This window comes from Streptomyces sp. NPDC029138, assembly GCF_055564375.1.
The window spans coordinates 1-47857 of record NZ_JBVHWM010000076.1 but is presented as its reverse complement, the minus strand read 5'-3'; the positions used below and the strand labels follow the sequence as shown (position 1 = coordinate 47857).

Annotated in this window: 44 protein-coding genes; 19 read left to right on the top strand and 25 right to left on the bottom strand. The window is 71.7% G+C overall.

Translation table 11 applies throughout. The features are described 5' to 3' along the window. Nucleotides 1-198 precede the first annotated feature (198 nt). Both ACZ4WH_RS37680 and ACZ4WH_RS37675 read right to left on the bottom strand, forming a co-directional pair. Nucleotides 199-1830, bottom strand: a complete 1632-nt coding sequence (locus tag ACZ4WH_RS37680) for a M48 family metalloprotease (RefSeq protein WP_468189470.1) — start codon at nt 1828-1830, stop codon at nt 199-201. A 219-nt stretch (nt 1831-2049) separates the two neighbouring features. After that, the gene (locus tag ACZ4WH_RS37675) at nt 2050-3168 is read right to left on the bottom strand and encodes a hypothetical protein (RefSeq protein WP_468189468.1); all 1119 of its coding nucleotides are present in this window, start codon (nt 3166-3168) and stop codon (nt 2050-2052) included. Nucleotides 3169-3432: 264 nt separating this feature from the next. Between ACZ4WH_RS37675 and ACZ4WH_RS37670 the strand changes: the two genes are divergently transcribed. Next, nucleotides 3433-4590 (top strand): cystathionine gamma-synthase, encoded by a 1158-nt coding sequence (locus ACZ4WH_RS37670; RefSeq protein ID WP_468189466.1) that lies wholly within the window; start codon nt 3433-3435, stop codon nt 4588-4590. A gap of 5 nt (nt 4591-4595) precedes the next feature. On the opposite strand, the gene ACZ4WH_RS37665 is transcribed toward ACZ4WH_RS37670, so the two are convergent. From ACZ4WH_RS37665 to ACZ4WH_RS37655, 3 genes are all read right to left on the bottom strand, one after another. Beyond that, nucleotides 4596-4844 carry a hypothetical protein gene (locus ACZ4WH_RS37665; RefSeq protein WP_468189464.1) on the bottom strand — a complete coding sequence of 83 codons (249 nt, stop codon included), beginning with the start codon at nt 4842-4844 and terminating at the stop codon, nt 4596-4598. 97 nt (nt 4845-4941) lie between these two features. After that, nucleotides 4942-5445 (bottom strand): sigma factor-like helix-turn-helix DNA-binding protein, encoded by a 504-nt coding sequence (locus tag ACZ4WH_RS37660; RefSeq protein ID WP_468189462.1) that lies wholly within the window; start codon nt 5443-5445, stop codon nt 4942-4944. A 176-nt stretch (nt 5446-5621) separates the two neighbouring features. After that, complete coding sequence (locus ACZ4WH_RS37655) at nt 5622-6128, bottom strand: MarR family winged helix-turn-helix transcriptional regulator (RefSeq protein ID WP_171159750.1); 507 nt, start codon at nt 6126-6128, stop codon at nt 5622-5624. Nucleotides 6129-6290: 162 nt separating this feature from the next. On the opposite strand from ACZ4WH_RS37655, the gene ilvA reads away from it, so the two are divergent. From ilvA to ACZ4WH_RS37640, 3 genes are all read left to right on the top strand, one after another. Next, the gene (ilvA, locus tag ACZ4WH_RS37650; RefSeq protein WP_468189460.1) at nt 6291-7520 is read left to right on the top strand and encodes a threonine ammonia-lyase; all 1230 of its coding nucleotides are present in this window, start codon (nt 6291-6293) and stop codon (nt 7518-7520) included. 228 nt (nt 7521-7748) lie between these two features. After that, nucleotides 7749-8732 carry an ATP-binding cassette domain-containing protein gene (locus ACZ4WH_RS37645; RefSeq protein WP_468189458.1) on the top strand — a complete coding sequence of 328 codons (984 nt, stop codon included), beginning with the start codon at nt 7749-7751 and terminating at the stop codon, nt 8730-8732. Next, complete coding sequence (locus ACZ4WH_RS37640; protein ID WP_468189456.1) at nt 8729-9586, top strand: ABC transporter permease; 858 nt, start codon at nt 8729-8731, stop codon at nt 9584-9586. Before ACZ4WH_RS37645 ends, ACZ4WH_RS37640 begins: the two co-directional genes overlap by 4 nt. 141 nt (nt 9587-9727) lie before the next feature. Here ACZ4WH_RS37640 and greA read toward each other — a convergent pair whose 3' ends face one another. Together greA and ACZ4WH_RS37630 are read right to left on the bottom strand one after the other, a co-directional pair. Continuing rightward, the gene (greA, locus tag ACZ4WH_RS37635; protein ID WP_468189454.1) at nt 9728-10225 is read right to left on the bottom strand and encodes a transcription elongation factor GreA; all 498 of its coding nucleotides are present in this window, start codon (nt 10223-10225) and stop codon (nt 9728-9730) included. Between the two features lie 210 nt (nt 10226-10435). Beyond that, nucleotides 10436-10834, bottom strand: coding sequence for a DUF4307 domain-containing protein (locus ACZ4WH_RS37630; protein ID WP_468189452.1), 399 nt, complete (start codon nt 10832-10834; stop codon nt 10436-10438). A 124-nt stretch (nt 10835-10958) separates the two neighbouring features. On the opposite strand from ACZ4WH_RS37630, the gene mca reads away from it, so the two are divergent. Both mca and ACZ4WH_RS37620 read left to right on the top strand, forming a co-directional pair. Next, nucleotides 10959-11819, top strand: coding sequence for a mycothiol conjugate amidase Mca (gene mca / locus ACZ4WH_RS37625; RefSeq protein WP_468189474.1), 861 nt, complete (start codon nt 10959-10961; stop codon nt 11817-11819). Continuing rightward, nucleotides 11812-12060, top strand: a complete 249-nt coding sequence (locus tag ACZ4WH_RS37620; RefSeq protein WP_468189450.1) for a hypothetical protein — start codon at nt 11812-11814, stop codon at nt 12058-12060. The genes mca and ACZ4WH_RS37620 overlap by 8 nt, the downstream gene beginning before the upstream one ends. A 10-nt stretch (nt 12061-12070) precedes the next feature. Here ACZ4WH_RS37620 and ACZ4WH_RS37615 read toward each other — a convergent pair whose 3' ends face one another. Then, the gene (locus ACZ4WH_RS37615; protein WP_468189448.1) at nt 12071-15277 is read right to left on the bottom strand and encodes a tetratricopeptide repeat protein; all 3207 of its coding nucleotides are present in this window, start codon (nt 15275-15277) and stop codon (nt 12071-12073) included. A gap of 441 nt (nt 15278-15718) precedes the next feature. Between ACZ4WH_RS37615 and ACZ4WH_RS37610 the strand changes: the two genes are divergently transcribed. Together ACZ4WH_RS37610 and ACZ4WH_RS37605 are read left to right on the top strand one after the other, a co-directional pair. Further along, nucleotides 15719-17752, top strand: a complete 2034-nt coding sequence (locus ACZ4WH_RS37610) for a thioredoxin domain-containing protein (RefSeq protein ID WP_468189446.1) — start codon at nt 15719-15721, stop codon at nt 17750-17752. A gap of 117 nt (nt 17753-17869) precedes the next feature. Beyond that, complete coding sequence (locus tag ACZ4WH_RS37605; RefSeq protein ID WP_468189444.1) at nt 17870-18301, top strand: excalibur calcium-binding domain-containing protein; 432 nt, start codon at nt 17870-17872, stop codon at nt 18299-18301. On the opposite strand, the gene ACZ4WH_RS37600 is transcribed toward ACZ4WH_RS37605, so the two are convergent. From ACZ4WH_RS37600 to trhA, 4 genes are all read right to left on the bottom strand, one after another. Further along, nucleotides 18298-19008 carry a Mut7-C RNAse domain-containing protein gene (locus ACZ4WH_RS37600; RefSeq protein WP_468189442.1) on the bottom strand — a complete coding sequence of 237 codons (711 nt, stop codon included), beginning with the start codon at nt 19006-19008 and terminating at the stop codon, nt 18298-18300. The two genes, ACZ4WH_RS37605 and ACZ4WH_RS37600, sit on opposite strands and share 4 nt — an antisense overlap. Before the next feature lie 33 nt (nt 19009-19041). Then, nucleotides 19042-19674: a TetR/AcrR family transcriptional regulator gene (locus tag ACZ4WH_RS37595; protein WP_468189440.1), complete on the bottom strand. Its 633-nt coding sequence runs from the start codon at nt 19672-19674 to the stop codon at nt 19042-19044. A 5-nt stretch (nt 19675-19679) separates the two neighbouring features. After that, a complete protein-coding gene (locus ACZ4WH_RS37590) occupies nt 19680-21248 on the bottom strand; it encodes a DHA2 family efflux MFS transporter permease subunit (protein ID WP_468189438.1) in 1569 nt (522 codons plus the stop codon). 112 nt (nt 21249-21360) lie between these two features. After that, nucleotides 21361-22074, bottom strand: coding sequence for a PAQR family membrane homeostasis protein TrhA (trhA, locus tag ACZ4WH_RS37585; RefSeq protein WP_468189436.1), 714 nt, complete (start codon nt 22072-22074; stop codon nt 21361-21363). A 280-nt stretch (nt 22075-22354) separates the two neighbouring features. On the opposite strand from trhA, the gene ACZ4WH_RS37580 reads away from it, so the two are divergent. Both ACZ4WH_RS37580 and ACZ4WH_RS37575 read left to right on the top strand, forming a co-directional pair. Continuing rightward, complete coding sequence (locus ACZ4WH_RS37580) at nt 22355-24178, top strand: phosphoenolpyruvate carboxykinase (GTP) (protein ID WP_468189434.1); 1824 nt, start codon at nt 22355-22357, stop codon at nt 24176-24178. Nucleotides 24179-24394: 216 nt separating this feature from the next. Continuing rightward, entirely contained in the window at nt 24395-26125 is a 1731-nt protein-coding gene (locus ACZ4WH_RS37575; protein ID WP_468189432.1) for an Ig-like domain repeat protein, read from the top strand. Here the strand turns inward: ACZ4WH_RS37575 and ACZ4WH_RS37570 are convergent. The 6 genes from ACZ4WH_RS37570 to ACZ4WH_RS37545 form a co-directional block, all read right to left on the bottom strand. Continuing rightward, on the bottom strand, nt 26115-26741 hold the full coding sequence (locus tag ACZ4WH_RS37570; protein WP_468189430.1) for a hypothetical protein: 627 nt from the start codon (nt 26739-26741) through the stop codon (nt 26115-26117). The genes ACZ4WH_RS37575 and ACZ4WH_RS37570 overlap by 11 nt on opposite strands. Continuing rightward, nucleotides 26728-28266 carry a vWA domain-containing protein gene (locus ACZ4WH_RS37565; RefSeq protein ID WP_468189428.1) on the bottom strand — a complete coding sequence of 513 codons (1539 nt, stop codon included), beginning with the start codon at nt 28264-28266 and terminating at the stop codon, nt 26728-26730. Before ACZ4WH_RS37565 ends, ACZ4WH_RS37570 begins: the two co-directional genes overlap by 14 nt. Then, on the bottom strand, nt 28263-29426 hold the full coding sequence (locus ACZ4WH_RS37560) for a toxic anion resistance protein (protein ID WP_468189426.1): 1164 nt from the start codon (nt 29424-29426) through the stop codon (nt 28263-28265). The genes ACZ4WH_RS37565 and ACZ4WH_RS37560 overlap by 4 nt, the downstream gene beginning before the upstream one ends. A gap of 17 nt (nt 29427-29443) precedes the next feature. Then, nucleotides 29444-30520, bottom strand: coding sequence for a substrate-binding domain-containing protein (locus ACZ4WH_RS37555; protein WP_468189425.1), 1077 nt, complete (start codon nt 30518-30520; stop codon nt 29444-29446). 140 nt (nt 30521-30660) lie between these two features. Continuing rightward, the gene (locus tag ACZ4WH_RS37550) at nt 30661-31080 is read right to left on the bottom strand and encodes an SCO4983 family protein (protein WP_468189423.1); all 420 of its coding nucleotides are present in this window, start codon (nt 31078-31080) and stop codon (nt 30661-30663) included. Between the two features lie 88 nt (nt 31081-31168). Then, on the bottom strand, nt 31169-32380 hold the full coding sequence (locus tag ACZ4WH_RS37545; RefSeq protein WP_468189421.1) for a pyridoxal phosphate-dependent aminotransferase: 1212 nt from the start codon (nt 32378-32380) through the stop codon (nt 31169-31171). 126 nt (nt 32381-32506) lie between these two features. Here ACZ4WH_RS37545 and ACZ4WH_RS37540 point away from each other — a divergent pair, with 126 nt between their 5' ends. Continuing rightward, entirely contained in the window at nt 32507-33313 is an 807-nt protein-coding gene (locus tag ACZ4WH_RS37540; RefSeq protein WP_468189419.1) for a hypothetical protein, read from the top strand. 217 nt (nt 33314-33530) lie between these two features. Beyond that, nucleotides 33531-34391, top strand: coding sequence for a trypsin-like serine peptidase (locus ACZ4WH_RS37535; protein ID WP_468189417.1), 861 nt, complete (start codon nt 33531-33533; stop codon nt 34389-34391). Nucleotides 34392-34398: 7 nt separating this feature from the next. Here ACZ4WH_RS37535 and ACZ4WH_RS37530 read toward each other — a convergent pair whose 3' ends face one another. Continuing rightward, a complete protein-coding gene (locus ACZ4WH_RS37530) occupies nt 34399-36009 on the bottom strand; it encodes an N-acyl-D-amino-acid deacylase family protein (protein WP_468189415.1) in 1611 nt (536 codons plus the stop codon). A 9-nt stretch (nt 36010-36018) separates the two neighbouring features. Continuing rightward, nucleotides 36019-37290 (bottom strand): amino acid deaminase, encoded by a 1272-nt coding sequence (locus ACZ4WH_RS37525; protein ID WP_468189413.1) that lies wholly within the window; start codon nt 37288-37290, stop codon nt 36019-36021. Nucleotides 37291-37500: 210 nt separating this feature from the next. On the opposite strand from ACZ4WH_RS37525, the gene ACZ4WH_RS37520 reads away from it, so the two are divergent. The 5 genes from ACZ4WH_RS37520 to ACZ4WH_RS37500 all read left to right on the top strand — a co-directional run bounded on the left by ACZ4WH_RS37520 (nt 37501) and on the right by ACZ4WH_RS37500 (nt 42099). Then, nucleotides 37501-38667, top strand: a complete 1167-nt coding sequence (locus ACZ4WH_RS37520; RefSeq protein WP_468189472.1) for a sugar kinase — start codon at nt 37501-37503, stop codon at nt 38665-38667. Beyond that, nucleotides 38664-39428 (top strand): IclR family transcriptional regulator, encoded by a 765-nt coding sequence (locus ACZ4WH_RS37515; protein WP_468189411.1) that lies wholly within the window; start codon nt 38664-38666, stop codon nt 39426-39428. Before ACZ4WH_RS37520 ends, ACZ4WH_RS37515 begins: the two co-directional genes overlap by 4 nt. Continuing rightward, nucleotides 39425-39835: a RidA family protein gene (locus tag ACZ4WH_RS37510; RefSeq protein ID WP_468189409.1), complete on the top strand. Its 411-nt coding sequence runs from the start codon at nt 39425-39427 to the stop codon at nt 39833-39835. The genes ACZ4WH_RS37515 and ACZ4WH_RS37510 overlap by 4 nt, the downstream gene beginning before the upstream one ends. A 115-nt stretch (nt 39836-39950) precedes the next feature. After that, entirely contained in the window at nt 39951-41429 is a 1479-nt protein-coding gene (locus ACZ4WH_RS37505; protein ID WP_468189407.1) for a GntP family permease, read from the top strand. A 37-nt stretch (nt 41430-41466) separates the two neighbouring features. Continuing rightward, on the top strand, nt 41467-42099 hold the full coding sequence (locus ACZ4WH_RS37500) for a hypothetical protein (RefSeq protein ID WP_468189405.1): 633 nt from the start codon (nt 41467-41469) through the stop codon (nt 42097-42099). Between the two features lie 3 nt (nt 42100-42102). On the opposite strand, the gene ACZ4WH_RS37495 is transcribed toward ACZ4WH_RS37500, so the two are convergent. From ACZ4WH_RS37495 to ACZ4WH_RS37485, 3 genes are all read right to left on the bottom strand, one after another. Next, on the bottom strand, nt 42103-43446 hold the full coding sequence (locus tag ACZ4WH_RS37495; RefSeq protein WP_468189403.1) for a M14 family metallopeptidase: 1344 nt from the start codon (nt 43444-43446) through the stop codon (nt 42103-42105). Between the two features lie 202 nt (nt 43447-43648). Beyond that, nucleotides 43649-43846, bottom strand: a complete 198-nt coding sequence (locus ACZ4WH_RS37490) for a DUF397 domain-containing protein (protein ID WP_468189401.1) — start codon at nt 43844-43846, stop codon at nt 43649-43651. 6 nt (nt 43847-43852) lie between these two features. After that, nucleotides 43853-44704, bottom strand: a complete 852-nt coding sequence (locus ACZ4WH_RS37485; RefSeq protein ID WP_468189399.1) for a helix-turn-helix domain-containing protein — start codon at nt 44702-44704, stop codon at nt 43853-43855. A gap of 206 nt (nt 44705-44910) precedes the next feature. On the opposite strand from ACZ4WH_RS37485, the gene ACZ4WH_RS37480 reads away from it, so the two are divergent. Continuing rightward, complete coding sequence (locus ACZ4WH_RS37480) at nt 44911-45324, top strand: ATP-binding protein (RefSeq protein ID WP_468189397.1); 414 nt, start codon at nt 44911-44913, stop codon at nt 45322-45324. Beyond that, the gene (locus ACZ4WH_RS37475; RefSeq protein WP_468189395.1) at nt 45324-46196 is read left to right on the top strand and encodes an RpnC/YadD family protein; all 873 of its coding nucleotides are present in this window, start codon (nt 45324-45326) and stop codon (nt 46194-46196) included. The genes ACZ4WH_RS37480 and ACZ4WH_RS37475 overlap by 1 nt, the downstream gene beginning before the upstream one ends. A 599-nt stretch (nt 46197-46795) precedes the next feature. On the opposite strand, the gene ACZ4WH_RS37470 is transcribed toward ACZ4WH_RS37475, so the two are convergent. Continuing rightward, nucleotides 46796-47209, bottom strand: coding sequence for a hypothetical protein (locus ACZ4WH_RS37470; protein ID WP_468189393.1), 414 nt, complete (start codon nt 47207-47209; stop codon nt 46796-46798). Between the two features lie 12 nt (nt 47210-47221). Beyond that, nucleotides 47222-47857 (bottom strand): RHS repeat-associated core domain-containing protein (locus ACZ4WH_RS37465; RefSeq protein ID WP_468189391.1); only part of this gene is annotated, 636 nt, incomplete at its 5' end.

Below are 47857 nucleotides of genomic sequence, written 5' to 3'. Positions count from 1 at the left end.
GGGGGGGGGGGGGGGGGGGGGGGGGGGGGGGGGGGGGGGGGGGGGGGGGGGTGGGCGGGGGGGGGGGGGGGGGGGGGGGGGGGGGGGGGGGGGGGGGGGGTCTTTTTTTTTTTGGGGGGGGGGGGGGGGGGGGGGGGGGGGGGGGGGGGGGGGGGGGGTGGGGGGGTTGGGGGGGGGGGGGGGGGGCCCCCCGGCGCGTCAGGCGTTCTGGGTCGCCGGCGGCAGGAGCGCCCGCAGCTGTGCGGTGTCGGGGTGGTCGGCGAGCGCCGCCTCCACGGCCGCCTCCAGCGCCGCCTCCGGACCGTCGTCCTCCGTCTCCGAGCCCCAGCCGGGCAGCCGCACCGTCGCCGGGCGGGACCAGGAGAACTCCCAGTGCAGCAGCGACCGGGAGCTGAACTCGGCCAGCACCATGGTGCGCAGCGAGCGCCGCAGCGCGGGCCGTACGAACTCGCGGAACGCCCGACCCTTCGCGGCGGCCGCCTCCTCCGACAGCGGCAGCTGCTCCGCCAGCCGCCACAGCCGGCCGTCGTCGATGACGTCCAGCAGCACGGACAGCGTCGCAGGCTGCCCGGTGTACTGGGCCAGCGCCCGGTGCAGCGGGGTCTGCGCCGACGACAGGCCCGTGGCCATCGAGGCGTCCAGCAGGTCCTCCCAGCCGGCCGCGCGCGGGTAGCGGAGCAGTTCGTCGGCGAGGACGGCGTCCTCCAGGGCGGCCAGGGTGCGCGCCGGGTCGGTCAGCAGGGCCAGCGCCGCGCCCTTGGCCTCGTCGGCGCGGCCGTCGGCGGGCAGCGCCTCGATCCGGCGCACTCGGTCGGCGATCGGCGGGTGCGAGTCGTACGGCCCGGCCGGCTCCTCCGGCAGCTCCGAGCGGAGACCCGCCAGCTCCAGTTCACGGGCCGTCAGCAGCCGGCCGAAGCCGCCGAAGAACTCGCCGCGCGGCGGCAGCAGCCGGGCCGGTAGGCCGAGGGTGGCGTAGGACTCCAGGTAGAAGTCGTGGGAGGCGGACAGCACCGGGATCTCCCGCAGCGCCGACGCGGTCGCGTCACGTCCGGCGATCCGGGCGGCGGTCAGGTCGGCGGCGTACTCCTGGCCGCGCGCGGTGGAGAGGGAGGCGCGCAGGAAGAGCTTGCCGTACGCGGTGTAGATCCGCGCCATCGTCCGGTACGTCGCTCCGACGCCGGTCGTGTCGACCTGCTTGGCCTTCTTGCCCTTGGCGACCCGCTTGGCGGACGCCCGCTCCTGCCGGGCCCGGTCGGCGGCCACCTTGTCGTCCGCCTTCTCGTGGAACTGGCCGATGACCCGGCCGATCTGCACGCGCCCGCGCACGACCAGCGCGGAGAGCCGGGTGTCACCGCCGGTGAAATGCCCGAACTCGTGGGCGAGCACGGACCGCAGCTGGGCCTCGGTCAGGCCGGTCAGCAGCGGGACGCCGAGGTAGAGGCGGCGCGGGCCGGGGAGCAGGCCGAGCAGCCGCGGATTCTCGCTGACGGCCGCGTTGACCTCGCCGGTGAGCAGGATGCGGTCGGGCGCGCGGGTGCCGGCCGCCGCGGCCAACTCCCGGACCAGCGCCCACAACCGGGGCTCGTCGGTCTCGGTGACCGGGATGCCGGGCCCGTCCTCACCCTTCGGGGTGCGCAGCATCACCATGCCGCGGACGACGGGGATGGCCAGCAGTACCGTGACGAAGCCGACCTTCAGCGTGAGCGGGCCGTGTCCCCAGCTGAACACGAGGACGTCGACGCCGATCAGCGCGGCGAGCAGGACGAGGCTCAGCAGGTAGAAACCGAGCAGCAGGACGAGGGCGCGCAGCGCGCGCAGAGTTGCGCCCATCGGGCAGATCCCCCCACAGGACCTCAGAAAAGGGACATGACGGAGCGCCGGACCGGCGGCGGGCCGGTCGGTGCGCGGGTGGTGCTTGGTGGTGCCGGCGGTGCTTGGTGGTGCGGATGGTGCTTGTGGGGGGATGCGGAGTATGCCCTACCGCAGGTCAGAAGGGCAATGCGGTGGGGGAGGAAGGGAAAGGGGGTGGGTCGTCCCGCGCGGGTCGGGTCAGCCGGGGAGGCCGGCCGGGGTGCCGCCGTTGGCCTCGTAACCGGCCACCGCCAGCGCGCGGTGCAGGGCGAACTCGGCGGCCGGGTCGGTGAACAGGGTCCACGGCAGCGCGCCGACGTGGCCGTCGATGTGTATCAGCTGCTGCATGGCCTCCGCCCAGCGCTCGGCGCGGACCAGGAAGAAGAGCAGCAGATGCCGGACGTGCGGCAGCGTCGGGTCGTCGGGGTCGGCCGCGTGCACCGCGTGCAGCGCGCCGTGGATCGCCTTGGTCACGACCTCGCTCTGGTAGAAGCTCGCGACCAGGTTCACCTCCGGCAGGTGCTCGAACACCGCGAACAGCGGCAGCGCGGCGAGCAGCGAACCCTCCGGAGCGCGGGCCGCGGCGGCCTCGGCGAAGGAGTACGCCTGCTCGCGCGAGCCGTGCCACTTCTCGCACCAGTAGTGCAGCGCGGCCAGATGCGCGCCCATGTGATGCGGGGCGCGGTCGAGGATCTTCAGCCAGAGCTGGTCGAACTCCGCCTGCGGATAGGCCAGTCCGCGCGCGATGGACAGCTCTATGACGTACGGCACGGGGTCACCGGGAGCCAGCAGGGCGGCCTGCGCACAGGCGTCCCGGGCCTCCTCCATGATGATCCGGAAGTCGTCCGCCCCGGGCGTCGACGTCCGCCAGGCCTGCTGCACCAGGAACTCGGCGTGGACGGCGGCGCCGCCCGCGTCCTTGGGCTGCTCGGCCCGCCACACCCGCAGCCACTGGCCGCCCGGCGTCTCGTGCACCCCGCCGGGCCGCTGCCGCAGCTCCAGCGCGGCGGCACCGGCGAAGGCCTGCACCCGCTGCCAACGCCGCTCGCCCTCGGACTCGGTGCCGGCCAGCAACTGGGCGGCGGCCCGGTAGTCCTGGGTGCGCTGCACCAGCTCCAGGACCTGGAGCAGGTCCTCGTCCGGGCCGGGCAGGCGTACGTCCAGCTCCTCCTGGCGCACGAAGCCGTAGGCCGCCGGGTCGGCGGCGTCCGGGTGTCCCGGGGGTACCTGCTCGATCACCCCGCGCCTGCGCCGTATGACCGGGAGCAGCACGAAGCTCAGCAGGAGCAACGCCATCAGCAGCCAGAGAATCGACATGCCTCAAGCGAACCAGACGCCGCCGACAATTGGCGAACCCCGCCGTCGGCCTGTGGAAAACTCCGGACGGGTGCATGACAGCTGGACGCTTCGGAGCAGGGCAACGGGGCGCATGAGCAGGCAGTGGGACGCCTCGAAGCAGGACAGCGGGACTGCTGGAAGCAGGACAGCGGACGGCTCCGAGCACGACGACGGGATCGCGGGGCGCGGCGAGGCCCCATGGCGGGCGTCACGATCCGGCCAGGCGCACTACGCTCGGTGCACATGAGCGACAGGCACATCAGTCAGCACTTCGAGACCCTCGCGATCCACGCGGGCAACACCGCGGATCCCCTCACCGGCGCGGTCGTCCCGCCGATCTACCAGGTCTCGACCTACAAGCAGGACGGCGTCGGCGGGCTCCGCGGCGGCTACGAGTACAGCCGGAGCGCCAACCCGACCCGGACCGCCCTGGAGGAGAACCTCGCCGCGCTGGAGGGCGGTCGCCGCGGCCTCGCCTTCGCGTCCGGCCTGGCGGCCGAGGACACTCTGCTGCGTACGCTCCTCACCCCCGGCGACCACGTGGTGATCCCGAACGACGCCTACGGCGGCACCTTCCGGCTGTTCGCCAAGGTCGCCACCCGCTGGGGGGTGGAGTGGTCGGTCGCCGACACCAGCGACCCGGCCGCCGTGCGGGCCGCGATCACCCCGAAGACCAAGGCCGTCTGGGTGGAGACCCCTTCCAACCCGCTGCTCGGCATCACCGACATCGCCGCCGTCGCTCAGGTCGCCCACGACGCGGGCGCCAAGCTCGTCGTCGACAACACCTTCGCCACCCCCTACCTCCAGCAGCCGCTGTCGCTCGGCGCCGATGTCGTCGTGCACTCCCTCACCAAGTACATGGGCGGCCACTCCGACGTGGTCGGCGGCGCGCTGATCGTCTCCGACCCTGCGCTCGGCGAGGAACTGGCCTACCACCAGAACGCGATGGGTGCCGTCGCCGGCCCCTTCGACTCCTGGCTCGTGCTGCGCGGCACCAAGACCCTCGCGGTGCGCATGGACCGGCACAGCGAGAACGCCACGAAGATCGCCGACATGCTGTCCCGGCACGCGCGCGTGACGAGCGTGCTCTACCCGGGGCTGCCCGAGCACCCTGGTCACGAGGTCGCCGCCAAGCAGATGAAGGCGTTCGGCGGCATGGTGTCGTTCCGGGTCGAGGGCGGCGAGCAGGCCGCGGTCGACGTGTGCAACCGCGCCCAGGTGTTCACCCTCGGCGAGTCCCTCGGCGGCGTCGAGTCCCTCATCGAGCACCCCGGCCGGATGACGCACGCCTCCGCGGCCGGCTCCGCGCTGGAGGTCCCGGCCGACCTGGTGCGCCTGTCGGTCGGCATCGAGAACGTCGACGACCTGCTGGAGGACCTCCAGCAGGCCCTCGGCCAGTAGCGGGATCACCAGCCGGTGAGCGGTGGGGTCGTCTGCGAGGGCGGCTCCACCCAGGGGTGGGCGTCCGCCGCCCACACGGCGAGCGCGACGGCCGCGACGCAGGCCAGCAGCCACAGCACCCGGCGGACGAGCTGACGCCGCCGCAGCAGACGTTCCCCACGGCGCACCGCGTCGCCGTACAGCTCCGGCGGTACCGGCGCCCCGCCCTGCTCCATGATCCGCCGCACAGCGGCCTCGCGCTCACCCCGTTTCACCACGACCTCCCGCCGCCGGACCGGCGCTCCCGCAAGACGGGCCTGCCCTGGTGCCGGTCGCGCGCGCGGACGCGCCGTACGAGGTCGCCGGCGCGGCTCATGACGGTGCCACCTTCGTGTTCGCCGTGCGAGGGACGGCCGGGCGGGCGGGGTGCAGTACGTCGGCCGTCGCGCGGTCGCAGAGGGTGTGGACGCGTTCCGTGGGCAGGCCCAGCAGGGCCGCCGTCTGCTCCTCGGCCACACCCTCGTAGAACCGCAGGACGAGGACCAGTCGTTCCTGCGGCGTGAGGGCGGCGAGCGGACTGCGCGGATCCGGCCGGGCGCGGCCGAAGGCGCCGTACTGGTGCCAGGTGGTGCGCGCGAAGCGGGTGGCGAGGTACTGGCGGGCGCAGTCGTACGGGTCCTCGCCGCGCAGCCGGTCCCAGCGGGCGTAGGTGTCGGCGAGCGCGAGCGTCAGCAGGCGCCGCGCGCGCGGGTTGGCGTCCGGCGCCTCCGCGGTGAGCAGCATGGCGGTGTGCAGCAGGCGCCCGGCCGCGCCCGCCACGAACGCCTCGAACTCCCGGGCCCGGCGGGCATCGCGGGCCACTTGCCGATCACGCACCGCGCCTCCCCCCGACGGGGTCCCGCCCCGAACCCGGTCGGAGCCGGTCCGGACGAGCCCCTCTCCGGACCCGGTCTCATATCAGGCCAGTGGCGGGCCGGGGTCAAGACCTCGGAGCCTCTGCGGTGTGCCGTGTGCCGTGTGCCGTGTGCGGTGTGCGGTGTGCGGTGTGCGGGTCAGGAGGCCGGTGGCTGCTCGGCCGCCGGAACGCCCTGCACCGTCATCCGCGCGGAGAGCGCGTGATTGAAGCGGGTGAGGAGCGTGCAGAACTGCTCGCGCTCCTCCGGTGCCCAGTCGTGTGTCAGCTCGGCCATGAGCTGACGCCTGGACGACCGGACCTCCTCCAGCCGCGCGGCGCCGCGCGGCGACAACTGGAGCACCACCGCGCGCCCGTCCTCCGGATGCGAGGTGCGCTTGACGAGCCCGGTGTCGACCAGGGGCGCCACCTGCCGGGTGACCGTGGAGGAGTCGATGCCCATGCTCGCGGCGAGCGCCTTGACCCCCATCGGGCCTTCGTTGTCGAGCCGGTTGAGCAGCAGGTAGGCGGCGCGGTCCATGGAGTTGCGCACCTGGCCGACGCCGCCGAGCCGCGTCTGTTCGGCACGGCGGGCGAACACCGCCACCTCGTGCTGGAGGGTGTCGAGAAGACCGGTGTCACCGACGGTCGTCATGTCCATCGACATTTCAGGTGTTGTGGGCATGGCCGGAGGCTCGCTTCATGAAGGGCTGCTGGGTTGGGGGACAGGGTACGCGGCCCGGCGCCGAGCCGTACCAGCGCTGCACAAACCGGTCTCGCTGCTTGGTCACACCCGTCGTGCGCGAACGTGAACTGCGATGCTGGAGTCATGAGCTACCGCACGGCTGACTCCTTGCGCTCCGTGACCCTCGACGATGTGCGCGGCGCCCAGAAGATGCTGTCGGGGGTGGCACGTGTGACCGCGATGGAAGGCAGCCGGCACCTGTCCCAGATGGTCGGCGCTCCGGTGCACCTGAAGTGCGAGAACCTCCAGCGGACCGGCTCGTTCAAGCTGCGCGGCGCCTATGTGCGGATCGCCGGGCTGCTGCCGGAGGAGCGGGCGGCCGGTGTGGTGGCCGCGAGCGCCGGCAACCACGCGCAGGGTGTGGCGCTGGCCTCCTCTCTGCTCGGTGTGCACGCCACGGTGTTCATGCCGAAGGGCGCGCCGCTGCCGAAGATCAGCGCGACCCGGGACTACGGCGCCGAGGTGCGCCTGCACGGTCAGGTGGTCGACGAGACGCTGGCCGCCGCCCAGGAGTACGCCGCCGAGACCGGCGCGGTGTTCATCCATCCCTTCGACCACCCGGACGTGATCGCCGGCCAGGGCACGGTCGGCCTGGAGATCCTGGAGCAGTGCCCGGAGGTCCGCACGGTCGTCGTCGGCATGGGCGGCGGCGGGCTCGCGGCGGGTATCGCGGTGGGGGTGAAGGCGCTGCGGCCGGACGTGCGGATCGTCGGCGTGCAGGCGGAGGGGGCCGCCTGTTACCCGCCCTCGCTGGCCGCCGGGCGCCCGATGTCCTTGCTGAACCCGGCGACGATGGCCGACGGCATCAAGGTGGGGCGGCCCGGTGTGGTGCCGTTCGGGATCGTCGGCGAACTGGTCGACGAGGTGCGCACGGTCAGCGAGGACCAACTGTCGGCGGCGCTGCTGCTCTGCCTGGAGCGGGCCAAGCTGGTCGTGGAGCCGGCCGGGGGGAGCCCGGTCGCGGCGCTGCTCGCCGCGCCGGACGCCTTCGAGGGCCCGGTCGTCGCGGTGCTCTCCGGCGGAAACGTCGACCCGGTGCTGATGCAGCGCGTGCTGCGGCACGGCATGGCCGCGCAGGGCCGCTACCTGGCCGTACGGCTGCGGCTGACGGACCGGCCGGGTGCGCTCGCCACGCTGCTCGGGGTGCTGTCGGCGGTCGACGCCAACGTCCTCGACGTGAGCCACGTCCGCACCGATCCCCGGCTCGGGCTCGCGGAGGCCGAGGTGGAGCTGCACCTGGAGACGAAGGGCCCGGCGCACTGCGCCGAGGTCGGCCGGTCCCTGCGGGACGCCGGTTACACGGTCATGGCCTGACATCGAGCGGCCGTCCCCGGCCACCACCCGTTCGCGTGAAGCGTCTTGAGTGACGCGATACATCGCGTTATGGTGTGTCGTGTGCCCGCCGATCCGCCTGCCCGCACCGGCATCCGCATCCGTGCACACCGGCCTCCGCATCCGCGAAAACGGCAGGCGCGGCCGGGCGAACATACCTAGCCTTTGCGAAGAATCCGTCCCTGAATCCCCGACGACGTGGAGACACACATGCCAGGTGCCATCTATGCCGAAGGTCTGGTGAAGACCTTCGGCGACGTAAGGGCACTGGACGGCGTCGACCTCGACGTGCCCGAGGGCACGGTCCTCGGCCTGCTCGGGCCGAACGGCGCCGGCAAGACGACGGCCGTCCGCTGTCTGACGACCCTGCTGCGCCCCGACAGCGGCAAGGCGGTGGTCGCCGGCGTGGACGTGCTGCGGCACCCCGACGCCGTGCGCCGCTCCATCGGCCTGTCCGGCCAGTTCGCGGCGGTCGACGAATACCTGACCGGCCGCGAGAACTTGCAGATGGTCGGGCAGCTCTACCAGATGAGGGCGAAGGCGGCCAAGGCGCGCGCGACCGAGCTGCTGGAGCAGTTCAACCTCTCCGACGCCGCCGACCGCCCCGCCAAGACCTACTCCGGAGGCATGCGCCGCCGGCTGGACCTCGCCGCGGCCCTCGTGGTCTCGCCGCCGGTGATGTTCATGGACGAACCGACGACGGGCCTCGACCCGCGCAACCGCCAGCAGCTGTGGGAGGTCATCAAACAGCTCGTCTCCGGTGGTACGACGCTGCTGCTCACCACGCAGTATCTGGAAGAGGCCGACCACCTGGCCCACGACATCGCGGTCGTCGACCACGGCCGGGTCATCGCCAAGGGCACCTCCGACCAGCTCAAGGCCCGCACCGGCGGCGAGCGCGTCGAGGTCGTGGTGCACGAGCGGGAGCACATAGCCACCGCCGTCGAGGTGCTGCGCGGCTTCGGCAAGGGCGAGACCACGGTCGAGGAGCACACCCGCAAGCTAACGGTGCCCGTCACCGGCGGCGCCAAGCTGCTCGCCGAGGTCATCCGCGAGCTGGACTCGCGCGGGATCGAGATGGACGACATCGGGCTGCGCCGCCCCACCCTCGACGACGTCTTCCTGTCCCTGACCGGACATGTGGCGGAGAGCGCCGACCAGGACGAGCCGAAAGACAAGGAGGCCGTGAAATGAGTGCCGTCACCGAGGCCGTGCCCGTCGCGGCACCCGGCAACCCCGTGGGCAGATCCGTCCGCGACTCACTGATCGTTGCCAAACGCAATCTGATCCGCATGTCCAGAATCCCGGAGATGGTGATCTTCGGGCTGATCCAGCCGATCATGTTCGTGGTGCTGTTCACCTACGTGTTCGGCGGCTCCATGAAGATCGGCGCCAGCACCAGCGCGCTGGACTACACGAACTTCCTGATGGCGGGCATCTTCGCGCAGACCGTCACCTTCGCCACCGCCAGCTCCGGCGCGGGCATCGCCGACGACATGCACAAGGGCCTCATCGACCGGTTCCGCTCGCTGCCCATGGCGCGCGGCGCGGTGCTGACCGGCCGCACCCTGGCCGACCTGGTGCAGACGGCGCTCACCCTGCTGGTCCTCGCCATCGTCGCCCTACTGGTGGGCTGGCGGGCCGGTTCGGACGGCGGCACCAACGCGGGCAAGGTCCTCGCCGCCTTCGCCCTGCTGCTCCTGCTCGGGTACGCGTTCACCTGGATCGGCGCCTTGATCGGCCTCAGCGTGCGCACCCCGGAGGCGGCCACCTCCGGCGGGCTGATCTGGCTCTTCCCGGTGACGTTCATCTCCAACGCGTTCGTGGACACCGGCAACATGACGCCGTGGCTGCGGCACATAGCGGAGTGGAACCCGTTCAGTGCCACCGTCCAGGCGACCCGCGTGCTCTTCGCCAACCCCGGGCAGTCCACCTCGCACGCCTGGCCGATGGAGCACCCGGTCTGGGCCTCGCTGATCTACTCGGTGCTGATCATCGCGGTCTTCCGCACCCTCGCGGTGCGCAAGTACCGCTCAGCGACCGCCTGACAGCACCACAGCACCACAGACCACGGCACCACAGACCACGGCACCACAGTCACGGACCCGGGCCCGCACGACGGCCCGGAGCACGGCAAAGCCCCCGGCGCCCTGAGGGCGCCGGGGGCGGAAGCCAACCCGGGGCCGGGATCAGCCCGTGTACGGCTCGGCCTTCAGAATCCGGACCGAGGCCTTCTTGCCGTTCGGCAGCTCGTACTCCGCGTCCTCGCCGACCTTGTGGCCGGTGACACCCGCGCCGAGCGGGGACTGCGGCGAGTACGTCTCGATGTCGGCGCTCGCGTACTCGCGGGAGGCGAGCAGGAACGTCAGCGTGTCGTCCTCGTCGCCGTCGAAGGCGATGGTGACGACCATGCCCGGCGCGACGGCACCGTCCGCGGCCGGCGGCTCGCCGACCTTGGCGTTCTCGAGGAGCTGGGTCAGCTGGCGCACACGCAGCTCCTGCTTGCCCTGCTCCTCCTTGGCCGCGTGGTACCCGCCGTTCTCACGCAGGTCCCCCTCCTCGCGCGCGGCCGCGATCTTCGCGGCGATCTCCGTGCGCGCAGGACCAGTAAGGTACTCAAGCTCGTCCTTGAGCTTGTTGTACGCCTCCTGGGTCAGCCAGGTGACGTTCTCGCTGGTCTGGGTCACAGGGTGCTCCTCGTCGGTACTGGGGATACAAAGCATCGCCCTACCCAGAAGAATGTTCCCTCATGGATGGGCGAAACCACGAGCCTAACAATTCAACGCCGGAAGGGGGAGGACATAAGCCATCAGAATCACATCAACGCAGGTCGGGGCCTACGCATTCCGGGTGAACCCGGGGAGTGTCCGCGAGTGTCCGCCCGCCTGTGCCGCGTGTCAGTCGGCGTGACAGCCCAGCATCTCGGCCGTCGTCCCCTGGGCCGTCGTACGGAGGGTGACGACCTTGTCGATCCGCGTGGCCGACCCGGAGAAGCGGAAGTCGGCCCGGCCCACCTCGGCGCCGTCGGCCGACTGCGAGCGCAGGGTGCAGTAGCCGGACGTGCCGGCGTCCTTGTGGACCTCCAGGTGCACCTGGACCGCGTCGTCGGACGCCTTGAAGGTGATGACCTCGGCGCTGATCTCGTTCTGGGCGACGTAGTGGTAGAAGAAGAAGCCGACCAGTGCGAGCAGGACCGCGCCCAGCACCGAGCCGGCGATCCTGAGCTTGCGGTCGGCGCGCTGATCCGAGGAACGGCCGTAGCGGCCCTCGGGCAGCCGCGTGCTCGCGGTACTCATGATCGTCCTCTCCGCGGAATTATTCGCCCCCCGATTCGGTCACTATAGAAGCCGCCGATCGCACCCCACGTACCCGGGGCGCCGACTTACCGAGGATTGAGTCTTGACTGACCAGCTGCGACTGATGGCCGTTCACGCGCACCCCGACGACGAGTCGAGCAAGGGCGCGGCCACCATGGCGAAGTACGTGTCCGAGGGGGTGGACGTGCTGGTGGTGACCTGCACCGGCGGAGAGCGCGGGTCCATCCTCAATCCGAAGCTCCAGGGAGACTCCTACATCGAGGAGCACATCCACGAGGTCCGCCGGAAGGAGATGGACGAGGCCCGGGAGATCCTCGGCGTGAAGCAGGAGTGGCTCGGCTTCGTCGACTCCGGCCTGCCGGAGGGCGACCCGCTGCCGCCGCTGCCCGAGGGCTGCTTCGCCCTGGAGGACGTCGACAAGGCGGCCGGTGAGCTGGTGAAGCAGATCCGCTCCTTCCGCCCGCAGGTGATCACCACCTACGACGAGAACGGCGGCTACCCGCACCCCGACCACATCATGACCCACAAGATCTCCATGGTGGCGTTCGAAGGCGCGGCGGACACCGAGAAGTACCCCGAGGACGAGTTCGGCCCCGCCTACCAGCCGCTGAAGCTCTACTACAACCAGGGCTTCAACCGCCCCCGCACCGAGGCCCTGCACCAGGCCATGCTCGACCGCGGCCTGGAGTCGCCGTACGGGGAGTGGCTCAAGCGGTGGAACGAGATCGAGCGCACCGAACGCACCCTGACCACGCACGTGCCGTGCGCGGACTTCTTCGAGATCCGCGACAAGGCGCTGATCGCCCACGCCACGCAGATCGACCCGGACGGCGGCTGGTTCAAGGTGCCGATGGAGCTCCAGAAGGAGGTCTGGCCGACGGAGGAGTACGAGCTGGCGAAGTCTCTCGTCGATACCTCCCTCCCCGAGGACGACCTCTTCGCGGGCATCCGGGACAATGCCTGACATGAGCGCAAGCGTGAGCCTGGCAGTGACGCATCTCGTCCCCCTCGCCAAGGAGGTGGACGAGAACAAGGTCACCCCCGGCGTCCTCGGTTTCATCGTCTTCGCGGTGATGGCCGTGGCCGTGTGGGGCCTGATGAAGTCGATGAACAAGCACATGCAGAAGGTCGACTTCAAGGAGTCCCCGGACGCCGGAGCGGAGAAGGCCCGGGAGCAGGCCGACTCCCCGGCTCAGCAGCGCTGACCCGCGAGGGTCAGCGTCCCGCCGGCACCGCCACCCCCATCACCTCCCGGGCGTGGCGGTCCGGAGTCATGCGCAGCCGCCAGGCCTGCCAGCCGGCCTCCAGCTGGACACCCCGCTCCAGCAGCAGGGTGTACGCCGAGAGGTAGTCCTCCAGCTTCTCGTCCCGCAGCGGATGCGTGGCGCGGGCCAGCTGGGCCAGCTCCTCCTGGGCGACCGCCGTGCCCACCTCCACCCCGCCCGGCGCCGCGTACGGCAGCAGGGTGCAGCGCAGGAAGCGGGCCCAGTCCTCGCCGCGCCGGTCGCCGTAGGACGTGAACAGGGTGAGCGCCTCGTCGCACAGCGCCAGCGCCTGCTGCGTCCGCGCGTTGCCCGCGTCCACCACCGCCAGCTCCAGGCAGGTCCAGGCCTCGCCGTGGGCGACACCGATCCGCTGGAAGTCGGCGCGGGCGTCCACCAGGAGCTGACGGGCGAAACCGGAGTTGCGCAGCGAGCCGGTCTGCGCTGCCCGCTGGTCCCGGGTCGCCCGCGCCGAGTGGTGCCGGGCGCAGGCCAGGCCGTACACGTCCCGCATCCGGGAGAACATCGTCCGGGACCGCTCCAGGTCGCGCACCGCCTGGTCCAGCTCGCCGGTCTCCTCCAGCGCCTGCCCCAGGTAGTACAGCGTCCACGCCTCGCCGCGCGCGTCCTCGTTCTCCCGGTGCCGGGGCACCGCCTGGCGCAGGCTCTCCACGGCGGCGGAGGCGTCACCGGCCACCAGCCGGGCCCGGGCCAGCTGGGTCAGCGCCCACGCCTCGCCGCGGGCGTCGCGCGTCCGGCCGTACCGCTCCAGGGCCGCCCGCAGCTCCGTCTCCGCGCGCGGGACGTCCCCCAGCCGCAGCGCCAGCTGGCCCAGCTGGAAGTGCGCCCAGGCCTCGCCGTGCACCGAGCCGCCCTCCCGGTGCAGGACCAGGGAGCGGGTGAGCAGGTCCAGTGCCTCCGCCAGCCGGGCCCGGTCCCGCTGGACGGCCGCCAGCGCGTGCATCGTCCACGCCCGGTCCGTCGCCAGCTCCGGCGCCGCTTGCAGGTCCAGGGACTCCTGGAGCCTGGCCGCCGCCTCGGTGAGGTTGCCCTGGTGGTGCAGCGTGATCCCGAGCGAGGTCAGGGCGCGGGCCGCCCCCGCGTCATGGTGGGCCTCCCGGTACAGGTCCACGACCGAGGCCAGCGTGGTGCGCGCCTTGTCCAGCTCGCCTAGCTGCCGGGCCGCGATGCCGGTACGCCACTGCACCGAGCGCACCAGCAGCCCCTGGTCCACCGACTGCGCCAGCTCGCTGATCTCACCGAGCCGGTACAGGTCGCCGCGCAGCAGGCAGTAGTCGCACAGCGCGCCGAGCAGATTCAGCACGGGCGCCTGGTTCACGCCCTCCGCCTGCCGCAGGGCCGCCGTGATGAAGCTGGACTCGTCGTCCAGCCAGCGCAGCGCCTCGTCGAGCGAGGGGAAGCCGTGCGAGCCGAACTGGTTCGACCGCGTCGACATGTTCCCGTCGACCAGGCGCAGCACCGAGTCGGCCAGCTCCGCGTAGTTCACGATCAGCCGCTCCTGCGCCGCCGCGCGCTCGGCCGGGTCCTCCTCGTCGAGCAGCCGGGCGTGCGCGAAGGCCCGTACCAGGTCGTGCAGCCGGTAGCGGCTGCCGCGCACATGGTCGATCAGCCCGGCCCGGGCCAGCGCCACCAGGTGCCGGGTGGCCTCGGCCTCGTCGGTGGCGAGCAGCGAGGCCGCCGCCGCCGCGCCCAGCGAGGCCCGGCCCGCCAGGGCCAGCCTGCGCAGCAGCCGGCGGGTGGGCTCCGGCTGGTCGGTGTAGCGCAGCCACAGCGCCCGCTCCACCGGCTCCACCGGGCCGTACGCGCCCAGGTCCGCGGCCAGCTGCCGGGGCGAGCGCGGGCCCAGCGCCGAGCCCGCGATCCGCAGCGCCAGCGGCAGCCCGCCGCACAGCTCGCGGACCCGGTCGGCGGAGTCGGCGTCGTACGGCCCCGACGCGTCCTCCGCCGCCGCGCTCAGCAGCTCCTCGGCGCCCGCCGCGTCCAGCGCCCGCACCGGCAGCTCATGCACCCAGGCCGCCAGGTCGGCGGGCAGGTCCAGGGGCGTACGGCTGGTCACCAGCACCAGGCTGTCGGACCGCTCCGGCACCAGGGCGCGCACCTGCTCCGGGTCCGAGGCGTCGTCCAGCACGATCGTCACCGGCAGCCCGGTCAGATGCCGGTGGTACAGCTCGGCGAGCCGTTTGACCTGCTGGTCGGGGGAGGACCGCTCCCGGAACAGCAACTGCTCCCGGGGTGCGCCCAGCCGGTTGAGCAGGTGCAGCAGGGCGTCCCGGGTGGACAGCGGCGCCTCCTCCCGGGTGTCGCCGCGCAGGTCCACCACCACCGCGCCCCGGAAGTGGTCCCGCAGCTCGTGCGCCGCGCGCACCGCGAGCGTGGTCCGGCCGGAACCGGGCTCGCCGTGCAGCACCACCAGCGTCGGCCGGGTCTCGGTGGCCGCACGGGCCGCCTGCGCCCACTGTCTGATCCGCCCCAGCTCCGCCCGGCGCCCCGCGAACGGGCCGTCGGCGTCCGGGAGCTGCCCGAAGGACTGCTCCAGCACCGACCGTCTGCGGGCCGCCGCGCTCTTGTCCGCGCCGCGCAGCGCCGGGCCGCCGCCGGTCTTCTTGGCGCCGGTGGAGGCGCTGAGCACCCGCTGCTGGTCGAGGAACGGGCGGATGCCCCGCACCTCCAGCGCGGTCAGCCACTGCAACCGCAGCTGTTCCGGGCCGCCGGGCTGGCCGGCCGCGCCCGCGCGGTGGTGGGCGGCGGGCAGATGCGCACCGGCCACCTTCACCACCGTGGCGGCGGCGCCCACCGCGGCCGCGGTGACACCCGCGCCGAGGGCCGTGCCGGTACCGGTGCCGAGGGTCAGGTCGGCCACGGCGGCGGCGACGGCGGCGACGGCCGCCACCAGCAGGGCCGTTCCGGCGCCTTCGCGCGCGTACCGCTGGCCGAAGGTCAGCCGGCCGGCCTCCGCCTCGTCCAGGGCGCGCGTGTAGGCCTCGTACTCCTCGCCGGCCGCCCCGGCCATCGCGTCCAGCGCGCCGCGCGCCCGGGACAGCAGCAGCTGACCGTCGATCCGCCCGCCCGAACGCCGTACCTCCTCCTCCACGGCCCGCACCAGCAGCCGCTCGGCCTCCGCCCGATGACCGTCCCGCATGTCCCGTCCCCCTCCGGCGGCAACTCCGTTGCCAATGAGTGTCCTTCGGCGGAGGCGGGATGGCGAGGGGGTGACGATCAGCGGGGGTGGTGAGGGTTTCGTGTCGGCTCCCCGTGGGTCGTCGGGATCGTGGTCCCGGTGGCGGGAATTCTCGTCACCGTCCTGGTGAGCCGGCAGCGGACCCCGGCGAGAGCGCCCCGGCGGCCAGCCCCCGCCGGCCGACTCCGGCGCCGCGACGGCGGACGCGTGCGCCGCGAGCGTGGAGCGCAACGGCACCTGCGCCTTCCCGGCGACACGCGTGGCCGCTTCTGCCTGACGACCACCGAGGGCCGAACCGTCCGGCTCAGGGTCGTCACCGCGCCGCCCGCCGGTCCGGCGAAACCGGAGGTCGCCGTCTGGGCCTGACGTCCCGCGCGCGGGTTGCTGCGGCAGGATGGGGGTATGCCGAATCGACTGGCCCATGAGACGTCCCCGTACCTCCTCCAGCACGCGGACAACCCCGTCGACTGGTGGCCGTGGTCCGGCGAAGCCTTCGACGAGGCCCGCAGGACCGGCAGGCCCGTCCTGCTGAGCGTCGGATACAGCAGCTGCCACTGGTGCCATGTGATGGCCCACGAGTCCTTCGAGGACCAGGCGACCGCCGACTACCTCAACGAGCACTTCGTCAGCGTCAAGGTCGACCGCGAGGAGCGTCCGGACGTGGACGCCGTCTACATGGAGGCCGTCCAGGCGGCCACCGGGCACGGCGGCTGGCCCATGACCGTCTTCCTCACCCCGGACGCGGAGCCGTTCTACTTCGGCACCTACTTCCCGCCCGCACCCCGGCACGGCATGCCCTCCTTCCGGCAGGTGCTGGAGGGCGTCCAGCAGGCCTGGACCACCCGACGGGACGAGGTCACCGACGTCGCCGGGAAGATCGTCCGCGATCTCGCCCAGCGGGAGATCGTCCGGCAGGCCGCCGAGGCGCCCGGCGAGCAGGAACTGGCGCAGGCCCTGCTCGGGCTCACCCGCGAGTACGACCCGCAGCGCGGCGGATTCGGCGGCGCGCCGAAGTTCCCGCCGTCCATGGTGCTGGAGTTCCTGCTCCGCCATCACGCGCGGACCGGTGCCGAGGGCGCGCTCCAGATGGCCCAGGACACGTGTGAGCGGATGGCCCGGGGCGGTCTCTACGACCAGCTCGGCGGCGGGTTCGCCCGGTACTCCGTGGACCGCGACTGGGTCGTCCCGCACTTCGAGAAGATGCTGTACGACAACGCCCTGCTCTGCCGGGTGTACACCCACCTGTGGCGGGCCACCGGCTCGGATCTCGCCCGGCGGGTAGCCCTGGACACCGCCCAGTTCCTGCTCCGCGAACTGCGCACCGGCGAGGGCGGATTCGCCTCCGCCCTCGACGCCGACAGCGACGACGGCAGCGGGCGGCACGTCGAAGGGGCGTACTACGTCTGGCGGCCCGCGCAGCTGCGTGAGGCTCTCGGCGACGACGCCGACCTCGCCGCCCAGTACTTCGGCGTGACCGACGAGGGCACCTTCGAGCACGGCCAGTCCGTCCTGCAACTCCCGCAGACGGAAGGCGTGTTCGACGCCGAGAAGATCGCCTCGGTCAAGGAACGGCTCCTCGCCGCCCGCGCGCGGCGCCCCGCGCCCGGCCGGGACGACAAGGTCGTCGCCGCCTGGAACGGGCTCGCCATCGCCGCGCTCGCCGAGACCGGCGCCTGCTTCGACCGGCCGGACCTCACCGAGGCCGCCGTCGCCGCCGCCGACCTCCTGGTCCGCGTCCACCTGGACGAGCACGGCCGGCTCGCCCGCACCAGCAAGGACGGCCGGGTCGGCGCCAACGCGGGCGTGCTGGAGGACTACGCCGACGTCGCCGAGGGCTTCCTCGCGCTCGCCTCCGTGACCGGCGAGGGCGTCTGGCTCGACTTCGCCGGACTGCTGCTCGACCACGTCCTCGCCCGCTTCACCGACCCGGAGACCGGCGCCCTCTTCGACACCGCCTCCGACGCCGAGCAGCTCATCCGCCGGCCCCAGGACCCCACCGACAACGCCGCGCCCTCCGGCTGGACCGCCGCCGCCGGCGCGCTGCTGAGCTACGCCGCCCACACCGGCTCCGAGCCGCACCGGGCCGCCGCCGAGCGGGCGCTGGGGGTCGTGAAGACCCTCGGGCCGCGCGTGCCCCGGTTCATCGGCTGGGGGCTGGCCGCCGCCGAGGCGCTGCTCGACGGGCCGCGCGAGGTGGCGGTCGTCGGACCGGCCCCGGACGACGAGCGGACGGCGGCCCTGCACCGTACGGCCCTGTTGAGTACCGCCCCGGGTGCGGTCGTCGCCTGCGGCACCCCGGACAGCGACGAGTTCCCGCTGCTCGCCGGCCGCACCCTCATCGACGGCGCGCCGACCGCGTACGTCTGCCGCGGCTTCGTCTGCGACCTGCCGGTGACGGACCCGGACGCCCTGCGGACGAAGCTGACGGCTTCCTGAGCGGCTCGGCCTGACTCCACCGGGTCCGGCGGGGCGTGGCGAAGCCGTCGGTACGGCTGACGTCCGGCCGTAGTCCAGCGGGTCCGGGACCGGGTTCACCGGGTCGGGTGGGGCGCGGTGCGGCCGTTGGTACGGCCGTCGGCCCAGCGGGTCCGGGACCGGGTCCGGTACCGGCTCCAGCGACCCCGGTCCGCCCGGCGCGGCCACGGGGGCCACCAGGTCGAGGGCGAGGTCGCCGCGGCCCGCGTGCGGTCCCTCGCCGACGAACTGAAGGCGACGGAGCCCAGCGCGGAGACGTCGGCACAGGAGTCGGCGCACCAGCACCACGGCGTGCGGATGGCCGAGGGCTACGACGGCTGCGACCACGCCTACGGCCGCATCGACCAGTGCGTGCCCTGGACCTTCCCGAAGATGCCCCGGACCGACCGCTGCACCTGGCTCGTCCACAGGGGCTACGGCCGTCTCGAGGTACACGGCCGCGACCGCCACCACCTGGACCGTGACAAGGACGGCATCGCCTGCGGCAAGGGGGATCTGAGGAAGCGTTAGCGCACCTTCAGGGCGCGCGCCACGATGGCTTCCAGCTGGTCGTGGTGTGCGCCCTTCCAGTACGCGCGGCCGCAGGTCGTGCACTGGGCGAAGACGTCGTAGGAGCGTTGGGTGCCGTGCTTGAGCTGGGCGGCGACCTCGTCCTTGGTGGCCTGTTTCAGCAGGCCGTTGCAGGCGGTGCAGCGGGTCCAGGGGCGGAGGTCGGGGGCGAAGCGGTCGAGGACGTCGTGGAGCTGGTCGTCGGGGCGGGTGCTGTAGACGAACGCGCCGGCCCACAGTTCCCGGCGGCGCAGCAGGCCCCGGTCGCGGCTGAGCATGACCCGTTTCTCGGCCGCCGAGCGGGCGGCGAGCGCCGGGTCGCCGATGTCCGTCGACTCGTACGCCGTGTCCACGCCGAGCAGCCGCAGCCGACGGGCCAGCGTGCCGAGATGGACGTCGAGGAGGAAGCGGAGGGGCGCGCCGGGCACCCGCTGGGGGCGTTCCACCGGCCGGACGACCAGCCGCTCGGCCGGCTTCGGGACGTGTGAGGGCGGCACCTCGCGGCCGTCCACGACCAGCGCGCCGACCTCGGTGAGCGGTACCCCCAGGGACTCGACGACATGGCCGAGGGACGAGACGCCGTCGGTGACGACCGTCCGGCGCGGCTTCCGCTGGACGAACAGGGCCAGCTCGGGGGCGAACTCGACGTGGATCTCCGGACCGTTCACCCGGTCAGGATGTCACGGGAGCGGGCCGTCGCCTCAGGGTTTTCCGGCGGGCAGGCCGTGCTCCAGGACGTCCAGGGCCCGGTCCAGCAGGTCGCGGAGGTCGTCCTGGAACCCGTTCTCCGCCCAGGTCATGTTGGCCTCCATCAGGCCGCCGACGAGGGCCATCGCGTAGACGCGCACTTCGAGGCTGTCCGCGGCGAGCCCGGAGCGTTCGGCGAGGGCCGCGCGGAGCAGGAGTCCGGTCTCCGACATGCTCTCGACCATCCGGGAACGGACGGCGGGGACCTGGACCGCGAGGTGTGCCCGCACCCGCACCACCTCGGGGTCCTCCGCCATCATCGCGTCGGTGGCCTTGCGCATCACGTGCCGCACCGAGTCCATCCAGGACTCTCCCGCCGGCCGGGCGCGCAACTCCTCCAGCATCAGCGGGTCGTACTCGTCCGTGAGGACGATGTCCTCCTTGGTCGGGAAGTACCGGAAGACGGTCGACGGCGACACCTCGGCCCGGTCGGCGATCTGGTCGATCGTCGTGGCGTCGTAGCCCTGCTCCTCGATCAGCGCGTAGGTCGCGGCGCGGATCGCCTCCCGGGTCTTGATCTTCTTGCGTTCACGCAGGCCCAGCCGGGGCCGGTCGGCGGGGGAGAGCGGGGAGCGTGCGGGCGTCATGCCGGTCATTGTCCGGCATCGGCCGTGGTGGGGGCCACGGCCGGGGGCTCCTCCCGTGCCGTGCGCCGGGCGGCCGGTGCGTTCGGCAGCAGCAGCGCCGCGAGCAGGGCGGCCATCAGGGCGGCGACCGCGGACACCAGCAGCACCAGGGTCATGCCGTGCACGTAGGAGGCGTCCGCCGAGGCCGCGAGCCGCGCCGAGCCGGTCTTCGCGGCGACCAGGTGGGCGGCCACCACGGACTCCCCGGCGGTGTGCGCGGCACCGGAGGGCAGCCCGGTCACGTCGAGCCGGTCCCGGAACGCGCCGGCGAGAAGGCTGCCGAGCAGCGCGATGCCGATGGCGCCGCCGACCTGCCGGAGGGTCATCAGCAGCCCGGAGCCGCTGCCGGCCCGGTCGGCGGGCAGGGTGCCGAGGGCGCCGTCCATCGCCGGGACCACCGAGAAGCCGAAGCCGAGGCCCGTGATCGACAGCCACAGCGCGGTGAAGCCGTAGCCCGAGTCCACCGTCGTACGGCTGCCCAGCAGGGCGGCGAAGGCGAGCACCACCAGGCCCGCGCTGACCACGGCCCGGGCGCCGAACCGGGCGACGACCGGCTGGGCGCCCCGCGCGGCGATCAGCAGCCCGCCCATCATCGGCAGCAGCCTCAGGCCGGTGCCGAGGGCGTCGTGGCCGAGGACGGCCTGGAGGTACGGCGGCAGCACGAACATCAGGCCGGACAGCACGAACATCACCAGGGTCGCCGCGACGGTGTTGAGCAGGAAGCCCCGCCGGCCGAGCAGGGTCATGTCGAGCATGGGGCGCGCCGCCCGGCGTTCGCGCAGCACCAGGGCGGTCAGGAGCACGACGGACGCGGCGAGCGTCACCAGCACCAGCGCATCGCCCCAGCCACGCTCGGGGGCCTCGATGATCGCGTAGATGAGGGCGCCGAGGCCGGTCGCGGTCAGCGCGGTGGACAGGACGTCGACCCTGGGGGAGGCGGGGTCGCGGGTCTCGGGCAGCAGGAACACGCAGGCGGCGATGGAGAGGGCCGCCATCGGCAGGTTGATCAGGAAGACCGATCCCCACCAGAAGTGGTTCAGCAGCCAGCCGCCGATGATCGGGCCGAGCGGCATGCCGAGCGCGGAGGCGGCGGAGATCAGGCCGACGGCCTTGGTGCGCTCGTCGGGCCCGAACAGCGAGGGCAGGACGGACAGCGCGAGCGGCATGATCAGCGCGGCGCCGACGCCCATGACCGCGCGGGCGGCGATCACGGCGTTCACGTCGCCGGCCAGCGAGCCGAGGAGCGAGCCCGCCAGGAAGACGCCGAGCCCGGCGACGAGCATCCGGCGGCGCCCGAACCGGTCGCCCAGCAGTCCGGCGGGGAGCATCAGCGCCGCGAAGACGACGACGTACGCGTCCGCCATCCACTGCTGCTGACCGGTGGTGGCCCCCAACTGCTCCGCCATGGTCGGCAGGGCCACGTTGAGGATCGTCGTGTCGAACCCGAGCACCAGCATGCTCGCGACCAGGGCGCCGAGGGCCCACCAGCGGCGGGGGTCGGGCCCGGTCCCCTGAGAGTGAGTGAGAGTAGCCATGAAATGAGAGTAACTCTCAAATTCCTCTCACTGTCAATGCCGAGCCGGTGGCGGGCATACGAAAACGGCCACGGCTCAGGTGAGCCGTGGCCGGAAGGGCGAGGTGGGAGGGTTACGCGTGCTGGTACGCCACCAGCGAGATCCCGACGTAGTGGACGACGAACGCGGCGAGGGTGAACGAGTGGAAGACCTCGTGGAAGCCGAACCAGCGCGGTGACGGGTTCGGGCGCTTGATGCCGTAGATCACGCCGCCGGCGCTGTAGAGCAGCCCGCCGACGACCACCAGGACCAGGACCGCGACGCCGCCCTCACGCAGGAAGTCGGGAAGGAAGAAGACGGCCGCCCAGCCCATCGCGATGTAGCAGGGCGTGTAGAGCCAGCGCGGGGCGCCGACCCAGAAGACGCGGAAGACTATGCCGGCCCCCGCGGCGGCCCAGATGCCCCACAGCAGCCACTGGCCCTTGGCGCCGGGCAGGAGCAGCAGGGTCAGCGGGGTGTAGGTGCCCGCGATGATCAGGAAGATGTTGGCGTGATCGAGGCGGCGCAGCACGCCGTCCATGCGCGGGCTCCAGTTGCCCCGGTGGTAGAGCGCGCTGACGCCGAAGAGCAGGCAGGCCGTCAGGACGTAGATGCCGCAGGCGATGCGGCCTCTGGTCGAGTCGGCGAGGGCGGTGAGCACGAGGCCCGCGATGAGTACGGCCGGAAACATGCCGAGGTGCAGCCAGCCGCGGAGCCTGGGCTTGACCGGATGCGGCAGGGAGAGCGCCACGGGGCCACGGCCGGCGGCCGGCGTGTCCGTGGGCGCGTCGGAGGCGGACGCAGTCATGGGCCGCATGGTACCGACGCTGCCGTAAGTCGATCGTCAATGCACGTTCAATCAAGTCATCCGGCAAAAAGTCCTTCAGCTGAACCCAACGTGGACGCAAAGAGTCGTGGTAACCGTGGGATTCCTCACGCCGCTCACTTGTGATGCCCTCTGGACAGATGGGCACTAGACTCGGATGATCAAATGAGTGCGGTCGGCACCGGATGAGCGGGCTACGAAGCATCCGGGCCGCGGCCCCCACGGGGCGAGAACACAAAAAATCCCTCACTTAGGAGCAATCGTGGCGCGCGACATCGCGGCTCCCACCGTCGTCCCCACCAACCATCAGGAACTGATCTCGTGGGTCAACGAGATCGCCGAACTGACGCAGCCGGACAGCGTGGTCTGGTGTGACGGCTCCGAGGCCGAGTACGAGCGACTGTGCGAGGAACTGGTCGCCAAGGGAACGTTCAGGAAACTCGACCCGGTCAAGCGCCCCCACTCCTACTACGCCGCCTCCGACCCGTCCGACGTCGCGCGCGTCGAGGACCGGACCTTCATCTGCTCGGAGAAGGAGGAGGACGCGGGCCCGACCAACCACTGGAAGGACCCCGCCGAGATGCGGGAGATCTTCACCGGCGACCAGGGCCTGTTCCGGGGCTCGATGCGGGGCCGCACGATGTACGTCGTGCCCTTCTGCATGGGCCCGCTGGGCTCCCCGCTGTCCGCGCTGGGCGTGGAGATCACCGACTCCGCCTACGTCGCCGTCTCCATGCGCACGATGACGCGCATGGGCCAGGCCGTCCTGGACGAGCTGGGCGACGAGGGCTTCTTCGTCAAGGCCGTCCACACGCTCGGCGCCCCGCTGGAGCCCGGCCAGGAGGACGTCCCCTGGCCCTGCAACAAGACCAAGTACATCTCGCACTTCCCCGAGTCGCGCGAGATCTGGTCGTACGGCTCCGGCTACGGCGGCAACGCCCTGCTCGGCAAGAAGTGCTACGCCCTGCGCATCGCCTCCGTCATGGCGCGCGACGAGGGCTGGCTGGCCGAGCACATGCTGATCCTGAAGCTCACCCCGCCGCAGGGCGAGTCCAAGTACGTCGCCGCCGCCTTCCCCTCCGCCTGCGGCAAGACCAACCTCGCCATGCTGGAGCCCACCGTCTCCGGCTGGACGGTGGAGACGATCGGCGACGACATCGCCTGGATGCGGTTCGGCGAGGACGGCCGGCTGTACGCGATCAACCCCGAGGCCGGCTTCTTCGGCGTCGCGCCCGGCACCGGCGAGCACACCAACGCCAACGCCATGAAGACCCTGTGGGGCAACGCGGTCTTCACCAACGTCGCGCTCACCGACGACGGCGACGTGTGGTGGGAGGGCATGACCGAGGAGCCCCCGGCCCACCTGACCGACTGGAAGGGCAACGACTGGACGCCGGAGTCGGGGACCCCGGCCGCCCACCCCAACGCCCGCTTCACCGTGCCGGCCTCGCAGTGCCCGATCATCGCGCCCGAGTGGGAGGACCCGAAGGGCGTGCCGATCTCGGCGATCCTCTTCGGTGGCCGCCGCGCCACGGCGGTGCCGCTGGTGACGGAGTCCTTCGACTGGAACCACGGCGTCTTCCTCGGCGCCAACGTGGCCTCCGAGAAGACCGCCGCCGCCGAGGGCAAGGTCGGCGAGCTGCGCCGCGACCCGTTCGCGATGCTGCCGTTCTGCGGCTACAACATGGGCGACTACATGGCCCACTGGGTCGACGTGGCCAAGGACAAGGACCAGTCCAAGCTGCCGAAGATCTACTACGTCAACTGGTTCCGGAAGAACGACGAGGGCACGTTCGTCTGGCCCGGCTTCGGCGAGAACTCCCGGGTCCTGAAGTGGATCGTGGAGCGGCTGGAGGGCAAGGCCGAGGGCGTCGAGACCCCGATCGGCATCCTGCCGGCGAAGGGCGCCCTGGACACCGACGGCCTCGAACTGTCCGCCTCCGAACTGGACTTCCTGCTCTCGGTCGACAAGGAGGTCTGGCGCGAGGAGGCCGCGCTGATACCGGAGCACCTCGACACCTTCGGCGACCACACCCCGAAGGAGCTGTGGGACCAGTACCGGGCGCTGGTGGAGCGCCTGGGCTGAACAGCCCACCGATGACTCCGCGGCCGGTCGCCGTGCCCTGACCAGCGATCGTCACGACCGGCCGCGGTGAACAACCCACCGGGCCCCGCACAACGGCGTGCGGGGCCCGGTCGCGCGCGCCCCCTTGCCCACGCAATCTTCACACCTGTTTCATGCTCCTTACAGGCGTCTCACCGACACCGGTGAGGTGCTCGATTCAGCCTGTGGGGGGCACAGTTGAATACAGCACACCGATCCAGACGGCTCGCGGCCACGCTGCTCACCGCCGTACTCGCCGGGACCGGACTGACCGTCGCCGCCGCGCCCGCGGCCCACGCGGCGGCCTCCGACGCCGTGGCCAAGCTGCCGATCGCGTCGTACTCCGGCCTGGCCGTCGACTCCGTGCACCAGCGCGTCTACATCGCCGACCAGCGCGACGGCCAGGCCGCCGGCACGGTGCTGGTCCACGACTTCCAGGGGCAGAAGGTCACGTCGCTCCAGCACGACGGCCCCGTCTCCGGCGTGGCGCTCAGCGAGGACTCCGCGACGCTGTACGTGGGCGAGAACGGACGCGTCGTCACGTACGACACCGCCACGCTCCAGCGGAGCGGCGCGCACAGCGCCGCCTACGACACCTGCGGACGCCAACTCGCCTACGCGGGCGGCACGGTGTGGAGCACCGACGCCTACGTCTTCCAGAGCTACCAGTGCGCCACGGCCACCACGTCCCTGGACACGCTCACGAACGGCACGGTCTCCCGGACCGGCTGGAACGACGTCGGCCGGCTCCAGCTGGCCCCGGGGGCCCGCGCGCAGAACCGTCTCCTCATGGGCCAGCCCAAGGAGAGCGGCGCCGCGAACCCCTTCCTCGCCTCGTTCGACGTCAGCGGCGCCGCCCCGGTGCGGGACGCCTCCCGCCGGTTCGCCGACGGCGACGGCAAGGGAGCCCTCGACCTGAAGGACATGGCGGCGAGCGCGGACGGCACCAATGTCGCCGTGGCCGACGCCACCGCCGGCACCCGGCTGCTGAACGCCGGCGACCTGTCGGACGCGCCCGACCAGTACCAGGCCCTGCCCGCCGGCGCGACGTCCACCGCGGTCGCCTTCAGCGGCGACGGGAAGTACATCGCCCGGGGCGCCCAGGCCGGCGGCAGCACGCCCGACCTGCTGGTGCAGAGCGCCGACCCGGCCGACGGCACACCGCCGCTGGAGTTCGCCTTCGAGGGCAGCCTCGACGGCAACGGCGTCACCCCGCGAGGTCTCGCCTGGTCCCAGGACGGCTCCCGGCTCTTCGCCGTCACCCGGGGCGGCACCGGCCAGGAGTTCTGGCTGCACGTCATCCAGCCCCCGGCCGTCCAGTACGACACCCGCTTCACCGGCGACCTCACCCACAGCCCCGCCGGGGCCGTCGCGGGTGAGCCGCTGTCGGTGCGTGGCCGGCTGGAGTGGGACGGGCCCGCGCCCGCCGAGCCGCTGAAGGTGACCGCCGTACGCGCGGACGCGACCGGTACGCACCAGCTGGGCACCGCCACCGTCAAGGACGACGGCACCTTCACCGTGCTGGACGAGCCCGACCTGGTCGGCGACGCCACCTACACCGTGTCCTTCCTCGGCGACCTGACCCACCGCCCCGCCACCGACGTCACCCACACGGTGACGGTCGGCAAGGCGCCCAGCTCGCTCACGCTGACCGGCCCGGACGAGGCCACGATGAGCGGGGGCGTCCACCTCACCGGCACGTTCACCGCGCAGGGCAAGGCGCTGCCCGAGCGGGCCACGCTCACCGTGCGGCGCACGGACCGGCTCGGCACCGGCACCCTGTCGTCGGTGACCGTCGCCGCCGACGGCACCTTCACCGTCGACGACCTGCCGCGCACGCGGCGCGAGGTGACGTACACCGTCAGCTGGCCGGGCGACGACCTGCACACCGGCGCGACGGCGTCGGCCACGGTGTACGTCAGGCGCTGAGTTCGCCGTCCCCCGTCCCACCCCGGTCCTCCAGGTACCGGGTGTGGGACTCCTGGCGGCGGGCCTCGGCCTCGCCCAGCTCCGCCGCCAGCCGCTCGGCCTCCTGCCGCAGCAGATCGAGCTGCCGCTCCAGATGGCGTTCCGGCGGCTCGGTCCCCGGTGTCAGACGCGTCCACCAGCGGGTGCGGACGAAGGCGTCCACGGCCTCCGGGATGTCCCGCCGGACCGCCCGGGAGACGGTGTGCACGCCCTCCGGGTCCTGGGCGAGCGCCTCGGCGACCCAGCCCGGTTCGAGCAGCGCGGCCAGCAGCTCGGTCAGCCCGCTGAGCCGGGCGGCGGCCGTGGGCGGCAGGTCGACACCCGCGAGATAGTCACCGAGTCGCCCGAAGTCGGCGCGGATCTCCTCCAGCTGGGCCGACGGGCTCGGGAAGTCGGGCAGGGCGGGCCGCTCCGGCGGGGCGATGAGCGCGCCCGCGCCGTACAGCCCGGCGACCACGACCGGCCAGTACGGTCCCGCGACCCCGGCGAAGGTCAGCGCCAGGCCGAGCAGCCCGCAGGCGCTGCCGGTGAGGTTCTTGCGGGATTCCAGGTAGCCGAGGACCTCACTGGTAGCCACGGATCTCCTCGAAGGCGCCGTCCAGCGAGCCCTGCCGGGCGTCGAAGAGCCGGCCGCCGGTCAGGTCGGCGATGTGCTGGAGTTCGGTGCGGGAGGAGTCGCCGAACAGGATCGGGAAGACGGGGATGTCCCGCCGGTCGCGGTCGAGGGCGCGGTAGAAGCCGTCGAAGTCGCCGGCCTCGGCGCCCGCGGTGTTCTCGCCGTCGGTCATCAGCACGATCGAGGTGAACGTGTCCCGGTCGGTGCCGAGATGGCCGTACGCCTGCTCCAGCGACGTGTAGATCGCGGTGCCGCCGTCGGCGTCGAGCGCGTCGGTGTCCCGGCGGATCGCGGCGAGCCCGGCCTTCGGGTCCTTCGGATCGACGACGTGGGTGCGCACGCTCTTCACGTCCGAGCCGAACGGCATCAGCGTCACCTCCTCCCGGTCCCGGAAGTCGCCGGTGAGCCCGGCCAGCGCCTTCTTCAGCGCGGCGAGCCGGTCGCCCTCCATGGAGCCGGAGGTGTCCAGGACGTACACCGTGCGGGAGGGGCGGCGCAGTTCGTTCTCGTACGAGTCCAGCAGCCCGTCGGCGACCGAGCGGGTGCCGGGGAAGGGCAGTTCCCGGCGCCGGCTGGTGTCGAGGCCGGCGGCGGGCCGTACCGAGGGGACGACCGGGCGGCGGTGGGTGGTCTCGGTGATCAGCTTCTGCACGGCGTCGGTGCGCAGGTCGGCGGTCACCTTGCGGACGTCCTCGCGGGTGCGGGCGTCGGTGGACGCGAGCGAGGAGAACGGGTAGTCGGCGGTGACGACGCCGTCGCGGGGGCGGATCACGGTGAGGCCCGGGATGCCCTTGAGGACGGACTCGTAGTTGAGCAGGGCGTCGACGGTGCCGCGCCGCCGGTAGGCGCTGGCCAGCCAGCCCGACGAGCCCGAGGTCAGCTTCTGCCCCTGGAAGAACTCCTTCAGCCGGGGCGTCGCCTTCGTCACGTCGGCGTCGGTGAGCGCTGACTGGGCGCCGGAGAGGGCGGAGGCGACCGAGACCAGCGTGGCGAAGCCGGAGTTGGAGCGGGCCGGGTCGGTCATGCCGTAGGTCAGCTTCCCGTCCTGGACGGCCTGTTCGACCTGGGACCAGGTGACGTTCTCCGGTTTCCAGCCGAGCGCCCGCACGGTGGCCGGCCTGACGCCGACGGCGACCGGGCTGGACATGACCGGCGTCTCGGACACCACCTTCTTCGCCGCGTCGGGCCGCAGCCGCAGATAGTCGTCCGAGGACAGCCACAGCGCGTCGTACGCCCCGTCCGCCTTCCCCCGGGCCAGCAGGTCGACGGCGTCCAGGGTGCCCATGTAGGTGGGCCGGACGGTGATGCCGGTGTCCTCGCGGACGCGGTCGAAGACGGCGGTCATGTCGCTGAGTTCGCTGGAGGCGAGGACCCGGAGGGTGCCGGGCTTCGGCGCGTTCGAGTCGTCCTCCGGGTCCTGCGAGGTGCACGCGCTCAGCAGACCGGCGGTGACGGCGACCACGGCGAGCAGGGATCGTCCTCTCATCCGAGGCCCCCCTCCAGCGCGCCCTGGGCGCGGCTGCGCTCCAGGTGGGCGGAGGCGCTGTGCAGTTCGTCCGTGAGCGACTGGACGGTGCTCGCCATGACCTCGGTCGCCTGGACCTTGTAGCTGTCGATGGCGTCGAGGGTGCGGTAGATCTGCTGGAACGCGGCCCGCAGGGTCTCCGCGCCGACCGCCGGGTCGGCGGCGATGCGCTGGATCTCGCCGCTCTGCGTGGCCAGCATCTCGGCGTTGCCCCGGATGAGGTCCTCGGTGGTCCCGCGCAACGCGTTGACCTGCTCGACGACCTTCTTCTGGCTGTCCAGGGCGGAGGCCAGCATCACGGAGATGCGCAGCGCCGAGACGGTGGTCGTGGCGGCCCGGTCGACGCCCTTGATCAGCTCCTCGTTGTTGCGGCGTACGACGTCCATGGCGAGGTAGCCCTGCGCGCACACCGCCAGCTGGGTGAGCAGGTCCTGGTGCTTCTGCCGGACCGGGAAGAGCACGTCGGCACGGAGGGCGTCGGCCTCCTGCGGGTCGCCGACCCCGGCGATGTGCTCCTCGACGGCGGTGTCCAGGGCCTGGGTGAGGACGACGTACTCCTGGAGCTTGCCCATCGTCTCCCACAGCCGGACCCGCTCGGTCTGCAACGCGGCGTTGTCCCGGCGCAGTTCGTCCTGCCCGCCGCGCAGCGCGCCCACGATCCGGTTCAGGTTGCCCTGCGCGGAGGCGTACTTGGCGAGGTGGTCGCGCAGCTTGTTGCCGCCGGGCAGCCGGGACAGGAACCTGCGGCCCTTGTTCGCGGGCAGGTCCCGCGGGTCCAGGTCCTCCACCACCCGGCGGAGTTCCACGAGCGAGCCGGCGACCTTGCCCTGGGCGTCCCCGCCCTTGTCGGGCAGGCCGCGCACGGCCCGCTCCAGCATGCGGTTGGACTGGACGGAGGCGGTGCGCATCTCACCGGCGCCGAGCGCGGTGATCTCGCCGACCTTGCCCGCGAACTCGGGCGAGCGGGCGTCGAGCGCGGCGAGCTGGTCGACGAAGGCGGCGGCCTTGCGGGCCATGTCGGTACGCACCCCGTCCTCGACGGGCACCAGACCGCCGGCCTTCTCCTTGGGCACGGGCGGCACGGGATCGGGCGGGGTGAGCTGGAAGTCGCTGTCGGTCATGCGGTGGGTCCCCCGTGTCATCCGCGGGCCCGGCGGGCCATCTCGTGCAGCACCGCGGAGGTGGGCACGGGCGCCTGCCGGACGCCGGTGAGCTTCTGGTTGAGGTAGGCGGCGCGGTCGGCGGTGGCCGCGACGAACTCGGCGGCGTCGCCCTGCGGCCGGAATCCGTGCCGGACGGCGAGCTTGCGCAGGGCCGGGTCGGTGCTCAGCAACTCCCCGAGCGCCCGGCCGTCCGCGTTCAGCGGTACGACGGTGTGGTCGCTGTTGACGGTGGTGTCCGGGTACAGCACCACCAGGTCGTCCACGCCGTGCTGTTCCGCGAGGAGCGCCGCGACCTGCGACTCGTACACCAGCACCAGCGGGTTGCCCGCGCCGCTGACGAAGTCCCGGAACACCGCGTCCGTGCTGGACTGCTGGGCGCCCTGCACGCTGACGAGCTTGTGCAGCAGGGGTGCGGTGCGGTCGAGGTCCGCCTTGCCGGCCACCACCTTGCCGCCGTTGGCCACGTAGGAGGCGGCGGCGAGGTAGAGGGCGCCGGAGTTGGAGGACTCGGGGTCGGTGCTGGCGATGTAGAGGGTGCCCGTCAGCTCGCCGTGCGCCTTGGCGCCCTTGAGCTGCTGCCAGGTGCGGTCGTGCCGGGCGGCGTCCACATAGGCGCCCGTCTTCAGCGTGCCGCGGTTCTTTCCGTCGAGCACCGCCAGCCCGTTGGCCGCGAGCACGTCGGCCGCGCCGCGGTGGGCCACGACGACGAGCGGCGAGTAGAACGGCCGGGGCAGCGGCTCCTGGACGTGGTACTTCTCGGCCAGCTGGTCGGCGGGTGCCTGGCTGGACGGGAAGGCGAAGTCGTACCCCTTGAGGTCCAACCCCTCCATGGCCCAGGACCCGGAGGCCTCGGTCCTGACGGTGTAGCCCTTGGCGGCGAGGGCCTTCACCACGTCGGGATCGGCGAAGAAGTCGGCCTTCTCCGATCCGATCACGCCACGCACGGTCTTCGTTGCCGTGCCCTTGTCCTCTCCGTGCCGGCCCGCGACGACGGCGGCCACCACGCCACCGATCAGCAGAACAGCGAGGACGATTCCCGCGATACGTCTCACGCCGGGGAGCGTGCTCCCGGAACCCCAAGTTCCGCACGCTTCGAGATGAACGGGGAGTGACAGCCCGTTCCCGGTATGCAACCGGAGGGCATCCCTCCGGGAAGCGGAAAGTGAGCGGCCAGGCCGAGCGCGGCGCGGGGTCAGGCGGTGCTGAGTTCCTTCGGGTCGGTGGACAGCGCGGCGGCGTGCGCGTCCATCCGTTCGGCCGAGAGGATCGCCACCGCCGTGTCGGCGCGCGACGCGGCGACCACGAGCGCGCGCCCGGCGAGGGCGTGCGCGCGCCGGTGCAGGGCGCCGGGGTCACCGGCGGCGGCCGGCGCCGCCCGCAGCGGCGTACGTCCTCCCCGCAGCCGGGCCACCTGCGCCGCGAGGCGCTCCGCGGCCTTGTCCAGGTCGGCGGACGGGCTCAGCGCGCGCAATTCGTCGGTGACCGCGAGCAGCGCGGCGAGGTGCCCGGCGAGCTGGATGTCCAGCTCCTCCTCGCGTGACCGGTGGGGGAAGTCCGAGGCGGTGCCGGCCATCGTGCTGTGGACCGACTTGGTGCGGATCGGCTCGTACATGGGGATGGCCTCCTGTGCTCTGACAGGAAGCCATCTTAGCTTGGAATTCGTCTAAAGTTGAGTCGGGTCACAGAATGAGGTCCGTCGACTACACCTGGCTGTATCCGTCGAGGAAGTTCCCGATGCGGGTCACCGCGTCCCGCAGATCCCCCACCGTCGGCAGCGTCACCACCCGGAAGTGATCCGGCTCGGGCCAGTTGAAGCCCGTCCCCTGGACGACCATGATCTTCTCCTTCCGGAGCAGGTCCAGGACCATCCGCCGGTCGTCCTTGACCTTGAAGACCTCGGGGTCCAGGCGCGGGAACAGATACAGCGCCCCCTTCGGCCGTACGCAGCTCACCCCCGGAATCCGCGTGAGCAGCTCGTACGCGGTGTCCATCTGCTCCTTCAGCCGGCCGCCCGGCAGCACCAGGTCATTGATCGACTGGCGTCCGCTGAGCGCGGCGACCACCCCGTGCTGCCCCGGCATGTTGGCGCACAGCCGCATGTTCGCCAGGATCGTCAGGCCTTCGATGTAGGAGTCGGCGTGGGCGCGCGGGCCGGAGATCGACATCCAGCCGACGCGGTAGCCGGCCACCCGGTACGCCTTCGACATGCCGTTGAAGGTGAGGGTGAGCAGATCGGGGGCGACCTTCGCGGTCGGGGTGTGCGTGGCGCCGTCGTAGAGGATCTTGTCGTAGATCTCGTCGGAGCAGACGAGCAGGTTGTGCCGGCGGGCGATGTCCGTCAGACCCCGGAGCACCGCCTCGTCGTAGACCGCGCCCGTGGGGTTGTTCGGGTTGATGATGACGATCGCCTTGGTGCGGTCGGTGACCTTGCGCTCGACGTCGGCGAGGTCCGGCATCCAGTCGGACTGCTCGTCGCAGCGGTAGTGCACCGCCGTACCGCCCGACAGGGACACCGCCGCCGTCCACAGCGGATAGTCCGGGGCCGGCACGAGCACCTCGTCGCCGTCGTCCAGCAGGCCCTGCATCGCCATCACGATCAGCTCGGAGACGCCGTTGCCGATGAAGACGTGCTCGACGTCCGTCTCGATGCCGAGGGTCTGGTTGTGCATCACGACCGCGCGGCGGGCGGCGAGCAGGCCCTTGGCGTCGCCGTAGCCGTGCGCGGTGGAGACGTTGCGGAGGATGTCCTCCAGGATCTCCGGGGGGCACTCGAAGCCGAAGGCGGCCGGATTGCCGGTGTTCAGCTTGAGGATGCGGTGGCCCGCCGCCTCAAGCCGCATGGCCTCCTCGAGAACCGGGCCCCGGATCTCGTAACAGACGTTGGCGAGCTTGGTCGACTGGATCACCTGCATGTGCGTGAGCTTACGGCCCGGTAACGCCTCATGGGTCGTGTTTTCCACCACGTGAGACACGGAGATTTGCCCGGATATCACCTCCGACTGTCTCAGGAGCGGCTTGCGTCCCTACAATCCGCTGGCATGTCCACGGAACGGGAGTACGAGGCGGGGGCGGACGGCATGAACGGAGCGGGCGGCGCGCCCGAGATCCGGCCGATCGTGTACCACCCGCAGCCGGCTCCGGCCCCCGCGTACGAGCAGTACGCCGACCCCGCCGCCGCGCACGGCTGGCAGAACGCCTACGACGCGACGCGCGAACTGCCCGCGCTGTCCCAGGCGGACGAGCCTTACGAGACCTCGGTGATCCCCGGGGCCACGGAGGCCGACGAGGCCTTCGCGGCCCCCGAGGCGCCGGAGCCGGCGCAGGTGTCGATTCCGCCCGTGCCCTCCGGGGTGACCGGCGCGCCCGGTGAGGGCCGGGCCGGCCGGCGGCGTGCCGCGCGGCGCGCGGGCGGCCGGCGGCGGGTCGCGGTCGTCGCCGGGGTCCTCGGCGTGGCCGGTGCCGTCGCCGCGTTCGCCGCGCTGGGCGGCTCGGACTCCCCGGCCGGCGCGCGGCCCGAGGACGGCAAGAGCGGAGGTGTCGACTCCGCTCCCGCGAGCCCGCGCGGGGACACTGCCTCCCCGGGCGCGAGCGTTCCGGAAGCCGGTGACCCCGCGCCGTCCCGCTCGGCCGCCTCCCCGGACACCGGCGCCGGGGGAGACGCGAACGGCGGGAGGGCCGGCGGCCCGGCGGCCACGACCACGCCCTCGGCGCCGAACGGGTCGCCGTCCGGCGCCCCGACGACGACACCGACGACGGCGCCGACCGGCACGCCGACGGCGTCACAGTCCGGCGACCCCGGCAGGGGCAACGGTCACGGCCACGGCGCGACGAAGCGCCCGCGCTGAGCGCAGGGGCGCCCGGTGCTCCGCCGCGCGGTCCCGCCGCCGTCCGCCGCCGTCTGTCCATGTGTCCGTCTGTCCGTCTGTCCGTGCGCACAGGGAAACCCCTATGACCTGACACGGCGTCTTGTCCCCGCCCCTCCGCGACGTTGAGAATGCGCATGACAACCCAATGGGCGACCGGAGGACTCCGGTCGCCCAAGTCGTAAGAGGGGACCCCCACGTGCACAAGCCTCTCCTTGCCGCGCTCTCCTCCCTGGCCATCGCCGGGCTGGGCGCGACCCCCGCGATCGCCGCACCCCACCCGGCCGCCCAGACCACCACCCCGCACTCAGCCAAGGCCGCCGCGGTCACCGTCGACTTCGCCGGCACCGTCTCGCTCAGCAACTGCTCCGGCTCCGTCATCCGCTTCCCGGGCTCCGCCGACGCCGACCCGGCCCTCGTGCTGACGAACGGTCACTGCCTGGAGACCGGCTTCCCGGACCCCGGCGAGGTCATCACCGGCCAGTCCTCCAGCCGTACCTTCGGCCTGCTGAACTCCGCCGGGACCAAGGTCGCCACCCTCCGCGCCAACCAGGTCGTCTACTCGACCATGACGGACACGGACGTCACGATCTACCGCACCACCACCACGTACGCGGCGATCAGGAACTCGTACGGCATCAGCCCGCTCACCGTGCAGGACACGCACCCGGTCGCCGGCACCGCCATCAAGGTGGTCTCCGGCTACTGGAAGCGCGTCTACAGCTGCGCCATCGACGGGTTCGTCTACCGGCTGAAGGAGGGCGACTGGACCTGGAAGGACTCGGTCCGCTACACCTCCGCCTGCGACACCATCGGCGGCACCTCCGGCTCCCCGGTCATCGACACCGCCACCGGCAAGGTGGTCGCCGTCAACAACACCGGCAACGAGGACGGCCAGCAGTGCACGGTGAACAACCCGTGCGAGGTCGACGCGAGCGGCAACATCACCGTCCGCCAGGGCATCAACTACGCCGAGGAGACCTACAACATCCCGGCCTGCTTCACCACCGGCAACAAGCTCAACCTGAGCGCCGCCGGCTGCACCCTGCCCAAGCCGTAAGCACGGTTCACAGCGGTGTACGGCGGACGGACCGCCCCGCCAGGACGTCCGTCCGCCTGCCGTCCTCGATGACGAACCGGCCGTCGACCAGCACGTACGGGATACCGGTCGGCAGCCTGCGGGGCTCGGCGAAGGTGGCGCCGGGCGCGACCGTCCGCGGGTCGAACAGCACCAGGTCGGCCCGGTAGCCCTCGCGCACCAGCCCGCGGTCCGGCAGTCGCAGCCGCGCCGCGGGCCGGGAGGTGAGGTGCGCCACGCACTCCTCCAGCGTCAGCACCGCCAACTCGCGCACATAGTGGCCGAGATAGCGCGGGAAGGTGCCGTACGCGCGCGGGTGCGGCTTGCTGCCCCGCAGGATGCCGTCGGAGCCGCCGGTGTGCGCGCGGTGCCGCATGATCGCCCGGACGTTCTCCTCGTGGCCGACGTGCTGGAGGATGGTCGTCCCGAGCCGGTCCGCGACCAGCAGCCGGTGCGCCGTGGCCCAGGGGGTCTCTCCGCGCAGCTCCGCCGCCTCCCGGACCGTACGGCCCACGAACTCGGCCAGGCCCGGCTCGGTCACCCCGGAGATCTCGATCGTCTCCCACTCCACCGGCACGCCGTGGCAGCCGTCCGAGCCGGTGACCTCCAGGTCGTGCCGGACGCGCTCGGCCGTCGCCGGGTCGCTGAGCCGGGCCAGGATCTCCTCCGGGCCGCCCTCGCTCGCCCAGCTCGGCAGCAGCGCGGCCAGCGTGGTGCAGCCGGGGGTGTACGGATAGGTGTCCAGCGTGATGTCCGCGCCCGCCTCCAGGGCCCGGTCGAGCAGGGCGAGCAGCTCCGGTGCCCGGCCCTTGTTCACGCCGAAGTTCATCGTCGCGTGCGCGAGATGCAGCGGGCAGCCCGCCTCCCGGGCCAGGTCCACCATCTCGGCGTAGGCCTCCAGGGCGCCGGCGCCGTAGGAGCGGTGGTGCGGGCAGTAGTAGCCGCCGTAGGACGCCACCACGCGGCACAGCTCGGTCAGTTCGGCGTCCTCGGCGTACATCCCCGGCGTGTAGGTCAGCCCCGAGGACAGCCCGACCGCGCCCTGTTCCAGCCCCTCGGCCACCAACCGCCGCATCCGGTCCAGCTCTTCGGGGGTCGCCGCGCGGTCCTCCCAGCCGACGACGAGCGCCCGGACCGTGCCCTGCGGGATCAGATAGGCCGCGTTCACGGCGATGCCCCGGTCCAGCCGGTCCAGGTACTCGCCGACGCTCCGCCAGTCGAAGTCGATGTCCTCGCCGTACCCGTTCCAGCCGGTGATCGCCCGGCGCACCTCCTCCAGCGTGCGGTCGTCCACCGGTGCGTACGACAGCCCGTCCTGCCCCAGGACCTCCAGCGTGACCCCCTGCGCGGCCTTCGCGCTGTGGTCGGGGTCGCGCAGCAGGGCCAGGTCGGAGTGGGCGTGCATGTCGATGAAGCCGGGGGAGAGGACCAGGCCCTCCGCGTCGATCTCCCGCATGGCACGCGGGCGTTGGCAGCCCGCCGCGGCGGCCTCCTTCACGATCGAGACGATCCGGCCGGCGTCGATCACGACATCGGCGCGGTACGCGTCCGCCCCGCTGCCGTCGACGACGTCGGCGTCCCGGACGACCAGGTCCTCCACGGGGGCCTCCTAGAAGAACGTACGGATGTAGTCGACGACCGTGCCGTCCGCCTCGGCCACCGGGATCAGCTGCCACTTGTCGAAGGACGTGCACGGGTGGGACAGACCGAAGCCGACCCAGTCACCGACCTCCAGGTCCGCCTCCGGGTCCGTGCGCAGCCAGGCGTGCTGGTCGGACAGTCCGGTCACGGTGATGCCGGTGGCCGGGCGCTCCTCGCCGTTCCGGCGTACCACCTGGGCGGTCGGCAGGTCCAGGTCGTAGGCCGCGTCGCGCTTGCCCGCGTTGGCGAAGGCCTGCTCGGGGGTCGGCCGGGAGACGACCTGCGCCCACAGCCGGAAGGCGGGCTCCAGCGCGCCCTCCTCGGGCACCCGGCCGAACGGGGTGAGCCTGCGGTAGTGCCCGTCGTCGTGCGAGACGTACGCGCCCGAGCGCAGCAACTTCAGTACCGGCTTCGACAGTGCGGGAATCCCGGCGAAGACGTCGGCGACCGCGTCGAACCAGGCGCTGCCGCCCGCGCTCACCACGATCTCCCCGGCATCGTCGAACCGCCCGCTCTTGTCGAGGTCGGCGGCCAGCGCCACCAGCCGCCGCAGATACGACCGCACGCGCTCAGGATCGGCCCGCGGCACCTCGCCCTCGTACCCCGCCGCGCCGACCAGACGCAGGGTCGGTACGGCGGCCACCGCCGCGGCGACGGCCGCGCCCTCCGCCTCCGTGCGCAGGCCGGTACGGGCCCCCTCGCCCGCGCCCAGTTCGATCACGACGTCCACCGGGCGGGCGGTGCCCGCGAGGGCCGCGTCCATCAGCTCCACCCCGCGCACGGAGTCGACGTAACAGACGAACCGGAACTCCGGGTCGGCGGCCAGCTCCCCGGCGATCCAGCGCAGGGCGGGGGCGTCCACCAGCTCGTTGGCGAGGAAGACCCGCTGGACGCCGAACGCCCGGGCCACCCGCACCTGGTGGGGCACCGCGAGCGTGATCCCCCAGGCGCCGTGCTCGATCTGGCGCTGGAAGAGCTGCGGGGCCATGGACGTCTTGCCGTGCGGGGCGAAGGCGAGGCCGTGCCGGGCGGCGTACGTCTCCATCAGCGCGAGGTTGTGCTCCAGGCGCTCGGCGGACAGCGCGAGGACGGGGGTGGTGAAGCCGTCGCCGTCCCGGAAGAGGTTGCGGCGCTGGGCGGCCAGCTCGGCGACGGTGAGGCCGTCGGCGTCCGGGGGGAGGCCCTTGAAGCGGTGGTCGACACGTTCCTCGGCAAGGCGGGTGAGCGCTTCGGTGCCCATGGAGCCCCTCTCGGGCGTTGCGTTCTCTGCAACAGCCATTGCGTGCAGTGCTTACTGGTGTCTAGCATCTCGCCGAACACCGGGTCAACGGATCCGCCGGCCCGGCGATCGACGGGAGTCATCATCAACGACGCTGCTTACGCCTCGGCCGTTGCGGTTGCGCGCACACGGGATGTCGCGGACGTGGACGTGGTGGCGCTCGGCGAGTCCATGGTCACCTTCCTGCCCAGCCGCCCCGGCCGCCTCGCCGACGTCCCCTCCTTCGACCGGGCCATCGGCGGCGCCGAGTCCAACGTGGCCTGCGCCCTGGCCGCCTTCGGGCACACGGCACGCTGGGTCAGCCGCGTCGGCGCGGACGGCTTCGGCGACCACCTGCTGGAGCGGATCGCCGGATACGGCGTCGACGTCACCGCCGTACACCGGGACCCCGACCGGCCCACGGGCGTCTACTTCCGCACCGCCGGGGACCGGGGAACGGGCGCGCACGAGGTGGCGTACTACCGAGCGGGCTCGGCGGCGTCGGCGATGTCGCCGGGGAACGTCGACCTGACGGCGGCCCGCTCGGCCCGCGTCCTCCACCTGACCGGTATCACGGCCGCGCTGTCGGACGAGTGCCGGGACCTGTTGCACGAGCTGACGGCCCCCGCCCCGGGGCGCCCACTGGTCTCCTTCGACGTGAACTACCGCCCGGGACTGTGGGGCGACGGCGAGGACGCCCAACTGCTGCTGGATCTGGCGCGGCGCGCGGACATCGTGTTCGTCGGCGCCGACGAGGCGGAGCAGGCGTGGGACGTCACGGGAGGCCCCGAGGCGATCCGGAGGCTGCTGCCGGAGCCGGCGGTGCTGGTGGTGAAGCAGGGGGCGAAGGGAGCGACGGCTTTCGCACGTCCGTGCGTGGCTGGCCGGGCGCGCGGGGCCGGCGACGGCGCGCCGACCCTGCCGCTCGCCGCGGACACGCGCGGCGGGCAGCCACACTCGCTTCCCGCGGGCAGTCGTGCCGCTGGGGCGGCACGGCTGGGCGCGGACGGCACCCCGTCAGCGCCGGGCTGTGCGGCCGATCCCCGGCCCGCCACAGCCCCGCCCACCTTCGAACCCGCCCTCAACACAGTCGTCGTAGCGACCACCGGCGCCGGAGACGCCTTCGCCGCAGGATTCCTCTCGGCGACCCTGCGGGGGCTGACCGTCAGGGACCGCCTCCGCCACGGCCACCTCTTCGCCGCCGCCGCCCTCACCACCCCCGGAGACCTGGCCGCACCCCCCGCCCGTGGCCACGCCGACCGCCTCGCCGCCCTGGACGACGACGCATGGGGGAGACTTCGACTCGGCCCCGGCTGGACGCAAGCCGAGCAGGCCGAGGAGGAGGCGAACATCCCATGAGTCAGACCGTCGACCGCGCCCTGAGCATCCTGCCGCTGCTCGCCGAGGGCCCCGCCGACCTCGGCCAGGTCGCCGACCGCCTCGGCGTGCACAAGTCCACGGCCCTCCGCCTCCTGCGCACCCTGCACGAACACGGCCTGGTCTACCGCCAGTCCGACCAGCGCTACCGCCTCGGCGCCCGCCTCTTCGCCCTCGCCCAGGAGGCGATGGAGAACCTCGACATCCGCGAGATCGCCCACCCCCACCTCGTACGGCTCAACGAGAGCTGCGGACACACCGTCCACCTCGCCGTCTACGAGGAGAACGAGGTGCTGTACATCGACAAGGTCGAGAGCCGCTACCCGGTCCGCATGTACTCCCGGATCGGCAAGCCCGTCGCGATCACCGTCGCCGCCGTGGCCAAGCTCCTCCTCGCCGACCTGCCCGAACCCGAGCGCCGCACCCTCGCCGAGCAGCTCGACTACCCCCTGTACACGCCCCGTTCGACCCCCCACGCCGAGGCCTTCCTGAAGGAGCTGGCCACGGTGCGCGAACAGGGCTGGGCCACCGACCTCGGTGGCCACGAGGAGTCCATCAACTGCGTCGCCGCCCCCATCCGCGGCGCCGACGGCCGGGTGGTCGCCGCCATGTCGGTGTCCGCGCCGAACGTGGTCGTCACCGCCGAGGAACTCCTCACCCTGCTCCCGCTGGTGCGCCGTACGGCGGACGCGATCAGCGGCGAGTACTCCGGACGCACCCCAGTGAAGGACCGCACCGCATGACCGACAAGATCGCGCTCACCCCGAAGACCCACACCACCCCGCCCGCGAAGTTCTCGCACGGCGTGCGGAAGGGCAACATCCTCCAGGTCGCCGGCCAGGTCGGCTTCCTGCCCGCCGAGGAGGGCAAGCCCCCGACGCCCGCCGGCCCCACCCTGCGCGAGCAGACCCTCCAGACCCTCGCCAACGTCAAGGCGATCCTGGAGGAGGGAGGCGCGAGCTGGGACGACGTGATGATGATCCGCGTCTACCTCACCGACGTCGACCACTTCGCCGAGATGAACGAGATCTACAACGCCTACTTCGAGGAGCAGGGCCTCGCCCAGCCGCCCGCCGCCCGCACGACGGTCTACGTCGGCCTGCCGGCCGGCCTCCTCATCGAGATCGACGCGCTCGCCGTCCTGGGCTGACGTCCCCTCACCCCCCGTATCTCCCGCACGTCCTGTACGGCACGGCACCTCACGGGGCGCCGTGCCGCGCTCCCCCCTGCCCGAAAGCAGTATGCATTTACGTAGAGGACCCCCTATGTCCTATCCGCTCGCCGCCCCCGCTCCCGCCACACCACCCCACACCGGAGGCCTGCTCCTCCTCGTCGACGGCACGGCCGGACTGCTCACGGTCGCCGCCGTGGGCATCGCCCTGCTCCTCTTCCTGATCATCAAGGTCAGGCTCCAGCCGTTCGTCGCCCTGCTCACCGTCTCCATAGCCGTCGGCCTGCTGGCCGGCCTGTCGGTCACCGAACTCTTCGGCACGGTCCAGCGCTCGGACGCGGTGTCGACCATCGAGTCCGGCATGGGCGGCATCCTCGGCCACGTCGCGATAATCATCGGCCTCGGCACCATGCTCGGCGCCGTCCTGGAGGTCAGCGGCGGCGCGGAGGTACTGGCCTCGCGCCTGCTGACCCTGTTCGGCGAGCGCCGAGCCCCCCTCGCGATGGGCCTGACCGGCCTCATCTTCGGCATCCCGGTCTTCTTCGACGTCGGCATCTTCGTCCTGGCGCCGATCGTCTACGCCGCCGCCAAGCGCAGCGGCAGGTCCATCCTCCTGTACTGCCTGCCCCTGCTGGCCGGCCTGTCGATGACCCACGCCTTCCTGCCCCCGCACCCGGGCCCGGTGGCCGCCGCCGGACTGCTCCACGTCGACCTCGGCTGGGTCATCCTCATGGGCGTCGTCTGCGGCATCCCCGCCGTGCTGGCCGCCTGGGCGTTCTCCGCGTGGATCGGCCGCCGCATCTTCGTGGCCGTACCGCAGGACATGGTGGAGGCGGCGGCGGAGGCCAGGCAGGCCGTCATCGAGGAGCAGCGCGCCTCCGGTGTCGAGCCGCGCGAGGAGCCCGTGCCGCTCGGCACGGTCCTCGCCATCATCGGTACGCCGCTGATCCTGATCCTCGCCGCCACCTTCTCCTCGATCGCCTTCGACCCGTCCACCGGCCGCTCGGTCGTCGAGTTCTTCGGCAGCCCCTTCGTCGCCCTGACGATCGCCCTCCTCCTCGCCTACTACCTGCTCGGCATCCGCCGCGGCTGGTCCCGCAAGTCCCTGGAGACGGTGTCGACGGCGTCCCTGAAGCCGATCGGCAACATCCTGCTGGTCGTCGGCGCGGGCGGCGTCTTCGGTGCCGTACTGAAGGCGAGCGGGGTGGCGCAGGCGCTGTCGGACACCTTCCACGACGTGGGCCTGCCCGTGATCGTCCTCTCCTACCTGATCTCGGTGGTCCTGCGGGTCGCCCAGGGCTCGGCGACGGTCGCGATCGTGACGACGGCGGGCATCGTGGCGCCGCTGCTGTCCGAGGGCCACCACTCGCAGGCCTTCACGGCCCTCGTCATCATGGCCATCTCGGCGGGCTCCATCTTCGCCTCGCACGTCAACGACGGCGGATTCTGGATGGTGGCCAAGTACTTCGGCATCAGCGAACGGGACACGCTGCGGACCTGGACGGTCCTGGAGTCGGTGCTGTCACTGGCGGGGTTCGCGGTGGCGGCGGTGGTCAGCGTGTTCGTGAGCTGACTGGTTCCGGCACAGGGAAGTCGTCCATACTGCCGCCGTGGAGCAGCGCATAGGATCGAGCAGCAAGCCGACCGAGGCCGCGGAGCCGTCGAAGGCCGAGCCGTCGAAGGCCGAGCCGTTGAAAGCCGAGCCGCTGAAGGCCGAACCGGTGAAGGCGGAGCCCGTGTTGGGCGCCGGTTTCGACCCGGCCTTCGTCCCGGGGATCACGGGTCCGACGCCGACGGACGGGGTGACGAAGTCGCCGGAGCCGAAGGGGGCGGAGCCGAAGCGGGCCGAGGAGCCGCCGTCTTCCGAACCGGCGTCCTCCGAACCGGCGTCCTCCGAACGGGCGGACCTCGCTGAGGCGGACGCTGAAGACGTCGACGGGCCGGACGCCGAAGACGAGGCCGACGGCCCGGTCTTCGAGGCGTCCGACCGCCGGGCGCGGATAGTGGCCGACCGCAAGGGCGTCCGCCTCACCCTGGACGAGGAGGCCTGCGAGTTCCGCTGGGACGAGATCGCGGCGGTGGAGACGGAGTCGCCCCGCTTCGGCAAGCGCTTCACGATCACCGTGCACACCCCTGACCGCCGCTGGTACCCGATCGAGATCGAGGCGGCGGCCAGGGCGCGCTTCAAGGAGTGGGACGAGCAGCTGGACGCGGTGCTCGACGCCTACTTCGAGGAGGCCTAGCCGCTAACCGCAGTACTGGGCGGCCTTGCCGATCGACCGGTACATGCAGTCGGCGTTCTCCAGCAGCTGCAACACGGCGTCCTTGTTCCGGGAGGTCTCCCGCTCGATGACTTCGTCGGGCGGGTAGAACCCGCCTCCGGAACTGGACGTCGGATACATCTCGAAGGTGTAGTCGAAGATCTTGTGCACGCCCCAGAGATAGTCGTCGATGGACCCGTCGGTGATGTACAGGTCACTGGACTGCTCCGCCGTGTACCCGTTGCTGGCGGCCATCTTCCGCCCCACGGCCTTGAACGCGGCGGCGTCGTCCGCGGTCATGCCGGTGGCGGTGTCCGCGTAGGTGTACCCGAACGGCCACAGCACCAGCTCGCTGTAGGTGTGGAAGTCGATCCCGGCCTTGATCTGCTGCTTGCCGCCGACGACCCGGCCGCGCACGAAGTCGGAGACGACCTTCACCTCGGGCGCGGACTCGGCGGCGGACCCGCGGTAGGTCTCGGAGGACGTCGACCCTGACGACCCGCCGCAGCAGCCCCACTTGTGGTTCCAGTTCCGATTGAGGTCCGTACCGACGTACGAGGAACCGGAGTTGGGCTGCCGGTTCTTCCGCCACGACCGGTACGACCCACTGGCGATGTCGTACTCGCCCCCGTCCGGATTCAGATCAGGAATGATCCAGATCTCCCGGCTGTTGACGATGTCGGTGATCCGGGAGTCGGACCCGTACCCCGCGCCGAGTTCGCGCAGCAGGTAGAGCGCCATCTCCACGGTCAGATGCTCCCGCGCGTGCTGATGCGCGGTGAACAGCACCTCGGGCTCGTCCTCGTCGGTGCCGACGTTGTCACTGACCTTGATGGCGACGATGTTCCGCCCCTGGTACGACTTCCCGATCACCCGCTTGCTCATGATGCCCGGGTAGGCGGCGAGCCGCTGGTCGATCTCGGCGTTCGTCTCGGCGTAGTTGTGGTACTTCGCGTCGGCACTGGGGAAGTCGTAGAGCCGTGCCCCGGATCGCTGCGGGACCGCCCCCAACGGCTGCACGTCGTAACCGAGTCGCCGGAGCTTCCGGATCTGCCCGGCCCGTCCGGACACGACGACGGTCTCTTCGTCGGCCTCGTCGACGGTGACACCGGTCGCCTGGATGGCCGTACGCGTCACGGGGGTCGTGCGCTGATGGATCTCGTACTGCCGAATGCCGTCGTCGACCGATCCGGCCCTGCGCACGCTGTCGGCGGTGGCATGGTCGAGGCCGGCCGAGACCGGGGCGGCGAGGGCGAGGGCCAGCAGCGCACCGAGAGCGGCGGTACGTCTGCCGCCACGCGCGCCGGAGCCGCGGATGCGAAGTCGCATGAACTCTCCTTGTGGGGTGGAGGTGGGGTGTTCCCGTGCGACGTGCGGATGCGAACCGACGGGGGCCTTCGGTCGGGCTCCCTGTGGGCTCGCTGTGGGCTTGCTGTGCGGGTTGGCGCTCATGGTGGGGGGTTGGCATGATCAGGTCAAGCATGAGCGGAGGGAACGACCGGAAACGGCGGGGCGATGCCGAGGCGCCCTCTCAGTCCGCGGAGGGGACCGCCTTCAGGGCCTCGACGAAGGTGGCGAAGACGCGGGCCGGGAAGGTGAGGGTGGCTTGGGTGGGGGCTTTGGAGTCGCGGATGGATATGTGGGTGTCCAGGTGGGCGACTTCGACGCAGTCGTTGCCCTCACCTCCACCGGAGAAGGACGACTTCTTCCACGTGGTGGGGGTGATCACCGGTCCTCACAGCTCCTTCGCCAACTGGTGGATGAGGTCGCGCGACCGCTCGGGGGACAGCGCCTGCTCCCTCACCCTACGGAACAGCCTTCGAAAGTGGTCCAGCTGTGCTTCGGAGTCGATGAACGCCGTGCCGTGCGGAGCGTCGCGCACGACGGTGTCCAGCCGGGGAACCGCTCCACCCAGGTGCACCATGGCGCTTCCGGCTCCTGCGAAGTCGTCCAGCGCGAACGGGACGACCTGAACGGTGACGTGCTCGGCCTCGGAAATCTCCAGGACGCGGCCGAGCTGAGCACGGGAAGCGGCGCGTCCGGCCACCCGGATGCGGAGCGCCGCCTCGTGGATCACGGTCTCGTACGGGATGGGGTCGGGCCCGTCGATGACGACCCTCCGCTTCATCCGGTGCTCCACGCGAAGGTCCACCTCGCTCTCCGGGAACTCCGGGTTCATGTAGGCGAAGAGGGCCCGGGCATAGTCCTCCGTCTGAAGGAGCCCCGGCACGTGGATGACCGCCACGTCCTTGCGGAACCGCGCGTGATGGTCCAGCTCGGCGAGATCCTGATAGGCGGCGGGGAGAACACCCCGGTACTCCTCCCACCAGCCGTGTGTCCGGTCCGTCGCCATGGCTGCCAGAGCGTCGATCAAGGCGTCGTCCGAACAGGCGTAGTTGGCGGCGAGCCGACGCACGCGCTGCTCGCTCACCCCTGCGATGCCGGACTCGATCTGGCTCATCTGTACGGAGTTCGTCCCGAGCAGGGCCGCCGCCTCCGTCGCCTTGAGCCCAGCGGCCTCGCGGAGTCTCCGCAGTTCGGTGCCCAGGCGAACCTGGCGTGCTGTGGGGTTCCGTCGTGCCGGCACGGCGTCCTCTCTCCTCAACGGCCCTGGTGACGCGACTCGTTCGAGGGCAAGGTTACGCGACCGGCTTGCTGCGGATTAAATTTATGCCCTACCGTCGGTGACGCATCGCACACGCTGCGGAAGCGCACCGTGCCGTCCCGCCATGACGGCTGCGGCAATGCCACCGCCGCGCGGAAACCCCACTCACTGGCTGGAGCTGATGAGTCATGCCCGAAAACGAACCCTGGGACTACACGCTCTACATCCCCAACGACCCCAGAGCCGTGACCGTCTGCCGCCGCACCCTGCGGGTGATCCTGACCCTGCACGGGCTGACGGGATTGGTGGAGACGGCTGAACTCCTCGCGTCGGAACTGGTGTCGAACGCGGTACGGCACACGAAGGGGCCGGCGGCGTTGCGGGTACGCCGCTCCAGGGAGGGGGTGGTGTGGATCGGCGCGTGGGACACGGACCCGGCGCCCCCTGAGCCGCCGGTGCCGTTGGGGCAGGCTGCGGGGTTGGAGGAGGAGGGGCGGGGGCTGGGGCTGGTGATGGCCTGCGCGGAGTACTGGGGGTGGCAGCCGTCGGCGCGGTTCGGGGACAGGGGCAAGTACGTGTGGTGTGAGCTGGGGGTGGCGTGATGGTCGGCTCGTCGCATGAGGCGCTGCACCGGATCTTCCAGAAGGACCCGGCGTTGCTGACGCGGGCGTTACAGCGGGTGCTGGATGTCCCGTTCCCGGAGCCGCGGGAGATCGCGGCGCTGAACGTGGACCTGACGGAGATCGAGCCGGTCGAGCGCCGGGTGGACACGTTGCTGCGGGCGGAGACGGACCAGGGCACGTATCTCCTCGTGGTCGAGTCGCAGGGGAAGGTGGACGAGCGCAAGCGGGGCAGCTGGCCGTACTACCTGTCGTACCTGTACGAGAAGTACCGGTGCGAGCCGGTGCTGATCGTGATCACGCAGAGCAGTGCCACGGCGAAGTGGGCCTCGCGTCCGATCCGGTTCGGTTTCTCGGGGTGGGACTCGTTGACGGTACGGCCGCTGGTGCTGGGCCCGGACAACGTGCCGGTGATCGCGGACGAGCGGCAGGCCGAGCGGGACGTCCCTCTTGCGGTGCTCTCGGCGATGACACACGGGCGTGGGCCCCGGGCGGCGGCCATACTGGAGTCCCTGGCATCCGCCCTGCGGACCATCGACCCCGACAGTGCCGCGGTCTTCGTGCAGTTCGTCGACTCATGCCTGGCCGATCCCCAGGCGAAGCAGATGTGGAGGGATTTGATGACGGCGATCCAGTACTTCTGGCGACACCCACTGGCCGAACAGGTACGCGAGGAAGGCAGAGTCCAGGACCGCCAGGAAATGACCCTCCGCATCCTGGAATGGCGCGGTATCCCGGTGCCCGACACCGTCCGCGAACGGGTGAACGCCTGCACAGACCTCGACCAGCTGGAGACCTGGGCCCAACGAGCCGTACACGCAGCGGACGCGACGGAGCTGTTCACCGAGGAGTGAGCAAGTGGCCCCTGGGCCGCTCGCTTCCCGGCCAGTGTCGTGCTTCCACGGGCCGCGTCAAGGGCGCTGCGCGTCGCCTTCGGCGATGGGCCTCCGGCCCACCCTTGACCCGACCCGCTCCAGCACGAGGGAGAAGCGAGCGAGCGGCCCGGAACGGCGGTGGCCCCAGCGGTAACGGGCCCTTGGGTCGGCTGGGAGCGGTCCGTCGGCGAGGGTGCGCGGACGCGCCTCGCCTGCACGCCGGGCCGGCTTGGCGGCGAGCGGCCGGTGGGGGCAGCAGCGGGGATTGGCAGATCTGTTCCAGGGGGCCTAGGCGAAACCATAGGTGGGGCGGCCAGAAAGGCCCGATCGAGTGGAACGAATGCGCCAATCATGGCCACCATGGGCCGGGGCTGGCCACCGAAACGGGATGTCCGAGCTTCGTCATCGAAGTGGAGCGAGCGGCCGAGGGGCAGGTCGCGGAAACAGTCAGTCCTTGTGGAGCCCGCCATTTCTTGAGTCGTCTCCGCTACCCGGGTAGCCCGTCCCATACCAGGTTATGGGGAGCGCAGTAAGAGCGGCTGTTGATGCACGGGACGCCGCCGGGGAACTCAGCTGAGTCAGGAAAAGTCCTCCCGAAGGATCCAGTACTCGGCTCCTTCCCTACTCGCAGCGCAAACACGGTGGCCGCTCACGTCTCGGGCGATGAACAGGAGGTCTCCTTCTGGATCCTGCAAAGAAAGGATGTTGGTCGTGTCGGTCGTCCTCACAAGAAGCCATCCGTACTCCAGGCTGCCAGCCGCGAGGAACGAACCGTCGTCGGCGAACACTCCTGCGTGTCGCGCGTGTACGACCCATGCTTCGTTCACTCGTTCGGCGAAGCCGGGAGAATCTCGGGCAATTTTTACGACAGGTGTTGCCGTCACGTGCATCACCCGATGAAATGCCTCCGCCACAGTTGGTCCCGGCCCTGAGAATCGCTCGATGACCTCAAGGTCCGCGGCTTCGAAACGAAGTTTGATGTCGTCGCTCACTGTGTCCGTTCTCTACTCTTTGAAGAAGAAGTGGTGGTCCCCGCCTGGCTTGTCCAGGGCGCGGTACCGCACCATGTTTCTGTACCCCTCCTGGGTGTTGTCCCATCCGAAGTTCACCCAGTTCCTGCTGCGCTCCTCCTGCGTAAAACCTTTGGGTGCTCCGGCGTGGAAATGTTTTCCCTGAGGGTCGTGTGTATGCTCGACAATTACTCTGGACCCGTTCTCTGTTTCGAATTGTCGAAAGTTCCCCCAGTGTGTTGGATCTGGTGCATAGACGAGGCCGGGATTGTGCATGAGCTTCTTGTCTCCCATGACGGTCCACTCGGCGTCAGGTACCGTGCCATAGGGTACGCCCGCTACCTCGAACGCTGCGCGTTCGGCGTCTTCTCTCTTCTCAAACGGATTGCTTTTTTCGCCCTTCGGGGGGCAGTCCGGCGCAAGTCCGAGATGGTCGAGCCACGTGTGTGGGTTTTCGACGTATGCGACTGGGTTGGGCGCGGGCGTGAGCCCCAGAGGGTCAGGTGTGAGGTACCGGGCCGTTTCGGGGTCGTAGTGGCGGAAGTAGTTGTAGTGGAGGCCTGTTTCAGGGTCGTAGTACTGGCCCGGGAAGCGTAGGGGGGTGTAGGTCGTGCTGTTCGCGGACCATGC

What these genes read in the sequence shown, in the direction of transcription:
- ACZ4WH_RS37680 (WP_468189470.1), bottom strand. Translation starts at nt 1,830, where the DNA reads ATGGGCGCAACTCTGCGCGCGCTGCGCGCCCTCGTCCTGCTGCTCGGT.
- ACZ4WH_RS37675 (WP_468189468.1), bottom strand. Translation starts at nt 3,168, where the DNA reads ATGTCGATTCTCTGGCTGCTGATGGCGTTGCTCCTGCTGAGCTTCGTG.
- ACZ4WH_RS37670 (WP_468189466.1), top strand. Translation starts at nt 3,433, where the DNA reads ATGAGCGACAGGCACATCAGTCAGCACTTCGAGACCCTCGCGATCCAC.
- ACZ4WH_RS37655 (WP_171159750.1), bottom strand. Translation starts at nt 6,128, where the DNA reads ATGTCGATGGACATGACGACCGTCGGTGACACCGGTCTTCTCGACACC.
- ilvA (WP_468189460.1), top strand. Translation starts at nt 6,291, where the DNA reads ATGAGCTACCGCACGGCTGACTCCTTGCGCTCCGTGACCCTCGACGAT.
- ACZ4WH_RS37645 (WP_468189458.1), top strand. Translation starts at nt 7,749, where the DNA reads ATGCCAGGTGCCATCTATGCCGAAGGTCTGGTGAAGACCTTCGGCGAC.
- ACZ4WH_RS37640 (WP_468189456.1), top strand. Translation starts at nt 8,729, where the DNA reads ATGAGTGCCGTCACCGAGGCCGTGCCCGTCGCGGCACCCGGCAACCCC.
- ACZ4WH_RS37630 (WP_468189452.1), bottom strand. Translation starts at nt 10,834, where the DNA reads ATGAGTACCGCGAGCACGCGGCTGCCCGAGGGCCGCTACGGCCGTTCC.
- mca (WP_468189474.1), top strand. Translation starts at nt 10,959, where the DNA reads ATGGCCGTTCACGCGCACCCCGACGACGAGTCGAGCAAGGGCGCGGCC.
- ACZ4WH_RS37620 (WP_468189450.1), top strand. Translation starts at nt 11,812, where the DNA reads ATGCCTGACATGAGCGCAAGCGTGAGCCTGGCAGTGACGCATCTCGTC.
- ACZ4WH_RS37615 (WP_468189448.1), bottom strand. Translation starts at nt 15,277, where the DNA reads ATGCGGGACGGTCATCGGGCGGAGGCCGAGCGGCTGCTGGTGCGGGCC.
- ACZ4WH_RS37610 (WP_468189446.1), top strand. Translation starts at nt 15,719, where the DNA reads ATGCCGAATCGACTGGCCCATGAGACGTCCCCGTACCTCCTCCAGCAC.
- ACZ4WH_RS37595 (WP_468189440.1), bottom strand. Translation starts at nt 19,674, where the DNA reads ATGACGCCCGCACGCTCCCCGCTCTCCCCCGCCGACCGGCCCCGGCTG.
- ACZ4WH_RS37590 (WP_468189438.1), bottom strand. Translation starts at nt 21,248, where the DNA reads ATGGCTACTCTCACTCACTCTCAGGGGACCGGGCCCGACCCCCGCCGC.
- trhA (WP_468189436.1), bottom strand. Translation starts at nt 22,074, where the DNA reads ATGACTGCGTCCGCCTCCGACGCGCCCACGGACACGCCGGCCGCCGGC.
- ACZ4WH_RS37565 (WP_468189428.1), bottom strand. Translation starts at nt 28,266, where the DNA reads ATGAGAGGACGATCCCTGCTCGCCGTGGTCGCCGTCACCGCCGGTCTG.
- ACZ4WH_RS37560 (WP_468189426.1), bottom strand. Translation starts at nt 29,426, where the DNA reads ATGACCGACAGCGACTTCCAGCTCACCCCGCCCGATCCCGTGCCGCCC.
- ACZ4WH_RS37550 (WP_468189423.1), bottom strand. Translation starts at nt 31,080, where the DNA reads ATGTACGAGCCGATCCGCACCAAGTCGGTCCACAGCACGATGGCCGGC.
- ACZ4WH_RS37545 (WP_468189421.1), bottom strand. Translation starts at nt 32,380, where the DNA reads ATGCAGGTGATCCAGTCGACCAAGCTCGCCAACGTCTGTTACGAGATC.
- ACZ4WH_RS37540 (WP_468189419.1), top strand. Translation starts at nt 32,507, where the DNA reads ATGTCCACGGAACGGGAGTACGAGGCGGGGGCGGACGGCATGAACGGA.
- ACZ4WH_RS37525 (WP_468189413.1), bottom strand. Translation starts at nt 37,290, where the DNA reads ATGGGCACCGAAGCGCTCACCCGCCTTGCCGAGGAACGTGTCGACCAC.
- ACZ4WH_RS37520 (WP_468189472.1), top strand. Translation starts at nt 37,501, where the DNA reads ATGGTCACCTTCCTGCCCAGCCGCCCCGGCCGCCTCGCCGACGTCCCC.
- ACZ4WH_RS37515 (WP_468189411.1), top strand. Translation starts at nt 38,664, where the DNA reads ATGAGTCAGACCGTCGACCGCGCCCTGAGCATCCTGCCGCTGCTCGCC.
- ACZ4WH_RS37510 (WP_468189409.1), top strand. Translation starts at nt 39,425, where the DNA reads ATGACCGACAAGATCGCGCTCACCCCGAAGACCCACACCACCCCGCCC.
- ACZ4WH_RS37505 (WP_468189407.1), top strand. Translation starts at nt 39,951, where the DNA reads ATGTCCTATCCGCTCGCCGCCCCCGCTCCCGCCACACCACCCCACACC.
- ACZ4WH_RS37495 (WP_468189403.1), bottom strand. Translation starts at nt 43,446, where the DNA reads ATGCGACTTCGCATCCGCGGCTCCGGCGCGCGTGGCGGCAGACGTACC.
- ACZ4WH_RS37480 (WP_468189397.1), top strand. Translation starts at nt 44,911, where the DNA reads ATGCCCGAAAACGAACCCTGGGACTACACGCTCTACATCCCCAACGAC.
- ACZ4WH_RS37475 (WP_468189395.1), top strand. Translation starts at nt 45,324, where the DNA reads ATGGTCGGCTCGTCGCATGAGGCGCTGCACCGGATCTTCCAGAAGGAC.